Here is a 55769-nt window from a genome sequence, read left to right on the forward strand (position 1 = left end):
ACCGGAGAGAGGGCACACCGAGCCTGAGCGAGGTGCCGAGTGGTGGGGCAAGAGCGTTTTGCTTACTTTTGCGCTGTTCAAAAGTGAGCCGCCGTAAGGGCGGAACCCATATCAGCCCTGACCGCAGCAACGGATATACCCCCGAAACTTCAGAACTTGCACCCCCTGCGCTCCCATGAAATAGTCCACCCAAGCAAGTGCTTGGTTGGCTACCATCGGAACACACAGGAGCGCGTCCATGTCTGTCGCTTTTCGTTTGCCGTTGCAGGTCTTCTTCGAACGTGAAGCGCGACACCCGCGCCAACGGTTCCTGGTGCAACCCATCAAGGGCGGGGAGGTGCAAATCCTCACCTGGGCCGAAGCCGGCCACCAGGCCCGCTGCGCCGCCCACTGGTTGCGAGCCCGTGAGCTGCCCCAGGGCTCCCACATTGCCCTGATCTCGAAAAACTGCGCCCATTGGATCATCGCCGACCTCGCCATCTGGATGGCCGGCCACGTTTCGGTGCCGCTCTACCCCAACCTCACCGCCGACTCCGTGGCCCACGTACTGGAGCACTCCGAAGCCGCCCTGGCGTTTATCGGCAAGCTGGACGACTGGCCGGCCATGTCTGCCGGAGTGAAGGCCGATCTGCCGACCATCAGTCTGCCGCTGTGCCCCGACGGTGAGTTTGATTTCACCTGGGCCGACCTGCAAACCTGCTCCCCCATCCAGGACAAGCCCGCACCGGCTGCGTCCGACCTAGCCACCATCATTTACACCTCCGGTACCACCGGGCTGCCCAAGGGCGTGATGCACAGCTTTGGCGCCCTGGCCTTTGCAGCCATTCGCGGCACAGAGTTGTTCGGCCTGGGGGAGGGCGATCGCCTGCTCTCCTACCTGCCGCTGTGCCACGTGGCCGAGCGCATGTTTGTGGAAATGGCCTCGATCTACACCGGGCAAACGGTATTTTTCGCCGAGAGCCTCGACACCTTTCTTACCGACCTCAAGCGGGCACGGCCTACGGCGTTGTTCGGCGTACCGCGCATCTGGACCAAATTCCAGATGGGCGTCTACAGCAAAATGCCCGCGAGCCGCCTCGACACCCTGCTGCGCCTGCCCTTTATCGGCAAGCGCGTCGGGCACAAGGTTCTCGCCGGGCTGGGCCTGGACGCAGTGCGTGTAGCAATCTCCGGCGCGGCCCCGGTGCCTGAAGCGCTGTTGCTCTGGTACCGCAGGCTGGGTTTGGATGTGCTGGAGGTGTATGGCATGACCGAAAGCTGCGGCTATTCCCACGTATGCCGCCCCGGCCAACAGAAACTCGGCTGGATCGGCCCGCCATGCCCGGACGTTGAAGTGCGCATCGGTGATGACGGTGAAGTCCAGGTGCGCAGCGGCGCGACCATGCTCGGCTATTTCAAGGACCCCGCAAAAACCGCCGAGACCATCACTGCGGACGGCTTCCTGCGCACCGGTGACAAAGGCGAGCAGGGCGCCGATGGGCGTTTGCGGCTGACCGGGCGGCTCAAGGAGATCTTCAAGACCAGCAAAGGCAAATACGTGGCCCCGGCGCCGATTGAAAACCGTTTGGCCGAGCATGTGCGCATCGAGCAGGTGTGCGTGGTGGGCGATGGCTTGAGCGCGCCCATAGGCTTGTGCGTGTTATCAGCAGGAGGCTTGCAAGATACGACAGGCCACGGGCGTCAGGCGTTGCAGGGCAGTCTTGAGCGCTTGCTGGAAGAGGTTAACCAGGTGCTGGATAAACATGAACGCTTGCGCCAACTGGTGGTAGTGAAAGACAGTTGGGCGGTGGAAAACGGTTTTCTCACGCCGACCTTGAAGATCAAGCGCAACGTGATCGAATCCGTTTACGGGTCGCAGTTTCAGGCCTGGAGCGAGCGCTCCGAGGCCGTGCTGTGGCAGGATTGAGCACTGACATAACACCAATAAGGACTGATCAATGAGCCTGTGGCGCACCCAACCCAATATCGAACAACTCAATGCGATCCAGAAAAACACCATTGGTGAAGTGCTGGATATTCGCTTTGAAAGCGCTGACGACGAGTCCCTGACCGCCAGCATGGTGATCGACCACCGCACCCATCAACCCTACGGCCTGCTGCACGGCGGCGCGTCGGTGGTGCTGGCGGAAACCGTGGGCTCCATGGCCAGTTACCTGTGCATCGACGCCAGCAAGTTCTACTGCGTGGGCCTCGAAATCAACGCTAACCACCTGCGCGGTTTGCGCAGCGGGCGGGTGACGGCGGTGGCCAAGCCGATTCACATCGGGCGCACCACCCATGTGTGGGATATCCGCCTGACCAGCGATGAAGGCAAGGCCAGCTGCGTATCGCGCCTGACCATGGCCGTGGTGCCGCTGGGCGAGAACCCGCCGGCGCGATAGGCATGGCGTGAGTGTCATCATTCCTGGCAGTTACAGTCATTGCCGTGACTGCCCGGTCTGGGGAGAATCAACGCTCTGTTTACGGTGATGGATCAGGTATGTCGCAGCACGTGTTTTTTGCTCACGCCAATGGCTTCCCTTCGGCGACCTACGGCAAATTGTTTGCCGCCCTGGCCCCGGAGTACGCCGTCGCGCATTTGCCGCAGCACGGCCACGACCCCCGGTTTCCGGTGGATGACAACTGGCAGAACCTGGTGGACGAACTGATCCACCACCTTGAACAACAGCCGGAGCCGGTGTGGGGCGTAGGCCATTCATTGGGTGGCGTGCTGCACCTGCACGCGGCCATGCGCTGCCCGCAGTTGTATCGCGGCGTGGTGATGCTCGATTCGCCGGTACTCACCCTGGCCGATCGCTGGGTGATTCGCGCGGCCAAGCGCTTTGGCTTTATCGACCGGCTGACCCCGGCGGGTCGCACCCTCGGCCGTCGTGAAGAGTTCGCCGACCTTGCGGCAGCGCGCCAGTACTTTGCCGGCAAAACCCTGTTTCGCGGCTTTGATCCCGAATGTTTCGACGCTTACCTGCAACATGGCCTGGAGCCGGTGGGTGATCGCCTGCGCCTGCGCTTTGATCCGGCCACCGAAATCAGCATCTACCGTGGCGTGCCCCACACCAGCCCAGGCCAGGTCCGGCAATTGAAGGTACCGCTGGCGGTAGTGCGCGGCCGCCAGAGCCGGGTGGTGATGCGTCACCATGCCAGCGGCGTGGGGCGCATGCCCATGGGCGAAATGCTGACCATGCCCGGCGGCCACATGTTTCCCCTTGAGCGCCCCCAGGACACCGCCACCTTGATCAAAAACCTGTTTACCCGTTGGGAAGCCCGCCAGCGCGAGCGCAGTTGCGCATGACCGCGCCCGTCGAAGAAGTCCGCCTGGCCCTGCCGCACATCGAGTTGGCGGCGCATCTGTTTGGCCCCGAAGACGGCCTGCCGGTCATCGCCCTGCATGGCTGGCTGGACAACGCCAACAGCTTTGCGCGCCTGGCGCCGAAGCTTAATGGCCTGCGCATTGTCGCCCTGGACATGGCCGGCCATGGTCACTCGGCTCATCGCCCCGTCGGCGCGGGTTATTCCCTGTGGGATTACGTCCACGATGTGCTGCAAGTGGCCGAACAACTGGGCTGGAAACGTTTTGCATTACTTGGTCACTCCCTCGGCGCCATCGTTTCCCTCGTGTTGGCCGGTGCCTTGCCGGAGCGGGTGACGCACCTGGGATTGATCGATGGGGTGATCCCGCCGACCGGCACCGCCGATAACGCCGCCGAACGCCTTGGCATGGCGTTGCAGGCGCAACTGGCCCTGCAAGACAAGCGCAAACCGGTGTACAGCACCCTTGATCGTGCGGTGGAAGCGCGGATGAAAGGCGTGGTGGCAGTCAGTCGCGAAGCAGCGGAATTGCTGGCCCAGCGTGGCCTTATGCCGGTGCCGGGCGGTTACACCTGGCGCAGTGACAGCCGTCTGACCCTGGCTTCCCCTATGCGTCTGACAGAAGAACAGGCGATGGCCTTCGTGCGCCGGATCAGCTGTCCGACACAACTGGTGGTGGCTGAAGACGGCATGCTGGCGAAACATTCCGAATTGCTTTCCGGGCTGCCGTTCCAGGTGACGACGTTGCCCGGTGGCCATCATTTGCACCTGAATGACGAGCCGGGCGCTACCCTTGTTGCAGACTGTTTCAATCGGTTCTTCTCCACGCCTTGACTTGGCGGGGTCAACTGCCGAGGCTGGGCGGATCGAAAGGGAGTCAACCATGAACGATCTCAGCACCGCAGCGCACCCCAATGGCCAGGGCGCACTGATCCGATGAGTATGCCGAAGGGATTTATCCGTATTCTGGGGCTGTGCTGTTTCAGCCCGCTGGTGTTCGCCGCCGACGTACCGGGCAGCCAGGACTTGCCCGCCGTGGCCCGTCAGGTCGACGCGCAGATTGTCGACTACCGCCCCGCCGAAGAAAAAGAACGCATCTACCCGCTGGGCTCGATCCGCAAGATCAGCGGCCAGCTGCGCTATGAAGGCCAGGCTACCGCCCGTGGGCTGAATACGGCCATTACCTACGAACTGCCTGCCGAACACACCTCCAGCGCCGCCTTTACCGCCACTCGTGAGGCCTTGCAGGCCCAGGGCGCGCAATTGCTGTTCTGGTGCCAGGCCCGGGATTGCGGCGAAAGCAGCCTGTGGGCCAACGAAGTATTTGGCAACGCCAAGCTGGTAGGCGCCGATGGCCAACAGGAATACCTGTTGCTGCGCCTGGCGGCGCCTCAGGACAATTCCCTGGTCGCTCTGTACGGCATCACCCGGGGCAACCGTCGGGCGTATCTGCATGTGGAGCAACTGGACGCCAGCGCACCGCTGGGCGACTTGCTGCCGACTTCCGCCACGCTGCTGCGGGAGCTGAAAAGCACCGGCGAGCTGGACTTCCCCAAGCTCGGCGCCGAACCTGACGCCACCTGGCTCACGCTGATTTCCCGTGGATTGAACCTGGACGCCACCTTGCGGGTCAGTTTGACCGGGCCTACCGCTGAGGCATGGCGCCAGGGCTTGATCGATCAGGGCGTACGCGCGGCCCGCCTGGAAACCGGCACCGCCGAAGCCAAGGGTTTGCACCTGCATCTGATACGCTGACCGTTCCAGGGCGAACGGACCCGTGCCGTTCGCCTAAGCTCTTCCTCTTACAGACTTCTTTTCGAGAAACCACATGCTCAATAACGATCGCCTGCTGGTGCAAATCCTGCTGCTGGTGTTGTTCGGTGCCAGCTTCTGGGTGATGGCGCCGTTCTGGTCGGCGCTGTTCTGGGGCGCGGTGCTGGCGTTTGCCAGTTGGCCGGTGATGCGTTTGCTCACCCGCTGGCTGGGCGGGCGTGAGTCCCTGGCTGCCGGAATCCTGACCCTGGTCTGGATGCTGTTGGTGGCGTTGCCGCTGGTATGGCTGGGCTTCAACCTCGCAGATCATGTGCGCGATGCCGTGGGCCTGATCAAGGATATCCAAGTGGATGGTTTGCCCGAAGCGCCGGCCTGGCTTGGCTCCATCCCTTTTGTCGGCGAGCGGTTAGTGGCGATGTGGGACAGCATCGACCAGCAAGGCGCGGCGCTGATGGTCACCCTCAAGCCGTACCTGGGGCAGGTGGGCAACTGGTTGCTGGCCCGCAGTGCGCAGATCGGCGGCGGGATTCTGGAGCTGACCCTGAGCCTGGTGTTCGTGTTCTTTTTCTACCGTGACGGCCCGCGACTGGCGATGTTTGTGCATCGCTTGCTGGAGCGCTTGATCGGCGAGCGCGCCGGTTATTACATCGAACTGGTGGCGGGCACCGTGCAACGCGTGGTGAATGGCGTGATCGGTACGGCGGCTGCCCAGGCGGTGCTGGCGCTGATTGGCTTCCTGATTGCCGGGGTGCCGGGGGCGCTGGTGCTGGGCATCGTGACGTTCCTGCTGAGCCTGATTCCCATGGGGCCGCCGTTGGTGTGGATTCCCGCCACGGCGTGGCTGGCGTGGAAGGGCGACTACACCTACGCCGTGTTCCTCGGGGTGTGGGGCACGTTCATCATCAGTGGCGTGGACAACGTGCTCAAGCCGTACCTGATCAGCCGTGGCGGCAACCTGCCGCTGGTGATCGTGCTGTTGGGGGTGTTTGGCGGGTTGATTGCGTTCGGTTTTATCGGCCTGTTTATCGGCCCGACATTGCTGGCAGTGGCGTATAGCCTGTTGACGGACTGGAGCGCCAGCCAGGCTCAGGTGCGGCGGGAAGATAAAGCCGAACAGTAAGGGGGGAAACAGGGCGCAGGAATGATGCCTACGCCCTCGGCAACCACATCACCGCCGTCAGGCCACCGCCTGGCGTTTCCTCCAGGCTCAGCCGTCCACCGAGGCGCTCAACCGCCTCCTTGGAAATGGTCATCCCCAACCCCACGCCGCCGGAATTACGGTTGCGTGAGCCTTCCAGCCGATAAAACGGCTCAAACACCGCTTCACGTTTATCCGCCGCAATTCCAGGGCCATGGTCGATCACCTTGACCACCAGCGCCTGCGGGGTGTCCGCCAGTTCGATGCGTGCCGTGCCGGCATAGCGCAGGGCGTTGTCGATCAGGTTGTTCAGGCACGAACGCAGGGCCATCGGCTGCACCTGCAGCGGCGCGCATTCACCGCTGCATTGCACGTCGGAGCCGCGGTCCTGGGCGTTTTCACTCAGGGATTCCACCAGCGCCTGAACGTCCAGCCAATGCCGGGTTTCGCTGGTGCGTTGTTCGTGCAGGTAGCTCAGGGTGGCGTCGAGCATGCCGATCATGTCGTCCAGGTCCTGGCGCATCTGGCCCTGCAGCTTGGTGTCTTCGATCTGCTCCAGGCGCAGCTTGAGCCGTGACAGCGGCGTGCGCAGGTCATGGGACACCGCGCCGAGCATGCGGGCGCGCTGGGTGACCTGTTCGCGGATGCGCTTTTGCATCAGGTTAAAGGTCGACGCCGCCTGCCGTGCTTCCCGTGGGCCGGACTCGTTCAGCGGCGGGCTGTCGAGGTCCAGGCTCAGGCGCTCGGCCGCGGCACTCAGGCGCTGGATCGGCCGGCTGAGCAGCTTGGCGCCGTACCAGGCTGCAATGATCAGCGAGAAGAACTGGAAGGTCAGCGGCACCACCGGCCCGCCGAACCAGGAGCGGCGATGCTCCTTGGGCATGGGCGTCAGGGTGCCGTCCGGTTGCTCGATGAACGTCTCGTGGGGCGGTGGCGGCGGCGGGCCGTAGTGGTGAAACCAGAAAAATGCCAGCACGTGGGCCAGCACAATAGCCACCAGCAACACACCGAACAGCCGCCCGAACAGGGTGTTGAAGGCGTTGCGCATCAGCCGATATCCCGGGCGTCGAACAGGTAGCCTTCACCGCGTACGGTCTTGATCAATTGCGGCGCTTTGGGGTCATCCCCGAGTTTTTGGCGCAGGCGCGAGACCAGCAAGTCGATGCTGCGATCAAAGGCTTCAATGGAACGACCGCGGGCCGCGTCCAGCAGTTGTTCGCGGCTCAGCACCCGGCGCGGGCGCTCGATAAATACCCACAGCAAACGGAACTCGGCGTTGGACAGCGGCACCACGAGGCCATCGTCGGCCACCAGTTGGCGCAGTACGCTGTTGAGGCGCCAGTTATCGAAGCGGATGTTCGCCCGTTGCTCGGTGCGGTCGTCCCGCACCCGACGCAGGATCGTCTGGATACGCGCCACCAGCTCGCGGGGCTCGAAGGGCTTGGACATGTAGTCGTCGGCCCCCAGTTCGAGGCCGATGATGCGGTCGGTGGGTTCGCAGCGGGCGGTGAGCATCAGGATCGGAATGTCCGATTCAGCCCGCAGCCAGCGGCACAGCGACAGGCCGTCTTCACCCGGCAGCATCAGGTCGAGCACTATTACGTCGAAGGTTTCGGCTTGCATGGCCTGGCGCATGGCCGCGCCATCGGTCACGCCGCTGGCGAGAATATTGAAGCGCGCCAGGTAATCGATCAGCAGTTCGCGGATCGGCACGTCGTCGTCGACGATCAGTGCGCGGGTGTTCCAGCGCTTGTCGTCACCCACAAGCGAGCCTTTTTGATCGTCATTCAGCACAGGAGTCAGGGTTTGCATGGTGCGATCATCTACCTGGTGGGCCGCCGGGCCGAAGGTCGGCGGCGAGGTTGTTGCGTTCAGCATAGGCGCCCAGCCCCGGGGCTGGAAGTTCTGTACGGTGGTTCACGTGTGCGAGGCTAGTCTTCGGGGGTATTGCAGGCATGTCGGGAATGTATCTGTTTTGACACAATTGCCCGGGAGCCCGCAATCTGGCGGGTAAATCGCGAATTACCGATCATCGGATCCCGCAAACGCGCTGCTTGCGCTACAATCCGCGCCGATTTCGACTTGCCTGAGAGCCCATTCCAATGTCCGTCTGCCAGACTCCTATCATCGTCGCCCTGGATTACCCCACTCGTGACGCCGCACTGAAGCTGGCTGACCAGTTGGACCCCACGCTTTGCCGGGTCAAGGTCGGCAAGGAACTGTTCACCAGTTGCGCCGCAGAAATTGTCGGCACCTTGCGTGACAAGGGCTTCGAGGTGTTCCTCGACCTGAAATTCCACGACATCCCCAACACCACCGCGATGGCGGTCAAGGCCGCCGCCGAAATGGGCGTGTGGATGGTCAATGTGCACTGCTCCGGCGGTTTGCGCATGATGGCTGCGTGCCGTGAAGTGCTCGATCAGCGCACTGGCCCCAAACCGCTGCTGATTGGCGTGACCGTGCTGACCAGCATGGAACGTGAAGATCTGGCCGGCATCGGCCTGGACATCGAGCCACAGGAACAAGTGCTGCGCCTTGCCGCCCTGGCGCAAAAGGCCGGCCTGGACGGCCTGGTGTGCTCGGCGCTGGAAGCCCAGGCGCTGAAGACCGCCCACCCGTCGCTGCAACTGGTGACCCCGGGGATTCGCCCGGCGGGCAGCGCCCAGGACGACCAGCGTCGCATTCTGACCCCGCGCCAGGCCCTGGATGCCGGTTCCGATTACCTGGTGATCGGTCGCCCGATCAGCCAGGCGGCCGACCCGGCCAAGGCGCTGGCGGCGGTGGTTGCCGAGATCGCCTGAAACCAGGCGCGGTAAAAAATGTGGGAGCCGGGCTTGCCCGCGATGCAGGCGACTCGGTGTTTCTTTGACACCAAGGCGATGCTATCGCGGGCAAGCCCGGCTCCCACATTGATAGTGGCCACAGAACGATCTGCGGTGTGTCAGCTGACTTTCAACACCAGCTTCCCAAAGTTCTCGCCGTTGAACAGTTTCATCAACGTTTCCGGGAACGTCTCCAGCCCTTCGACGATATCTTCCTTGCTCTTGAGCTTGCCCTGAGCCATCCAGCCGGCCATCTCCTGCCCGGCAGCGGCGAAGTTCGCCGCGTGGTCCATCACCACAAACCCTTCCATGCGCGCACGATTGACCAGCAATGACAGGTAATTGGCCGGCCCTTTGACGGCTTCCTTGTTGTTGTACTGGCTGATGGCACCGCAGATCACCACCCGCGCTTTCAACGCCAGGCGGCTGAGCACGGCATCAAGGATGTCACCGCCAACGTTATCGAAATACACGTCCACGCCCTTTGGGCACTCGCGCTTGAGGCCGGCATGCACGTCTTCGTTCTTGTAGTCGATGGCCGCATCAAAACCCAGCTCATCTACCAGGAACTTGCATTTGTCGGCACCGCCGGCAATGCCCACCACGCGGCAGCCTTTGATCTTGGCAATTTGCCCGGCAATGCTGCCCACCGCACCCGCCGCGCCGGAAATCACCACCGTGTCGCCGGCCTTGGGCGCGCCGGTGTCCAGCAGGGCGAAGTAGGCGGTCATGCCGGTCATCCCCAGCGCCGACAAATAGCGTGGCAACGGTGCCAGTTTCGGATCGACCTTGTAGAAACCTCGCGGCTCGCCGAGGAAGTAATCCTGCACGCCGAGGGCGCCGTTGACGTAGTCACCCACGGCAAATTTCGGGTTGTTCGAGGCGATGACCTTGCCTACGCCCAAGGCGCGCATGACTTCGCCGATACCCACCGGCGGAATGTAGGATTTGCCCTCGTTCATCCAGCCTCGCATGGCCGGGTCCAGGGACAGGTATTCGTTGTGCACCAGCACCTGCCCGTCCTGGGGCTTGCCCACCGGTACTTCCTGGTAGGTGAAGGTGTCCCGCGTGGCAGCGCCGACCGGGCGTTTGGCGAGCAGGAATTGGCGGTTGGTCTGGGCAGTCATGGCAGGGACTCTTGAGAAGTGGACCTTGAGTGATAGACCCTTAAGGCCGCACCGGCAAGGTCCGGGGCACCTGCGAATGCCCGTCGATCCACTGTGATGATAGTGAGGCTGGTGGCGTTATCACTGCGGCTCATGGTTCGCCAACCGGGCGTTTGATAGTGCTGACGCGCCCGTCATCGCTCTGGCTAGACTGAGGTCATCCAGCATCCCCATCGAAGGACATCCCCATGAGCATGACGTTTTCCGGCCAGGTCGCCCTGGTGACCGGTGCAGCCGCCGGCATTGGCCGCGCCACTGCACTGGCATTCGCCGCTGAAGGCTTGAAAGTCGTAGTCGCCGACCTGGACGTGGCGGGCGGCGAGGGCACCGTCGCGCAGATTCATCAGGCCGGTGGCGAGGCAGTGTTTGTGCGTTGCAATGTCACCCTTGAGGCGGATGTGCAGCAGTTGATGCAGCAGACCCTGGCCACCTATGGCCGGCTGGACTATGCCTTCAACAACGCCGGGATCGAGATCGAAAAGGGCAAGTTGGCCGACGGCAGCGTGGACGAGTTCGACGCAATCATGGGCGTCAACGTCAAGGGCGTGTGGTTGTGCATGAAGTACCAATTGCCATTGCTGCTGGCCCAGGGCGGCGGCGCCATCGTCAATACCGCGTCGGTGGCCGGCCTTGGGGCGGCGCCGAAGATGAGCATCTATGCCGCGTCCAAGCACGCGGTGATCGGCCTGACCAAGTCGGCGGCGATCGAGTACGCGAAAAAGAAAATCCGCGTCAACGCAGTGTGCCCGGCCGTGATCGACACCGATATGTTCCGCCGTGCCTATGAAGCCGACCCGCGCAAAGCTGAATTTGCCGCCGCCATGCACCCAGTCGGGCGTATTGGCAAGGTCGAGGAAATCGCCAGTGCGGTGCTTTATTTGTGCAGCGACGGCGCCGCATTTACCACGGGCCAGGCCTTGGCGATAGACGGTGGAGCGACCGCTATTTAGGAACTGATGCTGATGCCATTCAGAAAAGCGTTGGAGGCGCTGTGGGGCTTTTCCGCAGGTGGCCAGATGCCTTGGCTGAATGTGTATCAGTAGGTAAATAATTCAATTAAATCAATGATTTAATAAAACTTGGCGACGGCTGTTGCCGAGCTTCTGTGCTTAACTGGATTGGGTTAAATGACAACAGTTTAAGTGAGTGGCTCATGGATTTAGGGATCGATCGACAAGCCCTTGTACCGGTAGTGCAGCAAATCGTCAGCGCGTTGGCCGCCTGGATTCGCGAAAGCGGGGTCAGCCCCGGGACGCGGTTGCCCTCGGTTCGGCAACTGGCCCACGAGAACCTGCTCAGCCAGTCCAGCGTCATCGAAGCGTTCGAGCGGATGGTTGCGCAAGGCGTTCTGGCCTCACGGCAAGGCGCGGGTTTCTTTGTGGCCCAGCCACCTGCCGAACCCGGCCTGAGTAGCGAAAACCCATGGTATGAGGGCGCCGAGTCGGGGTGGGGCACTTTCATCGATAATCAACTGGGTGAATTGAAACTGGGCTGCGGCTGGCTGCCGGATACCTGGCGCGAGAGCGATGACATCAGCTACGCGATTCGTGAGGTCACCCGCACCGATACCGCCGCCGTCTTCAACTACAGTACGCCGCTGGGGCTGCCGGCCCTGCGTGAACAACTGCTCAAGCGTCTGTCCCACATCCACGTGGCGACCCGGGTCGACCATATCCTGACCACCCAGGGCGCGAGCCACGCCCAGGACCTGCTGATCCGTACGCTGCTCAAGGCCGGCGACACCGTGGTGGTGGAAAGCCCGGGTTACGGCAACCTGTACCGGCTACTGGCCTTTCACGGGGTCAAACTGCTGGAAGTGCCGCGCACGCGCCGCGGCCCGGACATGCCGGCACTCGAGGCGCTGTTACGCGGGCATCGGCCCAAGTGCGTGTTCATCAACAGCCTGTATCACAACCCCACTGGCACCAGCCTGTCCCTGGACGTGGCCGAACGCTTGCTGCAACTGGCCCATTCCCAGGACTTCTTCATTGTCGAGGAAGACGTCTATGGCGATCTGCAACCCGCCACTTGCACCCGGGTGTCGGCGTTGCCACACGAGGACCGGGTGATCTATATCTCGAGTTTCTCCAAGACCCTCAGCAGTGCCCTGCGCGTGGGGTATCTCACGGCCAGTGGGGCAATCATCGAGCAGTTGGTCAGGGTCAAGACCTTGACTGGCATCGGCACGTCGCGGTTTGCCGAGGCGGTGGTGGCCACGTTGCTGGCCAATGGCACCTATCGCAAGTGGGTGCAACGCCTGCGGCGGCGCTTGAGCACGGAAATGGCCATGACCCTGCAGGTACTGGAAGACGAGGAGTGGGAGGTGTTTGCGGCGCCGGCGGGTGGCATGTTTGTGTGGACCCGCCCTGGGATGGGCGACCGTTCAACGCTGCAGGCAAGGGCTCGTCGGCTGGGGGTGCTGCTGTCGCCGGGGGCGCTTTTCAGCCCGACGGGCGAACACAGTGACTGGCTGCGCATCAACGTGGCCTATGCTGCTGATCAACGTGCCCTCGCGTTGTTCAGGGCGATGGGCCCAGCAGGATCGACCTCTACCATTCTGAAAACGACGAGGATATAGCTTTTTGCCATTATTGTGGCGCCAAACGCTTGTGTTCGGTGCCCCGGGGTTGCGAATCTCGCTGCATCGAAACCGGGCTTGATGGCATTCGCCATTGCAAGAGGACTCAAGTGCAATGATTTCTGCCGCGCAACGACGTTTTGCCAACCTCGGTATGGCAAAGAAACTGGGCTTGGGCTTTGCCTTGGTGTTGCTGTTGACGGCGCTCGTGGCCGCGATTGGCGTGTGGTCGCTGCAAACCGTCGGCCAGCGTTTCGAGGGCCTTAAAGCCATGTCGGCGCTCAACAGCGGCCTGCTCAAGGTGCGCCTGATCGAGCAGGACTACGCGCTGCATGCCGACCCCAAGTCGGTGGATGCCTTGCACGAAAGCGTCGACGCGTTGGCGGCCCAGGCGGTGATTCTCAAGGGCCAGTCGCCCGTCAATGTCCCGGTGATGAATGATGTCGAGCAGGCGCTGGCGGCCTATCGCAAGGCGTTCGACGAGTTTGTCGAATTGACCCAGACCAAGGACCTGGCGCTGGAAATGGCCAGTTGGTCTGTCTCCAGTGTGGCCAACAATCTCGATGTGTTGCAGGCCGGCCTGGCGGACGACGGCGCCTATGGCCTCAAGGAAAGCCAGGGCAAGGAAGGCGCGGAATTTATCGAGCAGGCCGGGCAGGTCAGCCAGGTCTCGCGCCTGATGCTGCAAGCCATGAACGAAGCGCACGTGCGCCTGGATCAAAGCCGCAAGGGCGATGACGAGAGCGCCGAGCAAGGCAAGATCGAGCAGGCTGACCAGGCCCTGGCTCAGGTTGAACAGCTGAAAACCACGGTCAAGGACCCCGGCTATCAAACCGTGTTGAACGAAGTGTCAGGGCATATCGCGGCCTTCAGCGAAAAACTCGGCGAGTACACCGGCCTGCTGGCCCAGGAAAAGGTGGTCTACAAGCAACTGCACGAGCGTGCCGCCGAGGTGGTGACCCGGGTCAACCAGGCGTATGACGCAGAAGACCTGTCGATGCAGGCGCAGTTGAAAAAAAGCGCGCTGCTGATCATTGGCTCTTCAGCCCTGGCCTTGCTGGTCGGGCTGATTGCCGCATGGATCATTACCCGGTTGATCGTCGCCCCGCTGCGCAGCGTGATTGCAGTAGCCCAGCAGATTGCCGCCGGTGACCTCAGTGGTCGCATGGAGGTCAGCCGTCGGGATGAGATGGGGCAGTTGATGCTTGCGATGCAGCAAATGAGCGGTGGCCTGAGCAGCATGGTCAGCGGGTTGCAGGCGGGTATCGAACAACTGGCCAGTTCCGCTCATTCGCTGTCCAGCGTGACCGAACAGACCAACGTCGAGGTCAGCAATCAGAAGGAAGAGACCGAGCAGGTTGCGACGGCGATGAACCAGATGACCGCCACCGTGCACGATGTGGCGCGCAACGCCGAGGAAGCGGCCCAGGCTGCGCAGACGGCGGATGACAAAGTCGACAGCGGCCAGCAGGTGGTGCGCCAGAGTTTGCAGCGTATCGAGTTGCTGGCCAGTTCGGCCACCTCTGCCAGTACCAGCATCGAAAGCCTGAGTGCGGAAATCCAGAATATCGGCACCGTGCTCGAGGTGATCAAAAGCGTGGCCGAGCAAACCAACCTGCTGGCCCTGAATGCGGCCATCGAGGCGGCGCGGGCGGGTGAGCAGGGCCGTGGTTTTGCGGTGGTGGCCGATGAGGTACGGGCGCTGGCCAAGCGTACCCAGCAATCCACCGAGGAAATCGAGCGCCTGGTCAGCACCCTGCGCAGCGCGGCGCAGTCTTCGGTGCAGCAGATCAAACAGAGCGGCGAGCTGGTCAAGCTGGCGGTCAGTGATGCCCTGGAAACCGAAAGCGCCCTGGGCAGCATTGCGGCAGCGGTGTCGTTGATCCAGCAGATGAACCAGCAGATTGCCGCGGCGGCGGAAGAGCAAAGCTCGGTGGCCGAGGAAATCAATCGCAGCGTCACCAGCATCCGGGCGAGTGCCGATCAATCGGCGTTGAGCATGCAGGGCAATGCGGCGTCGAGCATTGAGCTGGCGCAGTTGGGCACGGAGCTTAAGGGGATGGTCGGGCACTTCCGCCTTTGACCACCGCGCGCCTGCGGTGATCAAAGGGCAGGGCGGTCAGGCGTGGTTGGCGAGGAAGGTCAGCAGGGCTTCATTGACGAAGTCCGGGTTTTCCCGGCTGGAGATATGCCCGGCGTCCGGGATCAACGTCAGTGTGCAGCCGATCAAGCCCGCCATTTCTTCTGACTCGGCCGGTGGGCGTGGCTTGTCTTGCTCCCCGCACATCACCAGGGTGGTGTCGGCGTCGAGGCGCGAAAGCTGTTCCAGCACATCCGCGCGGCTGAAGATAATCCGGCCCAGGGGCACGATGCTTTGCAGCAGGCGCTCTTTGGGGAAGGCTTTCAGTGTGTTGCGAAAGTCCTGATACAGGGCTGATTCCCGGTCGATGCCGGGGCGGAAGAAGATCGGTGCGACCACATCCAGCAGCGGTTCCGGAATGGCGCCGGCGTCTTCGATCATCTTGAACAGCGAAAAGTAATACTGGCGAGTGGCTTCCGGCTCGGCGCCCAGGTGTGTGTCCATCAGCACCAGGCTGTTGACCCGCTCGGGTGCGAGCAGTGCCAGGCGTGCGCCCCACATGCCGCCGACCGACAAACCCACGAGGTTGACCCGGGCGATGTCCAGATGATCCAGCAGGGCCAGGTTCTGGCGCGCGAGGTCGTCCAGGGAGGCGGTGTTTGCAGGCAGCGGGCCGGACTCGCCGTGGCCCCACAGCTCGGGGACGATCACCCGGTACTGTTGCGAAAGGGCTTCGATCTGCGGTGCCCACATCTGGCTGTCCCACAGATAGCTGGAACCGAGGAGAACGGCCGGGCCGGTGCCCAGGTCGAGGTAGTGCAGCGGTTGTCCATCGATAAGCGCGACAGGCATGGCAAAGCCCTTTTCGTTAACGGAGAGAGGGGGCCTTTTTTACGCTATTCATGGGGCGGGGGATAGGTGCAGAGTGATGGCATGTGGTGAGTGGGCTTGCCCCGCTCACCACACTGGCAGGGGATCAGTCGTAGATGACTTTCTTTTTCCAGTCCGCATCTGCATCGACCACTTTCAGGCCTTCGGTCAATTCATTGACCTCGTCTTCAGCTGGCTGGATGTTGGTCAGCACCATGGAGTTGGCGCGCGCGAGTTGTTTCTCCAGGAGTTGCAGTTGCTGGCTATACACCACCGGCTCCGGCTGCTTGCGCAGGTATTGCACACCGCGCTCGAACGCCAGGCGTGCCTGGCCCGGCTGGCCCTGTTGCAGCGCGTGCTGGCCCAGGTTGTTGAAGAACTCGATGTGCAGCAGCACCAGGATATGGCGGATTTCCTTGATCCAGTGCTTGGCTTCATTGGTCGGCAGGAAACCGTCCTGGGCCGCGCGGGTGACCTGACCATGCAAGGCTTCCAGCAGGAAGCGCACATCCTTGGCCTTGGCTTCGGTCTGGATCGGGGCCGGCGGGTTGTTCACCGGGATCGATTCGCCCTGGGCCACCAGCGCGTTGAGTTCGGTGATACGTGCTTTGAGGGCGGCGTTGGACCTGTCGAGGTTCAGCAGGCGCTGGTTGACGTTGAGCTCCAGGCGGGTCAGCAGCAACTTGAGTCGCGGCGTCATCAGCTGGCCTGGGAACGTCTCGGTGATTTCACCGCAGCGACGCAGCCGGTCATTGAGTTCGATCCGGGTCCGGTTCTTTTCCAGCTTATTGTTTTCCACCACGTGGTTCATGTAGCCAATGGCGATCAGTATTACGATCCCGGCTATTACCAGCAGGGTGATCATGAGTGGTGTCACCGGTGTGACCTCTTTATAGGGTTTGCGTTGAAGTGTAGTGACTGGGGCACTGGCCGGATAGGACTGAGCGACCAGTTGCGTCAGTAGTTTCTTCTATATAGCGAGGCAGTCCCTGCGTAGCTGCACATTGCCATCATTTGCTGCAGCGAACTATAGCGCCTTGTCGAACGCCAGAATATAGGCGTCAAAGCCTGGACGGCGAGAAACCCTTGCAACCCCCGTAAACCACGGCGAAGTCATTGATTTAAATAAATTTATCCTTGGGGGTTGACGACCTCCCAATCCATCCATAGAATGCGCGCCACTTACAGCGTAAAGCACACAGCGAAACGCGGTAGGGAGTGAATGTTGTACGTGTGTCCCCTTCGTCTAGTGGCCTAGGACACCGCCCTTTCACGGCGGTAACAGGGGTTCGAGTCCCCTAGGGGACGCCATATGCGGGAATAGCTCAGTTGGTAGAGCACGACCTTGCCAAGGTCGGGGTCGCGAGTTCGAGTCTCGTTTCCCGCTCCAAATTTAAGCAGTGTTGCTCTCGGGCGGCACTGAGTGAAACCAGGGCGTAATCTTCGGATTTAATCTCTGGGCACTGAAATACACACCATGTGTTTCAGTAGCGTGTCCCCTTCGTCTAGTGGCCTAGGACACCGCCCTTTCACGGCGGTAACAGGGGTTCGAGTCCCCTAGGGGACGCCATTTGCGGGAATAGCTCAGTTGGTAGAGCACGACCTTGCCAAGGTCGGGGTCGCGAGTTCGAGTCTCGTTTCCCGCTCCATATTTAACGAAAACGCCGATCAGCAATGATCGGCGTTTTTGTTTGTGGGTTTTTTATGGGCCGGGGCGCAACGCCTGGACCCACGTCGCACCTGAATCCCTAGAAGTTATCCATCGCGTGGCACATCGACAGCCTTCCCGACGGCGTCGGTTCAATCGGACTCCATCGTTCGGCGCCCTTCGGCAGTTCCGCCAGCTCGAACGCACAACTGCGGGACAGGGATGCGCGCACCATGTAATCCATGCCGGGCTTGGGGATAAAGGTCATGGTGTTGAAACATTGCCGCCCAACGTTCGGTAGCCCAAGGTAATGAAAGGCGATGGGCGTGTTTGCCGGGATCACCAGTTCGGACGACACTGCACCGTCCCACGTATAAATCGGCCCCGGCATACCCAGGCTTGCGCCATTGCGATCTGCGAAGCCGGATTTGGCGGACACCATCACGCCGGCGCCCGGCACATTCCAGTCCAGGCAATCACGTCCGGGCACCGCGCGCACCATGCCGTCACTGGTAATGCGCAAGCGCGCCGTCTCGGCGGACGGCGGCGCGGTATACGCGGTGTTGAGGGAGCGGACGTTATACACCTGGCCACAGCCGGTGAGCAGTATCAGGAGCAGGGCGGGGGCAACTCGTAACGCCCTCATGACGGGCGGCAGTTCTGGCTGGGCGACAACTGCGGCGCCGGTTCAAAGCGCACTTGTTGCAGGCCGTCGGCGCCCTGGAAGATGAAGTACTTGGAGCGGCAATCCTTGAACATCGCCGAATACCCCTCGGCCCGGAATCCCTTCCCGTCGACTTGCCTGGTCACCGTATTGTTGCGGCTGACCACGGCAAGCACCTGCTCATAGCTGTCGCCCATCTTTACCCCCGGTTCACCGGTGGTGGTCATCGAGTTGGCGCAGCCGCCGAGCCCGAGGGCCGCCCAAGCCAGCGCGGCACCGCACAGTCCATTGCGTGTGTTGTTCATTCCCTGCTCTCCATCCCTGAGTATTGATCGGCGAATATGCAGGGTTGGTCAGCGTAATGGCGGAAAAGTGCAACATTCATATCTGGCAATGTGACATTGCCCGCAAAGTCATGCCGTTTGCGGGCAAGGGTTCAAGGTTTGCCCGGATGCGGCTGCGGGTACTCGCTCGTCACGTCCAGCGCTTTGGCATAAGGCCCATCCCACAACTGCTCGTGTAAATCTCCCACACGCTTGGCCATTGCTTCACTGCGCATCACCACTTCCAGATTGCGCGAGTTATCGAAATAACCCCCCAGCCAGTTACTGGTACCCACCCATGCCACTTGCCCGTCAATCTCCATGGTCTTGCTGTGAATCACCCGCGCATAGGGAATGAACCCTTGCTTGGCCTCGGGCAGGGTGACGATCTTGATCTCGACATTCGGCAGCACTGCCAGGCTTTTCAGGTACGGCAATTCCAGCGCTTCGGTGTTCCAGTTGGACACCATCAACTTGATCGACACCCCGCGCGCCGCCGCTGCACGCAACGCGTTGTCGATCACCGCATAGTAAGGCCGGGTTCTGTCGGGCCCGTAGGACAGCGGCGCGTAGTCCAGCAGTTGTACCCGCACTTCCTTTTTCGCCTCGCCGAGCAGGCGTGGCAGTTCCAGTTGTGAGTCGCCCACGCCAGGCGGGTTGTAACGCTGGGGACTGGCTACCAGATAGTTGCCGGTGCGCGCAGGTAGAGCGCCTGCGGCGGGCAAGGCGACGGGTTTGTTATCGGTCAGCGCCGCCTGGGCCTGCCAATCCTGGTCAAAGATCGCCTGGGTCTGGGCGACGACGTTGGCATCACTGATCAGCAGCCCGGTTTCGTGGATATGTTCCAGCGAGCGCCAGTCGAAGTTCTGGCTGCCGATAAACGCCTGCTTGCCGTCCACCACCATGTATTTGGCGTGGATGATCCCGCCGCTCAGCTTGCCGTAGGGCAGGATGCGGAAGGTCAGGTTGGGAATGGCTTTCAGACGTTCCAGGGTGGAAGCTTCCGACAGCCGCACGCCTTTTTCTTCCAGCAGGAAGCGAATTTTCACCCCGCGTTTGCCGGCGGCTTCCAGGTGTTCAATCACCGTGTCCATCACCGAGCCAGGATGGTCCGCCGCGTAAAACTGGCCGATGTCGATGCGACTTTTCGCGCCGTCGAACAGCTCGATCCACACGGGGCCGGGTTGGCGCAGGTCCGCCGTCCCCAATTGGGTGTCCACCGGCACGGTGTGCACCAACTCAAACCCCGGAATAGAAAAGTCCGCCTGGGCAAGCGGACTGAGGAGCAGGCCTGCGAGGCCGGCGATACGTAGCTTCAGCGATATGGACATAGGCGTCTCATCGGGCAAAAAGAAAGGGCGGGCGCAAACGGCGCCCGCCCTGAAAGGTCACGCAGTGCGGCTGTGCAGCGGGGTCGGCACCAGGTGCGGCACTTCACCTTGGACGCGGGCACCGGTTGCGGCGCGGATCAGCAGGATTTTCAGCTGGTCGTTGATGCGTTCCAGGCTGTCCTGGAAGAAGTTGTGGAACACCACGCAGAACAGGGCGATGGCAATACCCAGGCCGGTGGCGAACAAGGCCGTACCGATACCACCGGAAATCTGGCCCGGGTCGGACACGCCGGCACTGGCCAGCGCCTTGAAGGTGTCGATGATGCCGAGGATGGTGCCCAGCAGGCCGAGCAGCGGTGCGGCGGTGGTGATGGTTTCGATGATCCACAGGCTGCGGGACAGCGGCGCGCGGGTCTTGAGGTATTGGGTTTCGATTTCGTCGTCCAGGTCTTTGCGCGAACCATGGGAGGCCTTCTGCGCGAGGATCGGCAGCACCATGCTCAGCGGCAGGCTGTCGCGGCGCGTCAGGTTTTCCGGCAGGTCGCGTTCGCTGTGCACGTTGGCGCCGAGCACTTCAGTCAGCGCGCGGGCCTGGCGACGCACGTAGGCGAAGTAGATGCCCCGTTCGATGGTGATAAAGATCGCAATCGCCAGCGCGGCGTACATCACATAAAAGGTAATTTGGTGAAGCAGGTTCATGTCCATGAGTGTTTTCCTCTCAGGTGATTAATCAGAAATTCGCTTCCAGGGAAACCGTGACGGTACGGTCCAGGCCAACGATGTAAGCCGGGTCGCCATCGCGGAAACCGCTGTAGCTCGCCGAGTTGGTCTTGGTGGTGTACACGCCGTCCAGGTACTTCTTGTCGAACAGGTTGTCGACGTTCAGGCGCAGGGTTGCGTCCTTGACCACTTTTTTGTCCACCGGCAGGTAGATACCGGCGCCGAGGTTGAAAATCGTGCGGGCGGAGATGGCTTCGTCGTTGGTCAGGTCGCCGTAGAGCTTGCTGGTGAACTTGCCGCCGAAGGTGCCGTAGAAGCGCCCGTCGTCATACCCGATGTTCGCTGCGAGCATGTTGGTCGGCACGTTGGCGAACTGCTTGCCGCTGGTGGGCAATACGATCGGCTTGCCGGCGCTGTAGACGGTCAGGTCGTCCTGCTGCTTGGAACTGGTGTAGGTGTAGGAGGTGTAGTAGTTGAAGTTGTGCGGCAGCTTGCCGCTCCACTCCAGCTCCAGGCCTTTGTTGATGACGGTGCCGGCGTTGATGTCGGCGGAGTCACCGTTGCTGTCCAGGGAGGTGAGCTGGCGATTCTTGAACTGCATGTAGAACAGCGTGGCGGCGAGGGTGCTGTCTTCGCCGGTGTAGCGCCAGCCCAGTTCCTGGTTCCAGCTGAGTTCCGGCTTGGAGTCGAGGGAGCCGACGCCTTTGTCGTACAGCACGTAGTTTTGCGGAATACGCATGTTGCGCGACAGGCTGTAGAACAACTGGTCACGCTCGTCGAGCTGGTATTTCAGGCCGGCGTTGGGCAGTAATTTGTTGTAGGTCTGGCTGGCCTTGCCCGGTTGTTCGGTGAGGCTGCCGTGGTTGGTGCCGTCACGCTCGACGTTCATGTAGGCGATACCGGCAATCAGCGTCCAGTCCGAGTTGATGTACCAGGTGTCCTGGGTCCAGACTTTTTGCGCCGGGGTGACGGTGTAGCGGTCGCGACCCTGCACGGTGTTGCCGTTGGCGTCGACTACGGAGTTGCCATCAGGCCAGGTGTCGCTCGGCTTGCCATTGTTCTTGAGGGCAATGAACGGTTGGGTCTGGCTTTGGCGGGCGCGTTCGTACCAGTAGCCGAATTGCAGGCTGTGGTCGCCCAGGTCCCAGTTCAGCTTGGTGGTGATGCCCGGGCGCCAGGTCTGGGTGCGCGAAGGGCGGTAGTAGACGCCGGTGGTGGAGGAGCCGTCGGCGTTGTATTGAGCCTGCGTCGGCAGGTTGCCGAGGTCGAACACGCCGCCCTTGTTCGAGCCGCTGTTCAGCGCATAGGCGGAGGAGCCCACGCCGCTGCCGTTACCGTAGTAGTAATACGGGATCACCGAGAGGGACAGGTTGTCGCTCAGCTTGTACTGGGTGTTGAGCACGGCGGTGAAGGTCTGGAACGGGTTCTGTGCCAGGTCGTAGTAGCTGCTGACCTTGCCGTTGGCGCCCACTGCCGGAGTCGCCGGATACGGGTCGTACTTGCGGCCGTACTGCTGGAACTGGGCCTTGGTCAGCTGGCTGTAACTGTTGTTGTCCTGCTCGTGGTACTTGAGGATCAGGTTGGCGGTGTTGCCGTTGCCGGCGTCGAAGAAGCTGTTCCACTCCACCTTGTCGGCACGCACGGCACCCGAGCCGCGCCACATCTGGCCTTCGGTGTGGGAGGCCGACAGCCAGTTACTCAGGCCGTTGACTTCACCGGTGTTGAGGCGGGCAAAGGTCTTGCGGGTGGCGTTGCTGCCGACCACTTGCTTGACGAAGGCACCGGTTTCCTTGGTGGGACGAATGGTCACGATGCCGATGTTGCCGCCGCTGGAGCCGATGTGCGGGCCGTCGGCTTCCGACGAGCCTTGGGTCACGAAGATCTGGTCGATGTTTTCCGGGTCGCCCAACAGGTTGGAGTACAACGCGTAGTTGCCGGAGTCGTTGATCGGCATGCCGTCCACCGACATGCCCACCTGGTCGGAGTTCATGCCGCGCATGGTGAAGCGGAAACCCGAGAGGCCGGTGTTGTCTTCGCTGGAGATGTTCAGGCCCGGGGTGTACTTGAGCTTGTCGATCGCGTTGCCGGTGGCGGTCTGTTTGTCCAGCGCTTCCTTGGTGATGGTCGAGCGGCCCTTCGCGCTCTCTTCCTGGACCATGTAACCGCCCCCCGCGGTTGCCTTGCCCTGTACCCCAATGGTCCCGACGTCACTGTCGCTGGTGTCTGCCATGACCACTCCATGGGTCATGCTCGTCGCGGCAACGAGTGCCAGATGAATCCGGGTGAACTTCATCACTGTCGTCCTGGTGGTGTGTGCTTATTGCACGCTGTAGTTGAAGGTGGCGGTGAAGCGCTGCTCGTTACGTCCACCGAAGGCTTGTTCGGGGAACGGTTTCACCTGCTTGATACGGCGCAGGCTGTTGGTGGCGGCCCGGTTGAGCAGCATGCTCGGCGCCGGGGTCTGGATCCCGGAGTCGAGGACGCGGCCTTGGCGGTCCACCATTAACCAGACCACCACCTCGCCACTCGGGCGTTCGAGGGACGCCTGGCGCCCGGTGGGGTATTGCTTGTACGTGTCCAGCTCGTTGCGCAAACCCTTGAGGTAACCGCCTTCCAGCGCCTGGCCATCGACTTTTGGCGGCGCTGGTGGCGCGGCGGGTGCCGGTGCAGGGGCAGGAGCGGCTTGCACAGGCTTGGCGGCGACCGGGGCTGGCGCAGGCGTGGGTGTTGGCTTGGCGGCCACCGGCTTGGGCACGGGTTTTGGCTTGGGCTCAGGTTTTGGCAGGGGTTTTGGCACCGGCTTGGGTGGTGGAGGCGGCGGGGCAGGCTCGGCCTCTTCGTCTTCGATCACCGGCGGTGGTGGCGGTGGCTCTTCCACCACAGGCTCGGGGACCACTTCCGGCTCGGGCTCGACCAGGGCGAGTTCAACCGCCGACTCGTCGTACTGCGGCTGGATTTTCAGGGGTTGGGACTGGATACCCAGTGCAATCAGCACCAGGGCGATCAGGGCCGGGACACTGCCCAGCAGCCGACGCGCACGAAACAAGGCATACATGATCAGGACTTTTTCGTGGCGATGGAGACGGAGGTAAAGCCACCCAGGCGCAGGGTGTCCATGACTTCAACCAGGCGGGCCACTTCCACGCCTTTGTCGCTGTTGACGATGATGGTCGACTTGGTATCAGGCTTCTCTGCCGACTTGAGCGCAGGCACCAACGCGTCGACGGTGATCTCCTTGCCGTCGAGCTGCAGCTGACCTTCCAGGCCCAGGGTCAAGATGAATTTATTTTGTGGCTTGAGCTGCTGCGAACTGCTGGCGCTCGGCAATTGTGTCTTCATGCCCAGGGCGGGAATCACGTTCAAACTCACCAGTACAAAAAACACCAAAAGAAACATCATCACGTCGATCATCGGGATCAGTTCGATGTGTGCCTTGCGCTTTTTGGGTTCATCCCAAGTTCTCATGCCGCTACCCCGTTGTTGATTAGGGGCGACACGCTAGCAACGAAAAATGACCGAATGGTTAACATTAATTTAAGATTTTAAGGCTCTATTACGGCACTCCTAAGCGGACATTCGGATTATTTATGTACGTAATGAAACTGACACGGAGCGAGTACATTCTGGGAGAATTTATTTCCCGAGCCCTCTGTCATGAGCGTTGCGCTGCCTTTTTTATCCACCCCGCGACTGGTGTTGAAAGCGTTACACAAGGACCAGGCCGAGGTGCTTTGCACCCTGGCCAGCGGGCCGCTGATTGCCGAAAACACCGCGACTATCCCGTCGCCCTATACCCTAGAAGTGGCCCACGCTTTTATCGGTGAACTTGAAGAAAAGTATCGTTCGGGGACGGCGCTGGGCCTCGGCATTCACTTGAGGGAAACCGGGGAGTTGGTGGGGATGGTCAGCATTCGCCTGTCTGCCAATCATCACAGTGGGCTGCTGGGTGGATGGGTGGCGGCGGATTGCCGGGACCGTGGCTACGCTGCCGAAGCCGCCTGTGGGCTGATGCACTTTGGCTTCAGCGAATTGGCGCTGCACCGTATCGGAGGGCAGTGTTTTACCCGTAATAGAGCGTCGGCCCGGGTGATGGAGAAAATCGGTTTGCGTTACGAGGGCTGCCAGCCAGGCGCCTTCCTCAAGAATGGGGTTTATGAAGACCTGTCGCTGTTCGGCGTAGTGCGCAAGGATTGGCAGAACCCGCTCGACTCCCGCGAGTACCCGCTATGAGTCATCTGCCAGACCCAGGTCGCCGTCGGGTCCTGGGCGGCCTGGCGGTTGCCACGGCGTTTTCGATTCTCAGCCCGTTCGCCCGCAGTGCGGGCATCGACTATCCCTTCACCCTGGGTGTGGCTTCCGGCGATCCATTGCCGGACGGTTTCGTAATCTGGACGCGCCTCGCGCCCTTGTTCAATGCCGCAGACGGCCGTGGTGGATTGGGTCGCGCGGTGCCGGTGCGCTGGAAGGTGGCCAGTGATGCGGCGATGACGCGGATCGTGCGCCGGGGTGAGGTCATGGCCAGCGAGCGTTTCGCCCACTCGGTGCATGTGGAAGTCGCCGGGTTGGAAGCAGGCCGGCCTTACTGGTACCAGTTTGAAGGCCTCGGCGCGCAAAGCCCGGTAGGCCAGTCGCGCACGGCGCCAGCGGTGCATGCCATGGCGTCGGCCCGGTTGGGTTTTGTCTCCTGTTCCCATTGGGAGCGCGGCTACTTCAGCGCCTATCGGCATTTGGCCGCCGAGCAGCCGGACCTGGTGTTTTTCCTCGGTGACTACATCTACGACAGTTCCTACGCGGCTGATTCCGGCAAGGTCATTCGCTCCCACGGCAGCGGCAATGCGCTGAGCCTTGCGGATTACCGCAACCGCTACGCCCTCTACAAGACCGATCCGGATTTGCAGGCGCTGCATGCCGCGGCGCCCAGCGTGGCGACCTGGGACGATCACGAAGTGCAAAACGACTACGCCAGCCAGTGGTCCCAGGACCCGAACGTCCCCGTGGCGGCGTTTCTCAAGCAGCGGGCGGCGGCCTACCAGGCGTTCTATGAACATATGCCGCTGCGGGCGAGCAGCCTGCCGCGAGGGCCGGACATGCGTGTGTATCGGCGCCTGGACTACGGGCGGTTGGCACGTTTCCACGTGCTGGACGGCCGGCAGTATCGTTCCGAGCAGCCGTGTATTTCGGCGAACGGGAGTCGCAAGGGGCATATCGCGGATGACAGCTGCATTGACCTGCGCAATCCCCGGCGCACGATGCTTGGCTGGGAGCAAGAGGCGTGGCTGGACCAAGGGTTTGCGCAGTCCCGGGCACAGTGGAACGTGATCGCCCAGGACCTGCTGGTGGCGCCGCTGATTCAGCGTGACCCCCAGAGCCAGGCACTGGGCCATTGGACAGATGGCTGGGATGGCTATATCGCAACCCGCGAGCGGGTGCTGGCGTCTATCGAGCGCAGGCGCGTGAGTAACCCGGTGTTCTGGGGCGGCGATATTCACTCATTCTGGACCACCGACCTGCACGCCTATGCCAATAACCCCGACTCACGAGTTATCGCCACCGAGTTCGTCGGCACGTCGGTGACCTCCGACGGGCCGCCGTTTGAGGCGTTCAACTCAATTTTGCCGTTGAACCCTCATGTGAAGTTCTTCGACAGCCGCCAGCGCGGCTACGTGTCGGTGGCACTCGAGGAGACGAATATGCTGACGAACTTCCGGGTGATTTCCGATCCCCGGGATCCACATGCCAGTGTCTCGACCCTCACGTCATTTGTGGTGGAGCCGGGCAGGGCGGGGGCGATTGCGGTTTAGTCAGTCCAGGCTGTAGCGCACCGACAGCGCCCCTTTTTTCTCGGACAGGGCCAGGATCTTCACCTGGCCTACGTCCCCCAAGGCCTGCACATGCGTCCCGCCGCAGGCATAGGCCGGCAGCTCGCCAAAACCCACTTCCCGGGTGCCTTCATCCAGTGTCATATGGCGTGGCAGGTTGGCCGCGACCCATTGATCAACTTTCTGTTGAATCGCCTCGGCGTCCATCGCTTGAGCCGAGGTACCGCGAATAAACGTGATCTTGCCTTCGCCCGGCCAGTGATGGGCCTTGATCGGCATCCAGCCCAGGGTTTCGCCGGCATTGCCGATCAGATGCCCGGCCGAATGCAGGCGCGTGTGCAGGGTGCGGCGCTCTTCATCGACGCGTGCCGGTATGGGGCCGATTGCCACGGGGCGGTCGACGTAGTGCACGACACGATCGCCTTCCTGCACCACTTTCAATACCTGGCTTTCCCCCAGCCAGCCGGTATCGGATGGCTGGCCGCCACCTTGGGGATGGAAGATCGTGGACTGCAGGATCACCGCAAACTGGTCATCAAAGGGTGTGCATCCCAGCACTTCAAGTTCGGCATTCAGGTGGTCATGGGTAAAGAACAGGCGCTGGGTCATCATTTACATCCGCATCAGGGTTTCTATCGGGCAGTATAAGAAGTGCGCCAATGGGTGATAATCCGTTCAAATCTCAATGGACTTGTGCGTCATGAGCATCAATCTTCCCTTGCCGCTGCTGGGCGAAATGGCGATTTTCGTCAAGGTGGTGGAAACCGGCAGCTTCTCCGAAGCCGCGCGGCAACTGGGGGCATCGCCGTCCTCCGTGAGCCGCAGCATCTCGCGCCTGGAAAAGGCCCTGGCGACGCGCCTGCTGCAACGCACCACGCGCAAATTGCGCCTCAGCGAAGGCGGGGAGGAAGTGTTCAAGCGCTGCCAGGAAATGGTCAGTGCTGCGCGCTCGGTGATGGAAATCAGCGGGCAATACACCCACGAGGCCGAAGGGCTGGTGCGGGTCAGCGTGCCCAAGGCGGTGGGGCGCTTTGTGGTGCACCCGCATATGCCGGAGTTTCTGCGGCGTTATCCCAAGGTTGATGTGCAGTTGATCCTTGAGGACCGGCATGTGGACCTGATTGATGACAATGTCGACTTGAGCATTCGCATCACCGACAGCCCGCCGCCGGGCTTGGTGGGGCGCCAACTGCTGCCCATCGACCACTTGGTCTGCGCCACGCCGCAGTACCTGGCCGAGCACGGTACGCCAGAGCATCCCCATGATTTGCTGGAGCACAGTTGCATCTACCTCGGGGAGACGCCGGGGGATGCGCGCTGGAAATTTCGCCAGGGCAGCAAGGCGGTGACGGTGGGCGTGCGCGGGCGCTATGCAGCCAATCACACCGGGGTGCGGCTGGATGCCGTATTGCAGCATGTGGGAATGGGCAGCTTGCCGTATTTCACGGCGCGGCATGCGCTGGAAGCGGGGGACGTGGTGCAGGTGTTGCCGGGGTGGGATTTTATTGCGTCGTACCACGGGGATGCGTGGTTGCTGCATTCACCGACGCGGTATTTGCCGCCGAAGTTGCGGGTGTTTATTGATTATCTGGTGGAGTGCATGGCTAAAGAGCCGACGCTGCATAAACGATAGGTGCCGAGGCGGTTTTTTGTGATGAGGCGGTTTTTGTGGTGAGTGGGCTTGCCCCGCGCTGGGCTGCGAAGCGGCCCTAAAGCCTGTCGCCTCGATCTGTCTGAAAGAATGATGTGATCTTGATGGGGGGCTGCTTCGCAGCCCAGCGCGGGGCAAGCCCGCTCACCACAGTAAGCCCCTCAGCACATTACAGATCAGTGCTTGGGCTGGTCGTTGGACATGGCCAACAACTGCTTTTCCTGGTTCCAGTCGAACGGTTCATCGTTTTGTTCAGCTTCGAAGCGACGCTCTTCCAGGGCCTGGTACAGGTCCAGTTCGTCGTCGGGCATGAAGTGCAGGCAATCGCCACCGAAGAACCACAGCAGGTCGCGCGGCACCAGGTGAGCAATTTGCGGGTAGCGCAGGATGACCTGGCTCATCATGTCCTGGCCCAGGTACTGGCTTTCGATCGGGTCGATCGGCAGCAGGGCGCGCAGTTCATCGAAGCGCTCCAGGAACAGAAGGTGGCTTTCCTCGGGAACCTGTTCGGCTTCGCCGACGGCAACCAGGATGCTGCGCAGGTGGTCGAGCAAGACGAGATGATCGGCAACGACATTGGACACGAGATAAGTCCTCAAGAGCAAAACGGGCGCGAGAGTATATAGCTCGGTGCCTTGCCTCACAAATACGATTCCTTTTGACGAGTGGCTGTTGTTGTCAGGCAAGGCGCCGCGACGAGTCATAGCGTGCTATGGCGAGGAGCGGCAACGCAGCATGACGACAACAGACGCCGTCAAAAGGGATCAGTATTTGTGAGGCAGGGCACTCTGCCCGTTTTTATATGACCGCTGGGATTAGCGGACTTTTCCCTCTGCCTGGCTCAGCTCTTCCTTGCTGAAATCATCCACGTCGATCACCTTGCGTCGCGCCGCTTCAGCGTCACGCAAGGTCTGCGCCTCGGCCGGTTGCAGCACGCCGGCATGCAGCGCGGCGTCGATGGCGTGTTCGCCAGCGGTCGGTTTGACCTGGCCGCTCTTGAGGCCCTCGTGGAGTTTTTTCTGCAACGGATGGCTGTCGGCCAGCAGGTCGTATGCATGTTGCAAGGCGCCCACCGGATCTTCTGCGGACTGTGGGCGATAGCAGCCCGCCAGCACCGCTTCCAGTGTCGGGTCACCCTTGGCGCGACCGAGCACTGCGGCCACCTCGGCATCCAGTGCATCGGACGGGCCTTTATGACGGCGGCCGAACGGGAACACGATCACCCGCAACAGACAACCCAACACCTTGCTCGGGAAGTTGGTCAGCAGTTCATCCAGTGCACGCTCGGAGTGGCCAAGGCTCTCTTCCATGGCCCAGGCGAACAGTGGTTCCAGGTGGTCTGGCGAGTCCAGGTCGTGATAACGCTTGAGCGCAGCCGATGCCAGGTACATGTGGCTCAGCACATCACCAAGGCGTGCCGACAGGCGTTCGCGACGTTTCAATTCGCCGCCCAGCAGCATCATGCTCAGGTCCGCCAGCATTGCAAACGCAGCGGCCTGGCGGTTGAGTGCGCGGAAATAGCCCTGGCTCAAACGGTTGCCCGGGGCCTTTTCGAAGTGACCAAAGCCGAGGTTCAGCACCAGGGTGCTGGCAGCGTTGCTCACGGCAAACCCGATGTGTTGCAGCAGCAGGCCGTCGAATTCCTTCAGCGCCTGGTCATGGTCCTCACGACCGGCCAGGGCCATTTCCTTGAGCACGAACGGATGGCAGCGAATCGCGCCCTGGCCGAAGATCATCAGGTTGCGCGAGAGGATATTCGCGCCCTCCACGGTGATGAAGATCGGTGCGCCTTGCCAGCTGCGGCCCAGGTAATTGTTGGGGCCCATGATGATGCCCTTGCCGCCATGCACGTCCATCGCATGGCTGATGCACTCGCGACCGCGTTCGGTCAGGTGGTACTTGAGGATCGCCGACAGTACCGAGGGTTTTTCCCCCAGGTCGACCGCGTTGGCGGTGAGCATCCGGGCACTGTCCATCAGCCACGCGTTGCCGCCGATGCGGGCGAGGGCTTCCTGGATACCTTCGAAGGCCGAAAGCGGTACGTTGAACTGCTCGCGCACCTGGGCGTATTGGCCTGTCACCAGGCTGGTGAACTTGGCCGCGCCGGTGCCGACGGCAGGCAGGGAAATCGAACGGCCTACCGACAGGCAGTTCATCAACATCATCCAGCCCTTGCCGAGCATCTCCTGGCCACCGATCAGGAAGTCCAGGGGAATGAACACGTCCTTGCCGGAGTTGGGGCCGTTCATGAACGCGGCGCCCAGGGGCAGGTGGCGGCGGCCGATTTCAACGCCCGGGGTGTCGGTGGGGATCAGCGCGAGGCTGATGCCGAGGTCTTCTTCGTCGCCCAGCAGGTGGTCCGGGTCATGGGCCTTGAACGCCAGGCCGAGCAAGGTCGCTACCGGGCCGAGGGTGATGTAGCGTTTTTCCCAGTTCAGGCGCAGGCCAAGGGTTTCCTTGCCTTCCCATTCGCCTTTGCAGATCACCCCGGTGTCGGGCATGGAGCCCGCATCGGAGCCCGCCAGCGGGCCAGTCAGGGCAAAGCACGGGATATCGTCGCCACGGGCCAGGCGGGGCAGGTAATGGTTGCGTTGTTCATCGGTGCCGTAATGCAGCAGCAATTCGGCGGGGCCCAGGGAGTTGGGCACCATGACGGTGGAGGCGAGGTCGCCGCTGCGGGTCGCCAGCTTCATCGCGACCTGGGAGTGGGCGTAGGCGGAGAAACCCTTGCCGCCGAACTCCTTGGGGATGATCAGGGCGAAAAAGCCGTGCTGCTTGATGTGTTCCCAGGCGGCGGGCGGCAGGTCCATGGCCTGGCCGATTTCCCAGTCGGTGACCATGGCGCACAGTTCTTCCGTGGGGCCGTCGATGAAGGCTTGTTCTTCTTCGGTCAATTGCGCTTTGGGATAGGCCAGCAGCTTGTCCCAGTCGGGGCGGCCGCTGAACAGCTCGCCGTCCCACCACACGGTGCCGGCGTCGATGGCGTCGCGCTCGGTCTCGGACATCGGCGGCAGGACTTTCTGGAACCAGTTGAACAGCGGCGCGGTGAAGTACTTGCGGCGCAGGTCGGGCAGCAGCAGCGGGGCGGCCACCAGGGCGATCAGCACCCAGAAGATCAGCAGCAACCAGCCTGGTGCGTGGCTGAAGGCGCCCATCGCCAGCAGGTAGACGGCCACCACGCCAATGGCGGGCAGGGGCGCAGTGCGCCGGTGTGCCAGGTAGGCAACGCCGACCACCAGAACCAGTATCCACAACAACAGCATATTCAATCCTCCGTGAAACCAGGTGCGAAATCACCTCTGAGCTTAGTCGGCATCCGAAAAAGCAGGGTGACGAGGGTGTTACGTGGTGTGCCGGGGACGATCACCACCAGGCGCCGACATTTGGCCGAATCGTCGTTATCCCTGGGTCAGGCCTGTGGTTAGACTCCAGGCTTGCCTCGGAGATTAACCTCATGAATGCGTACTTGAATCCCGGCCGCTTCATCGATAGTGACCACCCTGCGGTGGTGGAGTTCGCCGAAAAACATCGCGGTTCGAGTACCGCGCCCCGTGACCAGGCAGTCAGTCTTTACTACGCCGTGCGCGAGGCGGTGCGCTACAACCCCTACACCTTCAGCCGCGACCCGCAAACCCTCAGCGGCAGCTTTGCATTGGCCGCCGGCGAGAGTTATTGCGTGCCCAAGGCGACGCTGTTGGCGGCGTGTGCAAGGCACTGCGGGATCCCGGCGCGCATCGGTCTGGCCGACGTGCGCAATCACCTGTCCACGCCGCGTTTGATCGAGCTGCTCAGAAGTGACGTATTTGCCATGCATGGCTATACCGAGCTGTATCTGGACGGCCGTTGGGTGAAGGCTACGCCCGCATTCAACCAGCAACTGTGCGAACTGTTCGATGTGCCGCCGCTGGATTTCGACGGCATCCACGACAGTGTTTTCCACGCCTTCAACCGCAAGGGCCAGCGCTCCATGGAATACGTGGTGGACCATGGGCAATTTGCCGAGGTACCCGAGGAATTCTTCTTCGCCCACATTCAGAAATGTTACCCGCACCTGTTTGGCGAGCAGATGCCGATCCTGTTGGGGGACATGCAGAGTGATTTAAGCCGGACGTGATCCGGCGTATGCTGCCCCGGCATTCATCCAACCATCTTTTTCAAAATCGGGGCGGTCATGCTGAAAATCTGGGGTCGTAAAAATTCGTCAAATGTCAGGAAGGCACTGTGGTGCGCCGAGGAACTCGGCCTGGACTATGAGGCAATTGATGCGGGCGGGGCTTTTGGTGTGGTCGACACGCCGCAATACCGCGCACTGAACCCCAACGGCCGGGTGCCGATGATTGAAGATGGCGACTTTGTGCTGTGGGAATCCAACACCATCGTGCGTTATCTGGCCGCCAAACATGCGCCGGATTCGAATTGGTACCCCAGCGACCTGCAAGCCCGGGCCAACGCCGAAAAGTGGATGGACTGGACCACCTCGACCCTGGCCGAACCATTCAAGACCGTGTTCTGGGGCGTGCTGCGGACGCCGGCTGAAAAGCAGAACTGGGACACCATCAACGCCGGTCGCCAGGCCTGCATCGATGTCTTGCAGACGGTGGATCAGGCCTTGGCCGCGCAACCTTACCTGTCCGGCAGCGAGATCGGCATGGGCGATATCCCCTTGGGCAGCTTCATTTATGCCTGGTTCGAAATACCCATAGAGCGCCCGTCGATGCCGAACCTGGAGGCCTGGTACCAGCGCCTGCGCCAGCGTCCGGCCTACCAGAAATCGGTCATGACCGCGTTGACCTGATACCCACTATTAATACGGGTGACTGTACTTGTGCGGCGCGGACAAGCACCATGCTTGTCACGCGCAGCCGTTGTATTCCGTGCGGTCTGCCCTCATGTAACAATTCTATTCCTTTTCTTTGGTGCGTAATCCGATATGAGTTCCGCTCTGTCCATCCGGCAGCTAACCAAAACCTACGGCAACGGTTTCCAGGCCCTGAGTGGTATCGATCTGGACGTCGCCGAAGGTGATTTCTTCGCCTTGCTCGGCCCCAACGGCGCCGGCAAATCCACCACCATCGGCATTCTCTCGACGCTGGTCAACAAGACCACCGGTACGGTGAATATCTTTGGCAACGACCTGGACAAATCCCCGGCGGCGCTCAAGCGCAGCATCGGCGTGGTGCCCCAGGAGTTCAACTTCAACCAGTTTGAAAAGACCTTCGACATCGTCGTGACCCAGGCCGGTTACTACGGCATCCCGCCGAAGATCGCCAAGGAACGCGCCGAGCAATACCTCACCCAACTGGGCCTGTGGGACAAGCGCGACGTGCCTTCGCGTTCCCTGTCCGGCGGCATGAAGCGCCGCCTGATGATCGCCCGAGCCCTGGTTCACGAACCGCGCCTGCTGATCCTCGACGAACCCACGGCGGGTGTGGACATCGAGCTGCGTCGCTCGATGTGGACGTTCCTCACCGAGCTGAACCAGAAAGGCATCACCATCATCCTCACCACGCACTACCTGGAAGAGGCTGAGCAGCTGTGCCGCAACATCGGCATCATCGACCACGGCACCATCGTCGAAAACACCAGCATGCGTAACTTGCTGAGCCAGTTGCACGTCGAGACCTTCCTGCTCGACCTGAAGAACAACATGTCGGTGCCACCGCAGTTGATCGGTTACCCGAACCGCCTGGTGGACAGCCACACCCTGGAAGTACAGGTAGACAAAGCCGTGGGCATCACCGCGTTGTTCGGCCAACTGGCCACCCAGAACATCGAAGTGCTGAGCCTGCGTAACAAAACCAATCGCCTTGAGGAGTTGTTCGTGTCCCTGGTGGAGAAAAATCTGGCGAAGGTGGCGGTATGAGTTCGGAACTGCAACCCAACCTTGTCGCGCTGCAGACTATCGTCTACCGCGAAGTGAAGCGCTTTACCCGGATCTGGCCGCAAACCCTGCTGCCGCCGGCGATCACTATGGTTTTGTACTTTGTCATTTTCGGCAACCTGATTGGTCGGCAGATTGGTGATATGGGTGGTTTCACCTATATGGAATACATCGTGCCGGGGTTAATCATGATGTCGGTGATCACCAACTCCTACGGCAACGTGGTGTCGAGTTTTTTTGGTAGCAAGTTCCAGCGTTCCATCGAGGAATTGATGGTGTCGCCGGTGTCGCCCCATACGATCCTGATCGGCTACACCCTGGGTGGTGTGCTGCGCGGGTTGATGGTCGGGGTGATCGTGACGCTGCTGTCGTTGTTCTTTACCCATTTGCAGGTGCATCACCTAGGGATCACCTTGCTGGTGGTGGTGCTGACGGCGACGATCTTTTCGTTGCTGGGGTTCATCAACGCGGTGTTTGCGCGTAACTTTGATGACATTTCGATTATTCCGACGTTTGTGCTGACGCCGCTGACGTATCTGGGTGGGGTGTTTTATTCGATCACCTTGCTGCCGCCGTTCTGGCAGACGGTGTCGTTGGCCAACCCGGTTTTGCACATGGTTAACGCGTTTCGCTATGGCATCTTGGGCGTGTCGGATATCAAGATCAGTGTGGCGATCACGTTTATGCTGGTGGCGACTGTGGTGCTGTATGTGGGTTGTGCGCGGTTGCTGGTGAGTGGGCGTGGGATGCGCACCTAAGCGTTGAGATGTAATGAAAAACGGCCTTCAGATGAGGCCGTTTTTTTTTTGCGTTTGGTTGGGGGGGTATATCCGTTGTTTGCGTAACGGCGGCTTAGGGTTTCGCTCTTACAGCGAGTCACTTTGCAAAAGCGGCAAAGTAACCAAAACGCTCTGCCCCGCCTGTCGGCACCTCGCCTAGGCTCGGTGTTCCCTCACTCCGGCATTGCTCCGCGGGCCGCCGCGACGGGGCGTCCCTGCCCCGTCGCGGCTAAACCGGCGTCCTGCCGGTTTACCCGCTCCTCAATCCCTGCGTTCGGCCTCGGGCTTATTGGGGCAGTCAGAGCCAGATCAAGATCAAAAGCAAGAGCACAGCGGCCTACAGGCCGGCTTGAGTGGTAGAAGCCAGATCAAAAACCAAAAGCGGAAAACCAAATCTGAAACTGCTGCGGCTCTGCTTTTTCTGTGGGAGCTGGCTTGCCTGCGATGCAGACAACTCGGTTTTTCAGGTACATCCAGTTGATGCCATCGCAGGCAAGCCAGCTCCTACAGGGGATCGTGGCCGCTTTAGATTTTGATTTTGCTTTTGCTTCACACCACTCAAGCCGGCCTGTACGCCGCTGTGCTGTTGATCTGCTTTTGATCTTGATTTTAGGCGCCCCGTTAAACCACGCTGGCCGAACGCAGGTAGTACGGAGCGGGTAAACCGGCAGGACGCCGGTTTAGCCGCGACGGGGCAGGGACGCCCCGTCGCGGCGGCCCACGCAGTAGTACCGGAGAGAGGGCACACCGAGCCTGAGCGAGGTGCCGAGTGGTGGGGCAAGAGCCTTTTGGTTACTTTTGGGCTCCTTTCAAAAGTGACCCGCTGTAAGAGCGGAACCAATCGAAGCCATCACCCAAAAAATGGATATACACCCAAGCCACAAACCCCACTCACCGCTGCAAAGCCAACTCAATCAACTCATGCAGCTCTTCCACCTGCAGCGGCACGGTAGAAAACAGACTGCGAAAAACGGTAGGCGCGACGATCAGGTTAATCAGCCGATCCACACTGGGGGCAGTTTCAGCGTCGCCCGGATAGCGATCCAGAATGATTTCCAGCTGCCCGGTGAGAATCCCCACGCAATACCCCGGCGCCTGGCTGCATTGCACATCGCGCATCATCTCCCGGCCAAGATCCGAACTCATTTCATCGCGATATTGCTCACCCCAGGCCCGCAGGTCTCCGCGCAGGCTGCCAGTGTTAGCCGGCTCACTGTCCGGACGCAGACGAGCCATGGCGACATCAGCCAGCAGCGCAGCAAGGTCGCCCCAGCGGCGGTAGATGGTCGAGGGCGTGACACCCGCACGGGCGGCTATCTGCGGCACGGTCACGCTGGAACGCTCCTGCTCGTCGAGCAATTCGCGCACCGCCGAATGAACGGATTCTTGTACCCGGGCACTACGGCCCCCCGGGCGGAGGCCTTCTTTTATCGCCATGCGTAAAACCTTAACACAAAGAATTTGCTTTAAGCGCCATCCGGTAGCACACTTCGCAAAAGCAAAATATTAGCTTTAGCGGAGCGTGCCCATGTCCAGCGTTACTTCCCATCGTTCCAGCCTGGTGTTCCTGGCGATCACCTTGCTGACGTTCCTCGCCGCCTCCAGCGCGCCGACGCCGTTGTACCACCTCTATCAGGAAGGCCTGCATTTTTCGGCAGCCATGCTGACCCTGGTGTTCGGTATCTACGCCTTGAGCCTGCTGGCGGCCCTGTTGACCGTGGGTTCACTGTCGGACCACCTGGGGCGCAAGCCGGTAATCTTTGCTGCGCTGCTCCTCGATATGCTGGCAATGCTGCTGTTTATCAATGCCGACAGCGTCGGCTGGTTGATTGCGGCTCGCACGGTACAAGGCTTTGCCACCGGCATGGCCACTGCCGTATTGGGCGCCGCATTGCTCGACACTGACCGTCAGCAAGGCCCGCTGATCAACAGCGTAGCGCCTTTGCTGGGCATGGCCTGCGGCGCCATGGGCTGTAGCCTGCTGGTGGAGTTCGCGCCGATGCCAACCACCTTGATTTACTGGACCTTGCTCGGCTTGATGCTGGCACAGGCGATCTATGTGTGGCGCCTGCCGGAAACGGTCAGCCGGATCCCGGGCGCGCTGGCCTCGCTGTGGCCGACCTTGCATGTACCGCCCCAGGCGCGGCGCGCGTTGTGGATCTCGCTGCCGGTGGATGTGGCAGTGTGGGCCATGGGCGGTTTCTACCTGTCCCTGGCGCCCTCGCTGGTGCGAGCGGCGACCGGGTCTACCTCGAACCTGATCGGCGGCGGGCTTGTCGCGGTGTTGACGTTGAGCGGGGCGGTGATGATTTTCAGCCTGCGCAACCGTCCGGCGGACAAGGTCCTGCGCTTGGGCGCCGTGCTGCTGGCGGTGGGTGTCGCGCTGATCCTTACAGCCGTCCACAGCGCCAGCCTGCCGTTGTTTTTCGTCGCCACGCTGATTGCCGGCGGCGGCTTTGGCTCGGGTTTCCTCGGCGCACTGCGCAGCGTCTTGCCGTTGGCTTTGCCCCATGAACGGGCCGGTTTGATGTCGGCGTTCTATGTGCTGAGTTACCTGGCGTTCTGCGTGCCGTCGCTGTTGGCGGGCAACCTCACCCGCAGCTTCGGCTTGATCGCCACCACGGACGGTTATGGCGTGGTGTTGATCGTACTGGCGCTCGGCGCTTTGGTTGCGCTGCTGTTGCAGGATTTGGCGAGGAGCAGGGCGACGGCGGGCAATTGATTCGGTAATAATCCGCCACCCGTAGTACGCCTTGGGATTCACGCATGAAGATCATCCACAGCAAGGACTTCACCGGAAGCCGCGCCTGGGAGGCGCTGGACATCGCCAACATGAACGGCATCACCACCCGTTTGCACTGGACCGACCAGCCCTACCGCTGGCACATCAATGACGGGGAAGAAGTGTTCGTGGTGCTGGATGGCGAGGTTCAGATGCACTACCGCGAAAACGGAACCGAACAGATTGTTTTGTTGCAGGTCGGCGACATCTTTTACGCCAGCGTCGGCACCGAGCACGTGGCCCATCCACAGGGCCCGGCGCGGATCCTGGTGATTGAATCCGAGGGCAGTGTTTGACTGCATATCTATAAAGTAGATAACAGTTAGAGATATTACCCGTTATATAGATATTCGATTCGGTTCTACCATGGTCTCAACCTCATGCGAGGAAGAGGATTTCACCATGACTTGCCCCAATACCCTTCAAAGCCGTTTGAAACCGTTCAGTCACCTGACCCGTCCCCGGGAAGTGATTCGCCAGTTCACCCCCAACTGGTTTGCCGCCACCATGGGCACCGGGGTGCTGGCGTTGGCGCTGGCACAATTGCCGGTCAACGTGCCGGGGTTGCATGCCATCGCCGAAGGGCTGTGGCTGTTTACCATCGGCCTGTTTGTGCTGTTCAGCGTGCTGTACGCGGCCCGCTGGGTGATGTTTTTCCACGAGGCGCGGCGCATTTTCGGGCACTCCACGGTGTCGATGTTTTTCGGCACCATCCCCATGGGCCTGGCGACCATCATCAATGGCTTTCTGCTGTTCGGCTTGCCGCGCTGGGGCGATGGCGTGGTGCACCTGGCCGAAGTGCTGTGGTGGCTGGACGTGGCGATGGCGTTGGCCTGCGGGGTGTTGATCCCGTTCATGATGTTCACCCGCCAGGAACACAGCATCGACCAGATGACCGCCGTGTGGCTGTTGCCGGTGGTGGCGGCCGAGGTCGCCGCCGCCAGCGGTGGCTTGCTGGCGCCGCACCTGGCCGACGCCCATTCGCAATTGGTAATGCTGGTGACCAGCTACGTGCTGTGGGCGTTTTCCCTGCCGGTGGCGTTCAGCATCCTGACCATCCTCATGCTGCGCATGGCCCTGCATAAACTGCCCCACGCCAATATGGCCGCGTCGAGCTGGCTGGCGCTTGGCCCCATCGGCACTGGTGCCCTGGGCATGCTGGTGTTGGGCGGTGATGCGCCTGCCATCTTCGCCGCCAACGGTTTGCCCGGCGTCGGTGAAATGGCCAATGGTATTGGTCTGATCGCCGGTATCACCCTGTGGGGGTTCGGTTTGTGGTGGATGCTGATCGCGGTGCTGATCACCGTGCGTTACCTGCGGGCCGGCATTCCGTTCAACCTTGGCTGGTGGGGTTTCACCTTCCCGTTGGGCGTGTACTCGCTGGCCACGCTGAAACTGGCGAGCACCTTGCACCTGGGCTTCTTCAGTATCGTCGGCAGTGTGCTGGTGGCGGCGTTGGCGCTGATGTGGCTGATCGTGGCCAAGCGCACCGTGCAGGGCGCCTATAAAGGCGAGCTTTTTGTATCGCCTTGCATTGCGGGACTAGCGAATAAGTAATCGGGATTAGGTAAAGTCGTGGCCTGACTTTCTATAACAGCCTAAAGGCGATAACAGTCTCAGGCCACGCAGGAACACGGACGATGAGCCACCCCTCGCAATTCACTTTGCTGCGCAAACGGCGTTTCCTGCCGTTCTTCATTACCCAGTCCCTCGGGGCGTTCAACGACAATATCTTCAAGCAGTCGTTGATCCTGGCGATTCTCTACAAGCTGACCATCGAGGGCGACCGCTCGATCTGGGTCAACCTGTGCGCCTTGCTGTTTATCCTGCCGTTCTTCCTGTTCTCGGCCCTGGCCGGGCAATTTGGCGAGAAATTCAACAAGGACGCGCTGATCCGGGTGATCAAGATCGGCGAGATTGTGATCATGTCCGTGGGGGCGGTGGGCTTCATGTTCAACCACCTGGAGTTGATGCTGCTGGCGTTGTTTGCCATGGGCACGCATTCGGCCCTGTTCGGGCCGGTGAAGTACTCGATCATGCCCCAGGCGCTGCACGAAGATGAGCTGGTGGGTGGCAACGGCCTGGTGGAAATGGGCACGTTCCTCGCGATTCTTGCCGGCACCATCGGCGCCGGGATCATGATGTCTTCCACCCATTACGCGCCGGTGGTGTCGACCGCCATCGTCGGCATCGCGGTGCTGGGTTACCTGGCCAGTCGCAGCATTCCTCGCGCAGCGGCTTCCAGCCCGGAGATGCGCCTGAACTGGAATATCTTCAGCCAGTCCTGGGCCACCCTGAAACTGGGCCTGGGTCAGACACCGGCGGTGTCGCGCTCGATTGTCGGTAACTCGTGGTTCTGGTTTGTCGGCGCGATCTACCTGACGCAAATCCCCGCCTACGCCAAGGAATGGATGTATGGCGATGAGACGGTGGTCACGCTGATCCTCACGGTGTTCTCGGTGGGTATCGCCCTGGGCTCGATGCTGTGCGAGAAGTTGTCCGGGCGTAAGGTGGAAATCGGTCTGGTACCGTTCGGCTCCTTCGGCCTCACTGTGTTCGGCCTGTTGCTGTGGTGGCATTCCGGCGGTTTCCCGCAGAACGTCCAGGCCAACGACTGGATCGCGGTGCTGAGCTATGGCCAAGCGTGGTGGGTATTGTTCGATATCCTCGGCCTCGGCGTATTCGGCGGCTTCTATATCGTGCCGCTGTACGCGCTGATCCAGTCGCGTACCGCCGAGAACGAGCGTGCACGGGTGATCGCGGCCAACAACATCCTCAACGCGCTGTTCATGGTGGTCTCGGCGATTGTCTCGATTGTGCTGCTGAGCATGGCCAAGCTGTCGATCCCCGAGTTGTTCCTGGTGGTGTCGCTGCTGAACATCGCGGTCAACGCCTACATCTTCAAGATCGTGCCCGAGTTCACCATGCGTTTCATGATCTGGCTGCTGGGCCATTCCATGTACCGCGTCGAGCATAAAAACCTCGACCTGATCCCGGACGAAGGCGCGGCACTGCTCGTGTGCAACCACGTATCGTTTGTCGATGCGCTGCTGATCGCCGGCGCGGTGCGTCGGCCGATTCGCTTTGTCATGTATTACAAGATCTATCGTCTGCCAGTGCTGAACTTCATCTTCCGTACCGCCGGGGCGATTCCGATTGCCGGGCGGCATGAGGACATCCAGATCTACGAAAAGGCGTTCCAGCGTATTGCCCACTACCTGAAAGACGGCGAGCTGGTGTGCATCTTCCCGGAAGGCAAATTGACCTCCGATGGCGAGATGAACGAGTTCCGGAGCGGCGTCACGCGGATTCTTGAAGAGACGCCAGTGCCGGTGATTCCGATGGCGCTGCAGGGGTTGTGGGGGAGTTTCTTCAGTCGCGATCCGAACAAGGGGTTCTTTCATCGGATCTGGTCGCGGGTGACGTTGGTGGCTGGCGCGCCAGTGACCGTGGAGGCGGCGACGCCCGAGGCTTTGCATGGGGTTGTGGGGGAATTGCGTGGGGGTGTCAGGTAGTTTTCTGCTGTATTTGACGGCCTCATCGCAGGCAAGCCAGCTCCCACAGGTGACCGCGTTCTACTGAGCAACTCGGTCAAGTGTGGGAGCGGGCTTGCTCGCGAAGGCGGTAGTAGCCTAAGCGCTGATCTTGAGCCCGATCAGCCCACAGATAATCAACGCGACACTGGCCAGTCGAAACAGCGCCATGGATTCCCCGAACAGGATAATCCCGGCAATCACCGTGCCCACTGCACCGACACCGGTCCAGATGGCATAGGCGGTGCCCAGCGGCAGCTCCTTCATGGCCAGCCCCAGCAACCCCAGGCTGATGGCCATGGCGGCAATCGTCAGGGCCGTAGGCAGTGGCTTGCTGAAACCGTCGGTGTACTTCAATCCGACGGCCCAGCCGACTTCAAACAGTCCGGCAAAAAACAGAATGATCCAGGACATGATGACCTCGCTTCTATAAGGCGGGGTCGTCCCCTGAATTAATCGCGCGATAGCGTCGCGAGGTCGTCCACGCGAAGCCCGATAGAGTGCCGAATATTGATCAGGTGATCAAGTTTCGGACTTGCTCGCCAGCAGTTCGCGGTCTTCCTTTTCGCTCATCCGCCGGAAGTACGTTGAGAGCAACGCCCCGGAAATATTGTGCCAGACGCTGAACAGCGCGCTCGGCACCGCCGCCAGCGGCGAGAAATGCGCACTCGCCAATGCGGCGCCCAGGCCGGAGTTCTGCATGCCCACTTCCAGCGACAGGGATTTGCGTTGCGCCAGCGGCAGCCCGAACACACGGGCGGTGAAGTAGCCCAGCAGGAAACCAAAGCTGTTGTGCAGGATCACCACGGCCATGATCAGCAGGCCCGACTCGGCAATCTTCGCCTGGCTGGCCGCCACCACGGCGGCCACGATCGCCACGATGCTGACCACCGACACCAGCGGCAATACCTCTACGGCATGGCGTACACGGGCGCCCAGCAATCGTTGCGCTACCACGCCAAGCACGATCGGCAGCAACACCACTTGCAGGATCGACCAGAACAACTCCATGAACGACACCGGCAACCAGGCCGAAGCCAGCAGCCAGATCAGCGCGGGCGTCAGCAGCGGGGCGAGGAAGGTGGTGACGGCGGCGATGGCCACCGACAGCGCCAGGTCGCCCCGGGCCAGCCAGGTCATGACATTGGAGGAGGTGCCGCTCGGGCAGCAGCCGACGAGTATCACACCGACGGCAATTTCCGGTGGCAGGTGAAAGACCTGGCACAGCAGCCAGGCGACGCCCGGCATGATCACGAAATGCGCGACCACGCCCAATGCCACGCGCCACGGATGACGCGCGACTTCAGCGAAATCTTCAAGTTTGAGGGTCAGCCCCATGCCGAACATCACCAGGCCCAACAGCGGCACGATGGCGCCCTTGAGGCCGATAAACCAGGCCGGTTGCAGGAACGCGAGCACGGCAAAAATCAGCACCCAGTAGGCGAAGGTATTGCCGACGAAACGGCTCAAGGCGGCGAGTGCGCGCATGGGGATGGTCCTTGTTATTAGAATGCTGGAAGTGCTAACCCGATCAACTGTGGGAGCTGGCTTGCCTGCGATAGCATCACCCGGGTGTAACGGATAAACCGAGGTGCCCGCATCGCAGGCAAGCCAGCTCCCACATTGACTGTGCCCACTTAAGACTTAGATGCCCTGTGGGGTCTCTTCACCGCCCAAGGCCTCAACCAACGCCGGCAGGAAGTCGCCAAACGTCAGCATCATCAGGGTAAAGCTGGCGTCCTGTTGGCCCAGCGCTTCATCGCCGCCGTCCTGTTCAGCCTGATCCTGCAGCAGGTCCTCGAACTTCAGGCGCTTGACGGTCATTTTGTCGTCCAGCATGAAGGACAGTTTGTCCTGCCAGGCCAGGGACAATTGGGTCACGACTTTGCCGGTGGTCAGGTGCAGCTGGATCTCTTCGCCGGTCAGGTCCTGGCGCTTGCAACGCACGATGCCGCCGTCTTCGTGGGTGTCACGCAGTTCGCATTCGTCGAGGACGAAGAAGTCATCGGCCGGTTTCTGGGTGGTGACCCAGTCGGTCATGATGGCGGTTGGTGCGGTTTTCACGGTCAGCGGACGTACCGGCAGGGTGCCGATCACTTCACGCAGGGTGGACAGCAGGTCTTCGGCACGTTTCGGGCTGGCCGAGTTCACCAGGATCAGGCCCTGTTTAGGCGCGATGGCGGCGAAGGTCGACGAGCGACGGATAAACGCACGCGGCAGGAAGGCCTGGATGATTTCATCCTTGATCTGGTCGCGTTCCTTTTTGTAGACCTTGCGCATTTGCTCGGCTTCGATCTCTTCGACCTTTTCCTTCACCGCATCACGCACCACGCTACCCGGCAGGATGCGTTCTTCCTTGCGCGCCGCGATCAGCAGGAAATCACCGCTGACGTGCACCAGGGGCGCGTCTTCACCTTTACCGAAAGGGGCGACGAAACCGTAAGTGGTCAACTCCTGGCTTGCACAAGGGCGCGCCAGTTTGGTGGCCAGTGCAGTTTCCAACGCCTCGGCATCAACAGGCAGATCTTGGGTCAGGCGATAGATAAGCAGGTTTTTGAACCACATGGGGTGAGTCTCTCCTTATATACAAAGGGGGGCATTATTCTCCTCATGGCGCCATAGGCCAACCCTCGCTAAGCCATTGGAAGGCCTGAAAAAAATTATTTAAGAAAGTGCTTGCCAGACCCTGGGTCGCTCCGTAGAATGCGCGCCACACCGAAAGTGAAGGGTGATTAGCTCAGCTGGGAGAGCATCTGCCTTACAAGCAGAGGGTCGGCGGTTCGATCCCGTCATCACCCACCATTCGCTTCTAGTGTTACGCGCAGCGGTAGTTCAGTCGGTTAGAATACCGGCCTGTCACGCCGGGGGTCGCGGGTTCGAGTCCCGTCCGCTGCGCCATATTCGGTCACCTGGAACGCTGAACGCCAGGTACCACGGAAAGCCCGCTTATTGAGCGGGCTTTTTGCTGTCTGGGGCTTATAAAACCGCCGGTCAAAAAGACGCCCCCGATCACGTGCCGTGATCGGGGGCGTTTTTTTATGCGTTTAGAAATCCCAGCGGGTGGTGACCATGAAGTTGCGTGGCTCACCATAAGCGGCAGAGTTATAGAAGCCGATGTTGGTGTAGTAGGACTTGTCGAAGAGGTTGTTGACGTTCAGCGTCGCCGACACGTTCTTGGTGATCTGGTAGCGGGTCATCAGGTCCACCAGCCAGTACGCTTCCTGGGAAAACTCTTCATAACCGCCATGGGGGGTGTTGTAGATGTCCTGCCAGCCGACGCTCTGCCAGCGCACGCCACCGCCGACGGTCAGCTTGTCCAGGTCTCCCTTGAGCTTATAGGTGGTGTACAGCTTGACCTGGTCTTCAGGCTCGAACGTGGAAATCTTCAGATCCTGGTCGTCACGCACCACCTTGTGGGTGTAGCCGGCCTGAATCTGCCAGCCCGGGCTCAGCTCGCCGGACACTTCCAGCTCATAGCCCTTGGTGACGGCCTTGGTGCCCTTGTAGGCATAGTTCTGCGGCGTAGGTTTCAGGTTGTTGTAGTCGTCGTCGGAAACGGCGCGGTTGTTTTCGTGGATCTCGAAATACGCCGCGCTGGCGTTCAGCCGGCCGTCGAAGAAATCAGCCTTCAGGCCCAGTTCATAGTTCTTGCCTTCGTCCGGCTCAAGCAATTGGTTCTGCCGGTCGCGGTTGTAGTTTTCCTGGGGCATGAAGATATCGGTGTAGCTGGCGTAGACCGAGTAGGTTTCATTCAGGTCGTACACCACGCCCACATACGGCACAAAGCGTCCGGTCTCGCGGTAGGACGGGTTATTGCCGGTCAGGTGATAATTGACCACCCGTCCCCCGAGCAGCAGCTTCAGGTCATCGGCCAGGTTCAGGCGCGTGGTCATATAGGCGCCGGTCTGGCGAATGGTGTCATCGATGTATTGCTGCGGCGCGCCCCAGTAGGGTTGGGGGGCGTGACCGTGCCAGTTATTGAAGTCGACGAGGTTGGGGGCGAGGTTCCAGTAGCCCTTGCCGTTCCAGTCGGAAATGCCGATGGAGCCGCCCACCACCAGTTCATGCTCACGGCCGCCCAGGCTGAAGGGGCCGCTTGCGTACAGGTCGGCGGAGTCGCTGACGGTTTCCCCGGTGTATTTTTGCGAAGTGATCTGTGCGGTGCCGTCTGCCCGTGGCTCGTCACCCTGAATCGAAGCCATCAGCGCATGGTAGCCGTTGATCTTGTGGTCCAGTTGCAGCTTGGTGACCCAGCCGTTGCCGAGGTCATGTTCAAGCATGGCGAAGGCGGTACGGGTGTATTGCTCCCAACTGCTCCAGTTCGCGGCGTTGTTGAACGAGCGGTTTACGCTATTGCGATCGCCATTGGCGTTGATCAGCGGGAAGCTGCCGGACCAGCTCGAGGCGGTGGGCAAGCTGTCCTGATAGTCGCCACCCACGGTCAGCATCGTGTCGGGGGACAGGTCGAACTCCATGATGCCGTAGTACACCGGGCTTTTGCGTGAGTAACGGTCCATGAACGAGCGCTTGTCCTGATAGGCCGCGACCGCTCGGCCACGCACGTTGCCGCTTTCGGTCATCGGGCCGCTCACATCCAGTTCGCTGCGGTAGTTATCCCAGGAGCCCGCGCCGAGGCTTGCATGGCCCTGGAAATCTGCCGTGGGCTTCTTGCGCACCAGGTTGATCGTGGCCCCCAGCGAGCCCGCACCGGTGAGCAGGCCGGTGGCGCCTTTAAGCACCTCGACCCGGTCATAGATCGCCATGTCGCTCAGGGTATTACCCGCCGAATAGGCAACGTTGCGCGCGGTGGAAGGAATGCCGTCGTACTGAAAGTTGTTGATGGAGAAACCGCGGGCGTAGTAGTTGGTGCGGTCGGTGTCGAAGGCCGACACGGTGATGCCCGGGGTGTGGCGCATCACGTCGTCGACGTTATTCAGGCCGAAGTCATCCATGTGTTTGCGGGTGACCACGGTTACCGATTGCGGGGTTTCCTTGGGGGTCAACACCAGTCGTGTCGCCGTCGCAATGCTGCCTGGAGTGTAGGAGTCAGTCCCTTCAGTAACGTTGCCCAACTGGTTGGAGCTGACCTGCGTCGGGCCCAGCTCCATGGCGCCAGTAGCCGAAGGAATGGCTTCCACTGCGTACACCTGATTGCCTTTGATCACCCGGTAGCCACTGCCTTGAAGCAACCTGTCGAACCCCGCGTCCACACTGTAAGTGCCCTTCAGCCCCGGCCCATTCAGCCCCGCCAGGTTCTGGGACTGGAACACAATGGCCACGCCTGCTTGCTGGGCAAACCGATTGAGTGTGGCGCCCAGTGGCCCCGCAGGAATGTCATAGGCTTGTGCCGCGACATTGACCGTGTCGGCCTGGGCCAAGTGGATATTCAGCAATGTCGTCGTGAGCAGCGTGAGCGTCAGCGGCGCGCAACTCAACAGGCGCCGACGTGGGTGGGAAGGGATGGGCATGGTGAAGGCAGTCCTTTAGTTGATCGATATACCTTCCTTGACGGGCAGCCCGGAAAAAAGCGGAAGCAATGCGAATAATTATTTTTTACTTTCGGTGCCCGGGCTGACGATCACCAGCCACGGGGTAAAGGTTCTTAGCTTGATGGGCAGGGTTTGGGCCAGCATCTGCAAGGTGCGGTCGGTGTCGTCCAGAGGCAGTACGGCCGAGACCTTGAGATTCGCCAGTGCGGCTCGATCAAACTGCAAGCGGCCCGAACGGTGACGGGCGATCTCGTCCAGCACTTCCGGCAACGGCCGGTTATCCACCACCAGTTGATGGCGGTGCCAGGCGTCGTTGACGCTCGCCGGGTCGATGCTCCCAGACAAACGCACGGCGTCCGCGCTGACCTGCACCTGCGAGCCGGCGTCAACTTCCAGCGTCTGCTGGCCATTCGCGCTTTTTGCCGCCACGCGGGATTCGAGCATGCTCAGCACGGTCACATCGCCTTCGCGCCTGACCACAAACCGCGTGCCCAACGCGCGCAGGGTGCCTTGGGCGGTCTGCACCACAAATGGCCGCTCGCGATCGTGAGCCACTTCTACCAGGATCTCGCCTTGCAGCAGTTCGATGCGGCGCTGCCGGTTGTCGAAATACAGGTTCGCCGCACTGATGCCGTTCAACGTCAGCGTGGAGCTGTCCGCCAGGCGCAGGGTTTTCCACTCGCCGGGGCCGTTGTGCACATCGGCCATCCACTGTTGTGGGTAAGGGCTGTAGAGCAGCGCCACAGCGGGAAGGGCCAGGCTGCACGCCAATACCAGCGCGCGGCCGTAGTGCTTGCGGGTTTTCCCGGGCCGTGGAAACGCGGCGTTCAAGGCCGCCCGCGCCGGGGCTTTTTGCCCGCGCAGGGCCTGCATCCGTGCAACCACGTCTTCCATGCGCGCGGCGGAAGCGGCGTGTTGTGGGCCTTGCTGCTTCCAGCGTTCGAATGCCTGGCGCTGGGCCTCGGTCAATTCACCTTCGTGCAGGCGAAGCATCCATTCGGCGGCTTGTTCGTCGATCTGTTGGCGGGAGTCAGGCATGCGCGGCTCAGATGTCCACGCTGTGGCTGCAATGCAACAGGGCCTGGATCAAGTATTTGCGGACCGTACGCTCCGACAGTTTCAGTTGGCGGGCGATTTGCTGCTGGGTCAGGTCTTCGAGGTAATACAGCACAAACGCCTGACGCACGTTGTCGTGCATGCCTTCAAGAATAAACGCGATGTGTTCAAGGGCTTCCAGGGTGGCGTGGAGCTGTTCAGGCGACTGAAAACCTTCCAGGGTTTCCACCGTCAGCATCAGTTCCTGAAGGTAGGCGTTTTCAATCTGCTTGCGCCGGGCCTGGTCGATGATCAGCCGCCTGGCAGTGGTGCTCAAATAGGCGCGGGGTTCGCGAATGCCCGTCACGGACTCCCGCGCGTGCAGAATCCGTGCGAAGGTGTCCTGCGCCACGTCGGCGGCGTTGTGGGTACAGCCCAGTTTTCGGCGCAACCAAGTGAACAGCCAGCCGTGATGCTCGCTGTACAGCTCGGTAATCTCCCGTTGGAACGGCGGTTCACCCACAGACATAAGGCGCGACCCAGGTGTTATTGAGAATAATTGTTAATTGTGGGGCCAAGGCTTGGGCAAACGCAATAGACTCGCGTTTGCACCCAAAGCACCGGTTTTGCGGGGCGCGCGTGGGGGAAGGCAAAATATTTTAAATAAATTGCATTTAAATCATGACATTACGGAAAAATGCTATAGAATGCGCCCCACACCGAAAGTGAAGGGTGATTAGCTCAGCTGGGAGAGCATCTGCCTTACAAGCAGAGGGTCGGCGGTTCGATCCCGTCATCACCCACCATTCGCTTCTTAGTGTTACGCGCAGCGGTAGTTCAGTCGGTTAGAATACCGGCCTGTCACGCCGGGGGTCGCGGGTTCGAGTCCCGTCCGCTGCGCCATATTTAGGTTACCTGGAACGCTGAACGCCAGGTCACCACAGGAAGCCCGCTCATTGAGCGGGCTTTTTTGTGCCTGGGATTCAGGTCAGCGACTGAGTGCCGACTCTGCCTGGACCCGTGCGGGGGGCCCGCCGAGCCAGAAACGCAAAAACCACCATCGCCGTCAGCAGGGTGAATCCTGCGAGCAATTGCAGCAGGGTGTTAAAGCCTGCGAGGTAGGCCGCGCGCAGTTCGGCCAGTGGAATCGACGCGCCGGCCTGCAGGACATCACCCATCACCAGCGCTTGTGCAATCACTGAAACATCCGCCGCAGCGCTACCCCGCAAGTGGTGCGCCACCAAGGCGCCCAGCACCGCCATGGTGATCGCCAGCGCCACGCCTTCACTGGCCACGCGGGTCGTATTGAAAATCCCCGCCGCCATTCCTGCGCGCTCCTTCGGCACCACGCTGATCGCCAGGCCATCCATCAGGCCCCACGGCAACCCCGTGCCGATCCCGATCACCAGCATCGCGCCGACGGTTTGCCCGGGCTGCCCGGCCAGGCTTAACCCCCACAGGCCCACCGCCGCAATCAGCAAGCCAATGGCACACAACACACCCGCCGACAGCCAGCGCGTCAGGGTGGCGGCGATCATCGGCACCACCAGCATCGGTGCCGACAGCGCCAGCATCATCAACCCCGCATCCAGCGCGCTGGCGCCTTCCACACCGATAAACCGCAGGGGCAGCAACACGATCAGCACGATGTAGCAGTAACAGGTGCCGATGGGCAGCAACTGCACGCCAAGAAAGCGCGGGAAGCGAAACAGCCGCAGGTCCAGCATCGGTTGGCTTGAGCGATTTTCGACGAGGATAAACACCAGCAGAAATACTGCCGCTGCCACCAGCAGGGCATCAATCAGCGGCGACGTCCAACCGTGTTCCGGGGCGAGGATCACCGCGGTGGTCAGGGCCACCAGCATGGCCGAAAAGGTCAGCACGCCGGTGGTATCCAACCGCAGCGCCTGCGGGTCGCGGCTTTCACGCATTTTGGGCGCGGCAAACAGCAGCGAGAGGCCGGCGAGCAGGGCGGTGCCGAGGAAAATCGCGCGCCAGCCCCAGTGCTCGATCATCAACCCCGAGAGCAACGGCCCGAACGCCAGGCCTGCACCGAACGTGGTGCCCAGCAAGCTGAAGGCGCGGGTGCGCGCGTGGCCGTCAAACTCCTGGGCCAGCGCTGCACAGCCACTGGCCAGCGCCGTGGCCGCCGCGACGCCCTGCACGCCACGCAACACATCCAGCCAGAAAATTCCCGGCGCCATTGCCAGTAGCACGGAGATCACGGTGAACAGTGCCATGCCCCACAAGAACAGGCGCTTTCTCCCATACAGATCGGCGAGGGTGCCGGCGGCCATCAGCAGGCTGCCGAAACTCAGCATGAAGGCGTTGGTGATCCATGCCAGTTGGCTGGGCTGTGCGGCAAACGCCTGGCCGATAAACGGCGTGGCGACGGCGCCGCCGGTGAAGCTCATGGGCAATACCAGGGCGGCCAGGCAAATGGCGGCCAGGATGGAGTATCGGCCATGGGCGGGCACAGGTTCGTGTGTGGTAGTCATGGGGCATTCCCGCAGGTCTGAAGAGTTAAAGACTCTAATCAGGATGCAATTGTGGATAAACGGGCTTACATTCCGTTCATAACGGAACCTATGGATGTAATGGCGTGATGGATAACCTGAGTGGCGTGATCGCCTTTGTGAAAACGGCCGAAGCCCTGAGCTTCACCGGTGCGGCCCGCGCGATGGGGATTTCTGCCTCGGCGGTGGGCAAGAACGTCGTCAAGCTAGAGGCGTCGCTGAATGTGCGACTGTTGCACCGCAGCACGCGCAAGGTCAGCCTGACCGCCGAAGGCCAACTGTTCTATGAGCGCTGCCGGAAAATTCTCGACGACCTGCAAGACGCCCGCGCCATGCTCTCCCATGCCATGCAGGCGCCCCGGGGCAAGTTGCGGGTCAGCCTGCCCACCATCGGCTATCGCTTTCTTTTTCCCCACATGATGGCGTTCCGCAAAGCCTACCCGGAGATCGAACTGGAGCTGGATTTCAACGACCACCTGGTGGACGTGATCGAGGAGGGCTTCGACGTGGTCATCCGCAGCGGCGGCCTGGCGGATTCGACCCTGATGGCCCGCAGGCTGGGGCCGTTCAGGTTTGTATTGTGTGCGTCGCCCGAGTACCTGCGCGCCAACGGTCGGCCGCACTCCCTGGGCGACCTGGAGCACCACCCGTGTTTGCGTTACCGCTTCGCCACCACCGGAAAAATCATGGACTGGACCTTGTCCGCCAACCCGGCCATCACCCAATTGCGCCTGCCCACCGCGCTGACCTTGAACAACATGGAAGCCATGCTCAGGGCCGCGATGGATGGCCATGGCATTGCCTACGTGCCGGACTTCCTGGCCCGCGAGGCCCTCGCCCAAGGCCAACTGGAAACTGTGCTCGACGGCCATTCCGATGACCAGGGCCAGTTCTGGGCGCTGTGGCCTTCCAGCCGGCACCTGTCACCGAAGATCCGCGTGTTTGTCGACTTCGCCGCCGCCCATCTGTTCACAACCCCACCAGCCGGTAGCCCACCTGCAACTCGGTAATGAAGTACTGCGGCTGGGCCGGGTCCGCCTCCAGCTTTTGCCGCAGATGGGCCATATGCACCCGCAAATAGTGGGCGCGGTCCACGTAATCCAGGCCCCACACTTCGAGCAGTAATTGGCGATGGGTGAGTACCCGGCTTTGCCCGCGAATCATCGCGCAGAGCAGGCGGTATTCGATGGGCGTCAGGTGCACCGGCAGGCCCTGGCGCCACACTTCATGGGTCGCAAGGTCCACTTCAATCTCGCCAAACGCCACCTTGCTGGTGGCCGCCACCGTGCCGGTTTGCCCGTGTCGACGCAGTTGCGCACGGATGCGCGCCAGCAACTCGGGCACGCCGAAGGGTTTGGTCAGGTAGTCATCGGCGCCGGCGTCCAGGGCAGCGACTTTTTCCTCTTCTCGATCCCGCGCCGACAGCACCAGGATCGGCACCGCCAGCCAACCCCGCAGCTCGCTGATCAACTGTTTGCCGTCGCCGTCCGGCAGGCCGAGGTCGACGATCACCAGGTCTGGCTGACGGCTGGAGGCGTGGATCAACGCGCGCTTGACGCTGTCGGCTTCGAACACCTGGAAGCCCTCATCCTGCAGGGCGATGCCGACAAAGCGGCGGATATTGGCCTCGTCTTCAACAATCAGAATGCGTGCTGTGCTCATAGGGCGTCCATTGAGGGCGGAGTGCCCGCCGGTAAAGTGATGACGAAATGCATGCCGCGCTCGCGGCCAGGCTTGGCTTCGATGCGCCCGCCGTGGGCTTCGACGATGCGCTTGGCCAGGGCCAGCCCCAGGCCGATGCCGGCGACGGAAGACTCCTGCTGGCCACGGGCAAACGGTTCGAACAGATTGGCCGGCGCGCTGCCCGGGCCGGTGTCGCTGACTTCCAGCAGGATGCTGTCCGAGACGGCGCGGGCGGCCACGGTAATGACGGTGCCGGGCGGGGTGTACTTGGCAGCGTTGTCCAGCAGGTTGACCAGCACCCGTTCGATCAACAGCGCGTCGACTTCCACCAGCGGCAGCTGCGGGTCCAATGTGGTGTGCAGCACATGCCGGGCCAGCGGTTCGCGCAATTGGCGCAAGGCGCTGCCGACGATTTCTTCCAGCAAGTGCCATTGCCGGTTGAGCCGCACGCCACGCTCTTGCATGCGGGCCATGTCCAGCAGGTTTTCGATCAGGCGTTGCATGGAAGTGGCCTGCTCATGGATGCCCTGCAGCAGCTCGGTCAACGGTCCTGGCGGCGCATGGGGCAGGGCGGTGTCGGCGGCGCCGATCAGGGTGGTCAGCGGTGTGCGCAAGTCGTGGGAAATCGCCGCGAGCAGGGTGTTGCGCATCTTCTCGCCTTCCATCTGCACCATCGTGCTTTGGGCTACTTCGACGAAGTGCACACGCTCCAGGGCAATCGCCAGCTGGCTCATGCAGGCTTCCAGCAGGCGGCGTTCTTCGGGCTCGTTGAGGCGTTCGCTTTGTGCCAGTTCCAGCACCAGCACGCCGCGCACGCGCATCGGTGCCTTGAGCGGCAGGTAGCAGCCCTTGGCGGCGGATAAGGTGTCGGTGCCCTGGCCGGCGGACTGGCCGTGGTCGTAGGTCCATTGGGCGATGCTGTCGTCGATCGGCAAGCCGCCTGCGCCCACGCTGTGCACGCCATCGGCGGCGTCCGGCAGGGCCAGGCCGACCCGCGCCTCGAACACGCCACTGAAGGTGCGCAGCGCGACTTCGCTGATCTGCTCCACGGTCAACGCCGCCGACAGGTCGCGGGCCAGGCGTGCCAGCGAGGTGGCGCGGCGTTCCCGGGCAGCGGCGGTGCGGGCTTCGTGGCGCAGGCGGGCGGTGAGTTGCCCGGTGATCAGGGCGATGCCGAGCATCAGCGCAAAGGTGAAGAAATACTGCGTGTCATTGACCGTAAACGAGTAGCGCGGCTGGACGAAAAAGAAGTCGAAACACAGCACTGCCAGCATTGCCGCCCACACGCCGGGGCCGCGCCCGAAACGCAGGGCCACCAGCACCACCGTGAGCAGGAACAGCATCACCACGTTGGCCAGTTCGAAAACTTGCAGCAGCAGCGAGGCGATGGCGCTGGCGGTGAAGCAGGCGAGGGTCGCCCAGAGATAGGCCAGGCTTTTGCCGGGCGCCGGCGTGGGTTTTTCATGGGGCGGGGCTGTGGCAGGCAATAAGCCGTGGGCAATCACGATCTGGTCGATTTGCGGATGATGCCGGCTGATCCGGTCGCCCACCGACTGATGCCAGAACCGCCATGCCCGGCGCGGGTGATGGCCAAGCACCAGGCGATTGGCGTTGTGTTCCCGGGCACAGGCGGCCAGCGCTTCGGCGACGTCCATGCCCGGCAATGTTGCCGTGTCGGCGCCGAATTCGCTGGCCAGGGCCAGGGTTTTCATCGCCGTGAGGTAGCGCCTGGCGCCGCGCCCCTGGGCTGCGGCGACGTGCACCACGATCCAGTCTGCTTCGAGCTTTTGCGCCAGGCGTGCAGCTTCGCGCACCAGGCGCTCATCCCCGGCGTCACCGGCCACGCCCACCAGCAACCGCTCGCGGGCGGGCCACAGGGTCTTGATTGACTGTTCGCGACGGTACACGCGCATCTGCGTGTCGACCCGGTCGGCGGTGCGGCGCAGGGCCAGTTCCCGCAGGGCCAACAGGTTGCCCTTGCGGAAAAAGTGCCGCGACGCGCGCTCAGCTTGAGGGCCCAGGTACACCTTGCCGTCCTTCAAACGTTGCAGCAGGTCATCCGGCGGCAGGTCGACCACCACCACTTCGTGGGCGTTGTCGAACACATGGTCGGGTACAGTTTCCCGCACCCGAATGCCAATGATCCCACTCACCAGATCGTTAAGGCTTTCCAGGTGCTGGACGTTGAGGGTGGTCCACACATCGATGCCGGCGCCGAGCAGTTCTTCCACGTCTTGCCAGCGTTTCGGGTGGCGCGAGCCGGGCACGTTGCTGTGGGCCAGTTCATCCACCAGCAGCACGGCGGGATGGCGTTGCAGGGCGGCGTCGAGGTCGAATTCGGTGAGGGCAAAGTCGCGGTGCAGGCGGTGGGCGCGGGGCAGTTGTTCAAGGCCGTTGAGCAGGTCGGCGGTTTCCTCGCGGCCGTGGGTTTCCACCACGCCGGCGAGTACGTCGCGGCCCAGGCTGACTTCCCGTTGCGCCGCGTCGAGCATGGCGCAGGTCTTGCCCACGCCGGCGTTGGAGCCGAAGTAGATACGCAATTTGCCGCGCAAGGCGGCCTGTTCTTCATGCTGGATCCGAGCGAGCAGGGCGTCGGGGTCGGGGCGTTCTTCGTTTAATGCGGGCATGTCATTCCTGGTAAATGCGGTTCAATTGTGGGAGCGGGCTCGCCACAGCAATCCCGCTCACACAGTGGATTTGCGGTGCTACGCGAGACCCAGCCCGGTCAGCACCAGGTCAATCAGCTTGATCCCGGCAAACGGCACCAGCACGCCGCCCAGGCCATAGATCAGCAGGTTGCGATTGAGCAACGCCGCCGCACCCATCGCGCGATAGGTCACGCCGCGCAGGGCCAGCGGAATCAACGCGACAATGATCAACGCGTTGAAGATCACCGCGCTGAGAATCGCCGAGTTGGGGCTGGTCAGGTGCATCACGTTCAACGCACCGAGCTGCGGGTAGGTCGCGACAAACGCCGCCGGGATGATCGCGAAATACTTCGCCACATCATTCGCCACGCTGAATGTCGTGAGGGCGCCACGGGTCATCAGCATCTGTTTGCCGACCTCGACCACCTCAATCAGTTTGGTCGGGTTGCTGTCGAGGTCGACCATGTTGCCGGCCTCTTTCGCCGCCTGGGTGCCGCTGTTCATTGCCACCGCCACGTCGGCCTGGGCCAGTGCCGGGGCGTCGTTGGTGCCGTCGCCGGTCATGGCCACGAGCTTGCCCTGGGCCTGGTAGTCGCGGATCAGTTGCAACTTGTCTTCCGGGCGCGCCTCGGCCAGGAAGTCATCCACGCCGGCTTCCACCGCAATCGCGGCGGCGGTCAGGCGGTTGTCGCCGGTGATCATCACGGTCTTGATGCCCATGCGCCGCAGTTCGGCAAAACGCTCCTTCATGCCGCCCTTGACCACGTCCTTCAGCTCCACTACGCCCAAGGCTTTGGCACCGTCGGACACCACCAGCGGCGTACTGCCGCGGCGCGATACTTCGTCGACCTTGGCCTGCAGGGCTGCCGGAAAACTCCCGCCCAACGCTTCGATATGACTGCGGATGGCATCCGCTGCGCCCTTGCGAATGCCTCGGCCTTCGGGCAGGTCGACACCGCTCATGCGGGTCTGGGCGGTGAAGTGCACAAAGCTTGCGCCCAGGGCGTTGATGTCCCGCGCGCGGATGTCGAATTTCTGCTTGGCCAACACCACGATGCTGCGGCCTTCCGGCGTTTCGTCGGCCAGGGACGCCAGTTGCGCCGCGTCGGCCAGTTCGGCTTCCTTGACCCCCGGGGCCGGCAGGAAACTGCTGGCCTGGCGATTGCCCAGGGTGATGGTGCCGGTCTTGTCCAGCAGCAACACATCGATGTCACCCGCTGCCTCAACGGCGCGGCCCGAGGTGGCGATCACATTGGCCGACATCATCCGGCTCATGCCCGCCACGCCGATGGCCGAGAGCAGGCCGCCGATGGTGGTGGGGATCAGGCACACCAGCAACGCCACCAGCACCGTGGCGCTGACCACGCTGCCGCTGCCGCTCATGGCCACGGCGAAGATCGAGTATGGGCTCAGCGTGGCGATCACCAGCAGGAACAACAGGGTCAGGCCCACCAGCAAAATCGTCAGGGCGACTTCGTTGGGGGTCTTCTGGCGCTTGGCGGATTCGACCATCGAGATCATGCGGTCGAGGAAT

The 55769-nt window shown here is 61.6% G+C and carries 48 protein-coding genes, 8 tRNA genes and 1 pseudogene (1 of these 57 running past the window's edge); 31 read left to right on the forward strand and 26 right to left on the reverse strand.

Features of this window, described 5'->3' with window-relative positions:
* Nucleotides 1–238: 238 nt before the first annotated feature.
* From MUM_RS0101755 to MUM_RS0101780, 6 genes are all read left to right on the forward strand, one after another.
* Nucleotides 239–1906 carry an AMP-binding protein gene (locus MUM_RS0101755; RefSeq protein ID WP_010166323.1) on the forward strand — a complete coding sequence of 556 codons (1668 nt, stop codon included), beginning with the start codon at nucleotides 239–241 and terminating at the stop codon, nucleotides 1904–1906.
* 31 nt (nucleotides 1907–1937) lie between these two features.
* Entirely contained in the window at nucleotides 1938–2381 is a 444-nt protein-coding gene (locus MUM_RS0101760) for a hotdog fold thioesterase (RefSeq protein ID WP_010166324.1), read from the forward strand.
* Nucleotides 2382–2479: 98 nt separating this feature from the next.
* A complete protein-coding gene (locus MUM_RS0101765) occupies nucleotides 2480–3289 on the forward strand; it encodes an alpha/beta fold hydrolase (protein ID WP_010166326.1) in 810 nt (269 codons plus the stop codon).
* Complete coding sequence (locus MUM_RS0101770) at nucleotides 3286–4140, forward strand: alpha/beta hydrolase (RefSeq protein WP_010166328.1); 855 nt, start codon at nucleotides 3286–3288, stop codon at nucleotides 4138–4140. Before MUM_RS0101765 ends, MUM_RS0101770 begins: the two co-directional genes overlap by 4 nt.
* A 102-nt stretch (nucleotides 4141–4242) precedes the next feature.
* Nucleotides 4243–5061 (forward strand): DUF4892 domain-containing protein, encoded by an 819-nt coding sequence (locus MUM_RS0101775; RefSeq protein WP_029615735.1) that lies wholly within the window; start codon nucleotides 4243–4245, stop codon nucleotides 5059–5061.
* A gap of 73 nt (nucleotides 5062–5134) precedes the next feature.
* Nucleotides 5135–6199: an AI-2E family transporter gene (locus MUM_RS0101780; protein WP_010166331.1), complete on the forward strand. Its 1065-nt coding sequence runs from the start codon at nucleotides 5135–5137 to the stop codon at nucleotides 6197–6199.
* A 28-nt stretch (nucleotides 6200–6227) separates the two neighbouring features.
* On the opposite strand, the gene MUM_RS0101785 is transcribed toward MUM_RS0101780, so the two are convergent.
* Both MUM_RS0101785 and MUM_RS0101790 read right to left on the reverse strand, forming a co-directional pair.
* Nucleotides 6228–7265 carry a sensor histidine kinase gene (locus tag MUM_RS0101785; protein WP_010166333.1) on the reverse strand — a complete coding sequence of 346 codons (1038 nt, stop codon included), beginning with the start codon at nucleotides 7263–7265 and terminating at the stop codon, nucleotides 6228–6230.
* Entirely contained in the window at nucleotides 7265–8029 is a 765-nt protein-coding gene (locus tag MUM_RS0101790; RefSeq protein ID WP_029615736.1) for a response regulator, read from the reverse strand. The genes MUM_RS0101785 and MUM_RS0101790 overlap by 1 nt, the downstream gene beginning before the upstream one ends.
* Nucleotides 8030–8319: 290 nt before the next feature.
* Here MUM_RS0101790 and pyrF point away from each other — a divergent pair, with 290 nt between their 5' ends.
* Entirely contained in the window at nucleotides 8320–9018 is a 699-nt protein-coding gene (gene pyrF / locus MUM_RS0101795) for an orotidine-5'-phosphate decarboxylase (protein ID WP_010166337.1), read from the forward strand.
* A gap of 140 nt (nucleotides 9019–9158) precedes the next feature.
* On the opposite strand, the gene MUM_RS0101800 is transcribed toward pyrF, so the two are convergent.
* Entirely contained in the window at nucleotides 9159–10166 is a 1008-nt protein-coding gene (locus MUM_RS0101800) for an NADP-dependent oxidoreductase (protein ID WP_010166339.1), read from the reverse strand.
* Nucleotides 10167–10393: 227 nt separating this feature from the next.
* On the opposite strand from MUM_RS0101800, the gene MUM_RS0101805 reads away from it, so the two are divergent.
* From MUM_RS0101805 to MUM_RS1000000134930, 4 genes and pseudogenes are all read left to right on the forward strand, one after another.
* Complete coding sequence (locus MUM_RS0101805; protein ID WP_010166341.1) at nucleotides 10394–11155, forward strand: SDR family oxidoreductase; 762 nt, start codon at nucleotides 10394–10396, stop codon at nucleotides 11153–11155.
* Between the two features lie 203 nt (nucleotides 11156–11358).
* The gene (locus MUM_RS0101810; protein WP_010166344.1) at nucleotides 11359–12783 is read left to right on the forward strand and encodes an aminotransferase-like domain-containing protein; all 1425 of its coding nucleotides are present in this window, start codon (nucleotides 11359–11361) and stop codon (nucleotides 12781–12783) included.
* A gap of 997 nt (nucleotides 12784–13780) precedes the next feature.
* Nucleotides 13781–14005: pseudogene (locus MUM_RS1000000134925) on the forward strand (HAMP domain-containing protein); the annotation flags it as partial.
* Nucleotides 14006–14023: 18 nt separating this feature from the next.
* Complete coding sequence (locus MUM_RS1000000134930; protein WP_443216225.1) at nucleotides 14024–14866, forward strand: methyl-accepting chemotaxis protein; 843 nt, start codon at nucleotides 14024–14026, stop codon at nucleotides 14864–14866.
* A 36-nt stretch (nucleotides 14867–14902) separates the two neighbouring features.
* On the opposite strand, the gene MUM_RS0101820 is transcribed toward MUM_RS1000000134930, so the two are convergent.
* Together MUM_RS0101820 and MUM_RS0101825 are read right to left on the reverse strand one after the other, a co-directional pair.
* Nucleotides 14903–15715 carry an alpha/beta fold hydrolase gene (locus MUM_RS0101820; protein ID WP_010166347.1) on the reverse strand — a complete coding sequence of 271 codons (813 nt, stop codon included), beginning with the start codon at nucleotides 15713–15715 and terminating at the stop codon, nucleotides 14903–14905.
* A gap of 124 nt (nucleotides 15716–15839) precedes the next feature.
* The gene (locus MUM_RS0101825; protein ID WP_010166348.1) at nucleotides 15840–16610 is read right to left on the reverse strand and encodes a hypothetical protein; all 771 of its coding nucleotides are present in this window, start codon (nucleotides 16608–16610) and stop codon (nucleotides 15840–15842) included.
* A 358-nt stretch (nucleotides 16611–16968) separates the two neighbouring features.
* On the opposite strand from MUM_RS0101825, the gene MUM_RS0101830 reads away from it, so the two are divergent.
* From MUM_RS0101830 to MUM_RS0101845, 4 genes are all read left to right on the forward strand, one after another.
* A tRNA-Glu gene (locus MUM_RS0101830) sits at nucleotides 16969–17044 on the forward strand.
* A 3-nt stretch (nucleotides 17045–17047) separates the two neighbouring features.
* A tRNA-Gly gene (locus tag MUM_RS0101835) sits at nucleotides 17048–17123 on the forward strand.
* A gap of 104 nt (nucleotides 17124–17227) precedes the next feature.
* Nucleotides 17228–17303 (forward strand) — tRNA-Glu (locus MUM_RS0101840).
* A 3-nt stretch (nucleotides 17304–17306) separates the two neighbouring features.
* A tRNA-Gly gene (locus MUM_RS0101845) sits at nucleotides 17307–17382 on the forward strand.
* Nucleotides 17383–17481: 99 nt separating this feature from the next.
* On the opposite strand, the gene MUM_RS0101850 is transcribed toward MUM_RS0101845, so the two are convergent.
* The 7 genes from MUM_RS0101850 to MUM_RS0101880 form a co-directional block, all read right to left on the reverse strand.
* Complete coding sequence (locus MUM_RS0101850; protein WP_010166350.1) at nucleotides 17482–18027, reverse strand: hypothetical protein; 546 nt, start codon at nucleotides 18025–18027, stop codon at nucleotides 17482–17484.
* The gene (locus MUM_RS0101855; RefSeq protein WP_010166352.1) at nucleotides 18024–18350 is read right to left on the reverse strand and encodes a hypothetical protein; all 327 of its coding nucleotides are present in this window, start codon (nucleotides 18348–18350) and stop codon (nucleotides 18024–18026) included. The genes MUM_RS0101850 and MUM_RS0101855 overlap by 4 nt, the downstream gene beginning before the upstream one ends.
* Before the next feature lie 131 nt (nucleotides 18351–18481).
* Nucleotides 18482–19699, reverse strand: coding sequence for a phospholipase D-like domain-containing protein (locus tag MUM_RS0101860; RefSeq protein WP_010166354.1), 1218 nt, complete (start codon nucleotides 19697–19699; stop codon nucleotides 18482–18484).
* Nucleotides 19700–19756: 57 nt separating this feature from the next.
* On the reverse strand, nucleotides 19757–20404 hold the full coding sequence (locus MUM_RS0101865; protein ID WP_010166356.1) for a MotA/TolQ/ExbB proton channel family protein: 648 nt from the start codon (nucleotides 20402–20404) through the stop codon (nucleotides 19757–19759).
* Between the two features lie 25 nt (nucleotides 20405–20429).
* Nucleotides 20430–22712: a TonB-dependent receptor gene (locus MUM_RS0101870; protein WP_010166358.1), complete on the reverse strand. Its 2283-nt coding sequence runs from the start codon at nucleotides 22710–22712 to the stop codon at nucleotides 20430–20432.
* 24 nt (nucleotides 22713–22736) lie between these two features.
* Complete coding sequence (locus tag MUM_RS0101875) at nucleotides 22737–23474, reverse strand: energy transducer TonB family protein (RefSeq protein ID WP_010166360.1); 738 nt, start codon at nucleotides 23472–23474, stop codon at nucleotides 22737–22739.
* A 2-nt stretch (nucleotides 23475–23476) separates the two neighbouring features.
* Entirely contained in the window at nucleotides 23477–23884 is a 408-nt protein-coding gene (locus tag MUM_RS0101880) for an ExbD/TolR family protein (protein WP_010166361.1), read from the reverse strand.
* A gap of 189 nt (nucleotides 23885–24073) precedes the next feature.
* Here MUM_RS0101880 and MUM_RS0101885 point away from each other — a divergent pair, with 189 nt between their 5' ends.
* On the forward strand, nucleotides 24074–24649 hold the full coding sequence (locus MUM_RS0101885) for a GNAT family N-acetyltransferase (RefSeq protein ID WP_010166362.1): 576 nt from the start codon (nucleotides 24074–24076) through the stop codon (nucleotides 24647–24649).
* Entirely contained in the window at nucleotides 24646–26220 is a 1575-nt protein-coding gene (locus MUM_RS0101890) for an alkaline phosphatase D family protein (RefSeq protein ID WP_010166363.1), read from the forward strand. The genes MUM_RS0101885 and MUM_RS0101890 overlap by 4 nt, the downstream gene beginning before the upstream one ends.
* Here the strand turns inward: MUM_RS0101890 and MUM_RS0101895 are convergent, their stop codons facing one another.
* Nucleotides 26221–26847: a hypothetical protein gene (locus MUM_RS0101895; RefSeq protein ID WP_010166365.1), complete on the reverse strand. Its 627-nt coding sequence runs from the start codon at nucleotides 26845–26847 to the stop codon at nucleotides 26221–26223.
* Nucleotides 26848–26938: 91 nt separating this feature from the next.
* On the opposite strand from MUM_RS0101895, the gene MUM_RS0101900 reads away from it, so the two are divergent.
* The gene (locus MUM_RS0101900) at nucleotides 26939–27871 is read left to right on the forward strand and encodes a LysR family transcriptional regulator (RefSeq protein WP_010166367.1); all 933 of its coding nucleotides are present in this window, start codon (nucleotides 26939–26941) and stop codon (nucleotides 27869–27871) included.
* 194 nt (nucleotides 27872–28065) lie between these two features.
* Here MUM_RS0101900 and MUM_RS0101905 read toward each other — a convergent pair whose 3' ends face one another.
* Entirely contained in the window at nucleotides 28066–28473 is a 408-nt protein-coding gene (locus MUM_RS0101905) for a PA2817 family protein (protein ID WP_003217220.1), read from the reverse strand.
* A gap of 231 nt (nucleotides 28474–28704) precedes the next feature.
* Nucleotides 28705–31152, reverse strand: a complete 2448-nt coding sequence (locus MUM_RS0101910) for an acyl-CoA dehydrogenase (RefSeq protein ID WP_010166374.1) — start codon at nucleotides 31150–31152, stop codon at nucleotides 28705–28707.
* Nucleotides 31153–31343: 191 nt separating this feature from the next.
* Between MUM_RS0101910 and MUM_RS0101915 the strand changes: the two genes are divergently transcribed.
* The 4 genes from MUM_RS0101915 (at nucleotide 31344) to MUM_RS0101930 (ending at nucleotide 34528) form a co-directional block, all read left to right on the forward strand.
* Nucleotides 31344–32003, forward strand: coding sequence for a transglutaminase-like domain-containing protein (locus MUM_RS0101915; RefSeq protein WP_010166377.1), 660 nt, complete (start codon nucleotides 31344–31346; stop codon nucleotides 32001–32003).
* A 57-nt stretch (nucleotides 32004–32060) separates the two neighbouring features.
* Nucleotides 32061–32684: a glutathione S-transferase family protein gene (locus MUM_RS0101920; RefSeq protein ID WP_010166379.1), complete on the forward strand. Its 624-nt coding sequence runs from the start codon at nucleotides 32061–32063 to the stop codon at nucleotides 32682–32684.
* A 135-nt stretch (nucleotides 32685–32819) separates the two neighbouring features.
* Nucleotides 32820–33752 carry an ABC transporter ATP-binding protein gene (locus MUM_RS0101925; protein ID WP_010166381.1) on the forward strand — a complete coding sequence of 311 codons (933 nt, stop codon included), beginning with the start codon at nucleotides 32820–32822 and terminating at the stop codon, nucleotides 33750–33752.
* Nucleotides 33749–34528 carry an ABC transporter permease gene (locus MUM_RS0101930; protein ID WP_003217229.1) on the forward strand — a complete coding sequence of 260 codons (780 nt, stop codon included), beginning with the start codon at nucleotides 33749–33751 and terminating at the stop codon, nucleotides 34526–34528. Before MUM_RS0101925 ends, MUM_RS0101930 begins: the two co-directional genes overlap by 4 nt.
* A 912-nt stretch (nucleotides 34529–35440) precedes the next feature.
* On the opposite strand, the gene MUM_RS0101935 is transcribed toward MUM_RS0101930, so the two are convergent.
* Nucleotides 35441–35986: a TetR/AcrR family transcriptional regulator gene (locus MUM_RS0101935; protein WP_010166386.1), complete on the reverse strand. Its 546-nt coding sequence runs from the start codon at nucleotides 35984–35986 to the stop codon at nucleotides 35441–35443.
* A gap of 91 nt (nucleotides 35987–36077) precedes the next feature.
* On the opposite strand from MUM_RS0101935, the gene MUM_RS0101940 reads away from it, so the two are divergent.
* The 4 genes from MUM_RS0101940 to MUM_RS0101955 all read left to right on the forward strand — a co-directional run bounded on the left by MUM_RS0101940 (nucleotide 36078) and on the right by MUM_RS0101955 (nucleotide 40846).
* Entirely contained in the window at nucleotides 36078–37271 is a 1194-nt protein-coding gene (locus MUM_RS0101940) for an MFS transporter (protein WP_010166388.1), read from the forward strand.
* A gap of 44 nt (nucleotides 37272–37315) precedes the next feature.
* Nucleotides 37316–37627, forward strand: coding sequence for a cupin domain-containing protein (locus tag MUM_RS0101945; protein WP_010166390.1), 312 nt, complete (start codon nucleotides 37316–37318; stop codon nucleotides 37625–37627).
* A gap of 106 nt (nucleotides 37628–37733) precedes the next feature.
* The gene (locus MUM_RS0101950; protein WP_010166392.1) at nucleotides 37734–38888 is read left to right on the forward strand and encodes a TDT family transporter; all 1155 of its coding nucleotides are present in this window, start codon (nucleotides 37734–37736) and stop codon (nucleotides 38886–38888) included.
* An 83-nt stretch (nucleotides 38889–38971) separates the two neighbouring features.
* Nucleotides 38972–40846 carry an MFS transporter gene (locus MUM_RS0101955; protein ID WP_010166394.1) on the forward strand — a complete coding sequence of 625 codons (1875 nt, stop codon included), beginning with the start codon at nucleotides 38972–38974 and terminating at the stop codon, nucleotides 40844–40846.
* A 117-nt stretch (nucleotides 40847–40963) separates the two neighbouring features.
* On the opposite strand, the gene sugE is transcribed toward MUM_RS0101955, so the two are convergent.
* The 3 genes from sugE to rdgC form a co-directional block, all read right to left on the reverse strand.
* The gene (gene sugE, locus MUM_RS0101960) at nucleotides 40964–41278 is read right to left on the reverse strand and encodes a quaternary ammonium compound efflux SMR transporter SugE (RefSeq protein ID WP_010166396.1); all 315 of its coding nucleotides are present in this window, start codon (nucleotides 41276–41278) and stop codon (nucleotides 40964–40966) included.
* Nucleotides 41279–41386: 108 nt separating this feature from the next.
* On the reverse strand, nucleotides 41387–42352 hold the full coding sequence (locus MUM_RS0101965) for a bile acid:sodium symporter family protein (RefSeq protein WP_010166398.1): 966 nt from the start codon (nucleotides 42350–42352) through the stop codon (nucleotides 41387–41389).
* Between the two features lie 156 nt (nucleotides 42353–42508).
* On the reverse strand, nucleotides 42509–43429 hold the full coding sequence (gene rdgC, locus MUM_RS0101970; protein WP_008430455.1) for a recombination-associated protein RdgC: 921 nt from the start codon (nucleotides 43427–43429) through the stop codon (nucleotides 42509–42511).
* A 161-nt stretch (nucleotides 43430–43590) separates the two neighbouring features.
* Between rdgC and MUM_RS0101975 the strand changes: the two genes are divergently transcribed.
* Both MUM_RS0101975 and MUM_RS0101980 read left to right on the forward strand, forming a co-directional pair.
* A tRNA-Val gene (locus MUM_RS0101975) sits at nucleotides 43591–43666 on the forward strand.
* 19 nt (nucleotides 43667–43685) lie between these two features.
* Nucleotides 43686–43762 (forward strand) — tRNA-Asp (locus tag MUM_RS0101980).
* A gap of 146 nt (nucleotides 43763–43908) precedes the next feature.
* On the opposite strand, the gene MUM_RS0101985 is transcribed toward MUM_RS0101980, so the two are convergent.
* From MUM_RS0101985 to MUM_RS0101995, 3 genes are all read right to left on the reverse strand, one after another.
* Nucleotides 43909–46332: a TonB-dependent siderophore receptor gene (locus MUM_RS0101985; protein ID WP_010166401.1), complete on the reverse strand. Its 2424-nt coding sequence runs from the start codon at nucleotides 46330–46332 to the stop codon at nucleotides 43909–43911.
* A 78-nt stretch (nucleotides 46333–46410) separates the two neighbouring features.
* A complete protein-coding gene (locus tag MUM_RS0101990; RefSeq protein ID WP_010166403.1) occupies nucleotides 46411–47391 on the reverse strand; it encodes a FecR family protein in 981 nt (326 codons plus the stop codon).
* Between the two features lie 7 nt (nucleotides 47392–47398).
* Nucleotides 47399–47917 (reverse strand): sigma-70 family RNA polymerase sigma factor, encoded by a 519-nt coding sequence (locus MUM_RS0101995; RefSeq protein ID WP_010166405.1) that lies wholly within the window; start codon nucleotides 47915–47917, stop codon nucleotides 47399–47401.
* 201 nt (nucleotides 47918–48118) lie between these two features.
* Between MUM_RS0101995 and MUM_RS0102000 the strand changes: the two genes are divergently transcribed.
* Nucleotides 48119–48194, forward strand: a tRNA-Val gene (locus MUM_RS0102000).
* A 20-nt stretch (nucleotides 48195–48214) separates the two neighbouring features.
* Nucleotides 48215–48291, forward strand: a tRNA-Asp gene (locus MUM_RS0102005).
* A gap of 80 nt (nucleotides 48292–48371) precedes the next feature.
* On the opposite strand, the gene MUM_RS0102010 is transcribed toward MUM_RS0102005, so the two are convergent.
* Nucleotides 48372–49886 carry an MFS transporter gene (locus MUM_RS0102010; protein ID WP_010166407.1) on the reverse strand — a complete coding sequence of 505 codons (1515 nt, stop codon included), beginning with the start codon at nucleotides 49884–49886 and terminating at the stop codon, nucleotides 48372–48374.
* A 107-nt stretch (nucleotides 49887–49993) separates the two neighbouring features.
* Here MUM_RS0102010 and MUM_RS0102015 point away from each other — a divergent pair, with 107 nt between their 5' ends.
* Complete coding sequence (locus MUM_RS0102015) at nucleotides 49994–50914, forward strand: LysR family transcriptional regulator (protein ID WP_010166409.1); 921 nt, start codon at nucleotides 49994–49996, stop codon at nucleotides 50912–50914.
* Here the strand turns inward: MUM_RS0102015 and MUM_RS0102020 are convergent.
* The 3 genes from MUM_RS0102020 to kdpB form a co-directional block, all read right to left on the reverse strand.
* On the reverse strand, nucleotides 50874–51566 hold the full coding sequence (locus MUM_RS0102020) for a response regulator (protein WP_010166411.1): 693 nt from the start codon (nucleotides 51564–51566) through the stop codon (nucleotides 50874–50876). The two genes, MUM_RS0102015 and MUM_RS0102020, sit on opposite strands and share 41 nt — an antisense overlap.
* Nucleotides 51563–54214, reverse strand: a complete 2652-nt coding sequence (locus MUM_RS0102025) for a sensor histidine kinase (RefSeq protein ID WP_010166413.1) — start codon at nucleotides 54212–54214, stop codon at nucleotides 51563–51565. Before MUM_RS0102025 ends, MUM_RS0102020 begins: the two co-directional genes overlap by 4 nt.
* 78 nt (nucleotides 54215–54292) lie before the next feature.
* Nucleotides 54293–55769, reverse strand: partial view of a potassium-transporting ATPase subunit KdpB gene (gene kdpB / locus MUM_RS0102030; protein ID WP_010166415.1) — the 3' portion only. 596 nt of this gene lie beyond the right edge of the window; the window shows 1477 of its 2073 coding nt (coding positions 597–2073); the start codon falls outside the window, past its right edge; it ends in the stop codon at nucleotides 54293–54295.

The organism is Pseudomonas sp. PAMC 25886 (assembly GCF_000242655.1).
Lineage (GTDB): Bacteria > Pseudomonadota > Gammaproteobacteria > Pseudomonadales > Pseudomonadaceae > Aquipseudomonas.

What these genes read in the sequence shown, in the direction of transcription:
- MUM_RS0101915 (WP_010166377.1), top strand. Translation starts at nt 31,344, where the DNA reads ATGAATGCGTACTTGAATCCCGGCCGCTTCATCGATAGTGACCACCCT.
- MUM_RS0101945 (WP_010166390.1), top strand. Translation starts at nt 37,316, where the DNA reads ATGAAGATCATCCACAGCAAGGACTTCACCGGAAGCCGCGCCTGGGAG.
- MUM_RS0101930 (WP_003217229.1), top strand. Translation starts at nt 33,749, where the DNA reads ATGAGTTCGGAACTGCAACCCAACCTTGTCGCGCTGCAGACTATCGTC.
- sugE (WP_010166396.1), bottom strand. Translation starts at nt 41,278, where the DNA reads ATGTCCTGGATCATTCTGTTTTTTGCCGGACTGTTTGAAGTCGGCTGG.
- MUM_RS0101790 (WP_029615736.1), bottom strand. Translation starts at nt 8,029, where the DNA reads ATGCAAACCCTGACTCCTGTGCTGAATGACGATCAAAAAGGCTCGCTT.
- MUM_RS0101860 (WP_010166354.1), bottom strand. Translation starts at nt 19,699, where the DNA reads ATGTCCATATCGCTGAAGCTACGTATCGCCGGCCTCGCAGGCCTGCTC.
- MUM_RS0101780 (WP_010166331.1), top strand. Translation starts at nt 5,135, where the DNA reads ATGCTCAATAACGATCGCCTGCTGGTGCAAATCCTGCTGCTGGTGTTG.
- MUM_RS0101855 (WP_010166352.1), bottom strand. Translation starts at nt 18,350, where the DNA reads ATGAACAACACACGCAATGGACTGTGCGGTGCCGCGCTGGCTTGGGCG.
- MUM_RS0101770 (WP_010166328.1), top strand. Translation starts at nt 3,286, where the DNA reads ATGACCGCGCCCGTCGAAGAAGTCCGCCTGGCCCTGCCGCACATCGAG.
- MUM_RS0102010 (WP_010166407.1), bottom strand. Translation starts at nt 49,886, where the DNA reads ATGACTACCACACACGAACCTGTGCCCGCCCATGGCCGATACTCCATC.
- MUM_RS0101940 (WP_010166388.1), top strand. Translation starts at nt 36,078, where the DNA reads ATGTCCAGCGTTACTTCCCATCGTTCCAGCCTGGTGTTCCTGGCGATC.
- MUM_RS1000000134930 (WP_443216225.1), top strand. Translation starts at nt 14,024, where the DNA reads ATGGTCAGCGGGTTGCAGGCGGGTATCGAACAACTGGCCAGTTCCGCT.
- MUM_RS0101805 (WP_010166341.1), top strand. Translation starts at nt 10,394, where the DNA reads ATGAGCATGACGTTTTCCGGCCAGGTCGCCCTGGTGACCGGTGCAGCC.
- MUM_RS0101755 (WP_010166323.1), top strand. Translation starts at nt 239, where the DNA reads ATGTCTGTCGCTTTTCGTTTGCCGTTGCAGGTCTTCTTCGAACGTGAA.
- MUM_RS0102025 (WP_010166413.1), bottom strand. Translation starts at nt 54,214, where the DNA reads ATGCCCGCATTAAACGAAGAACGCCCCGACCCCGACGCCCTGCTCGCT.
- MUM_RS0101935 (WP_010166386.1), bottom strand. Translation starts at nt 35,986, where the DNA reads ATGGCGATAAAAGAAGGCCTCCGCCCGGGGGGCCGTAGTGCCCGGGTA.
- MUM_RS0101985 (WP_010166401.1), bottom strand. Translation starts at nt 46,332, where the DNA reads ATGCCCATCCCTTCCCACCCACGTCGGCGCCTGTTGAGTTGCGCGCCG.
- MUM_RS0101900 (WP_010166367.1), top strand. Translation starts at nt 26,939, where the DNA reads ATGAGCATCAATCTTCCCTTGCCGCTGCTGGGCGAAATGGCGATTTTC.
- MUM_RS0101870 (WP_010166358.1), bottom strand. Translation starts at nt 22,712, where the DNA reads ATGAAGTTCACCCGGATTCATCTGGCACTCGTTGCCGCGACGAGCATG.
- MUM_RS0101810 (WP_010166344.1), top strand. Translation starts at nt 11,359, where the DNA reads ATGGATTTAGGGATCGATCGACAAGCCCTTGTACCGGTAGTGCAGCAA.
- MUM_RS0102020 (WP_010166411.1), bottom strand. Translation starts at nt 51,566, where the DNA reads ATGAGCACAGCACGCATTCTGATTGTTGAAGACGAGGCCAATATCCGC.
- MUM_RS0101820 (WP_010166347.1), bottom strand. Translation starts at nt 15,715, where the DNA reads ATGCCTGTCGCGCTTATCGATGGACAACCGCTGCACTACCTCGACCTG.
- MUM_RS0101955 (WP_010166394.1), top strand. Translation starts at nt 38,972, where the DNA reads ATGAGCCACCCCTCGCAATTCACTTTGCTGCGCAAACGGCGTTTCCTG.
- MUM_RS0101760 (WP_010166324.1), top strand. Translation starts at nt 1,938, where the DNA reads ATGAGCCTGTGGCGCACCCAACCCAATATCGAACAACTCAATGCGATC.
- MUM_RS0101765 (WP_010166326.1), top strand. Translation starts at nt 2,480, where the DNA reads ATGTCGCAGCACGTGTTTTTTGCTCACGCCAATGGCTTCCCTTCGGCG.
- MUM_RS0101920 (WP_010166379.1), top strand. Translation starts at nt 32,061, where the DNA reads ATGCTGAAAATCTGGGGTCGTAAAAATTCGTCAAATGTCAGGAAGGCA.
- MUM_RS0101785 (WP_010166333.1), bottom strand. Translation starts at nt 7,265, where the DNA reads ATGCGCAACGCCTTCAACACCCTGTTCGGGCGGCTGTTCGGTGTGTTG.
- MUM_RS0101875 (WP_010166360.1), bottom strand. Translation starts at nt 23,474, where the DNA reads ATGTATGCCTTGTTTCGTGCGCGTCGGCTGCTGGGCAGTGTCCCGGCC.
- rdgC (WP_008430455.1), bottom strand. Translation starts at nt 43,429, where the DNA reads ATGTGGTTCAAAAACCTGCTTATCTATCGCCTGACCCAAGATCTGCCT.
- MUM_RS0102015 (WP_010166409.1), top strand. Translation starts at nt 49,994, where the DNA reads ATGGATAACCTGAGTGGCGTGATCGCCTTTGTGAAAACGGCCGAAGCC.
- MUM_RS0101880 (WP_010166361.1), bottom strand. Translation starts at nt 23,884, where the DNA reads ATGAGAACTTGGGATGAACCCAAAAAGCGCAAGGCACACATCGAACTG.
- MUM_RS0101890 (WP_010166363.1), top strand. Translation starts at nt 24,646, where the DNA reads ATGAGTCATCTGCCAGACCCAGGTCGCCGTCGGGTCCTGGGCGGCCTG.
- MUM_RS0101800 (WP_010166339.1), bottom strand. Translation starts at nt 10,166, where the DNA reads ATGACTGCCCAGACCAACCGCCAATTCCTGCTCGCCAAACGCCCGGTC.
- MUM_RS0101925 (WP_010166381.1), top strand. Translation starts at nt 32,820, where the DNA reads ATGAGTTCCGCTCTGTCCATCCGGCAGCTAACCAAAACCTACGGCAAC.
- MUM_RS0101995 (WP_010166405.1), bottom strand. Translation starts at nt 47,917, where the DNA reads ATGTCTGTGGGTGAACCGCCGTTCCAACGGGAGATTACCGAGCTGTAC.
- MUM_RS0101865 (WP_010166356.1), bottom strand. Translation starts at nt 20,404, where the DNA reads ATGGACATGAACCTGCTTCACCAAATTACCTTTTATGTGATGTACGCC.
- MUM_RS0101775 (WP_029615735.1), top strand. Translation starts at nt 4,243, where the DNA reads ATGAGTATGCCGAAGGGATTTATCCGTATTCTGGGGCTGTGCTGTTTC.
- pyrF (WP_010166337.1), top strand. Translation starts at nt 8,320, where the DNA reads ATGTCCGTCTGCCAGACTCCTATCATCGTCGCCCTGGATTACCCCACT.
- MUM_RS0101850 (WP_010166350.1), bottom strand. Translation starts at nt 18,027, where the DNA reads ATGAGGGCGTTACGAGTTGCCCCCGCCCTGCTCCTGATACTGCTCACC.
- MUM_RS0101990 (WP_010166403.1), bottom strand. Translation starts at nt 47,391, where the DNA reads ATGCCTGACTCCCGCCAACAGATCGACGAACAAGCCGCCGAATGGATG.
- MUM_RS0101895 (WP_010166365.1), bottom strand. Translation starts at nt 26,847, where the DNA reads ATGACCCAGCGCCTGTTCTTTACCCATGACCACCTGAATGCCGAACTT.
- MUM_RS0101950 (WP_010166392.1), top strand. Translation starts at nt 37,734, where the DNA reads ATGACTTGCCCCAATACCCTTCAAAGCCGTTTGAAACCGTTCAGTCAC.
- MUM_RS0101965 (WP_010166398.1), bottom strand. Translation starts at nt 42,352, where the DNA reads ATGCGCGCACTCGCCGCCTTGAGCCGTTTCGTCGGCAATACCTTCGCC.
- MUM_RS0101910 (WP_010166374.1), bottom strand. Translation starts at nt 31,152, where the DNA reads ATGCTGTTGTTGTGGATACTGGTTCTGGTGGTCGGCGTTGCCTACCTG.
- MUM_RS0101885 (WP_010166362.1), top strand. Translation starts at nt 24,074, where the DNA reads ATGAGCGTTGCGCTGCCTTTTTTATCCACCCCGCGACTGGTGTTGAAA.